The following is a 51,829-nucleotide window of genomic DNA, read 5'->3' as shown; positions in this document are numbered from 1 at the left end:
ATATTTTGGCATAATGTTGGGATTGTAATGAGTCAACTGATACTATCTGTTTACCTGCTTTGTGGGCTTTCAGTGCAATATTCAAAGACTGAATTTGTTCCTCTGGCAAATGAGAAATATTTAACAAGTGTGTAACGACAATCTTTTTGCCGATCCTCTTACCTTCTGCGAGATAAGCAGTCTTATAGACCTTGCCCTTAACCACCTTTCTGCATATACGCACAAACATATATTTTCATAATACCATATTATTAAATAAATGTCAAGCATATTTTTTATGTATATTCGCACAAACAATCATGCTTGTAAATACTATATAATCTCATGTATGGCTAATCTACAAAAAATTCCCGCATGTATTTCTGGAACTTCCGATAGAAAACAAGGACAAGAGCTGGGACATACACTTCATCAGTCTCCGGACGTGGGACAGATATGCGGTCGTGGATACGCTCAAGGACCCGGTGAGCTTGGTAATCGACAGCCGGAGGGACCTGGTAGTGGTTGCGTCTCAGTCGGAGCGCAAACTGACTCTGCTGGGACTTACCACCCGTGAGACCATCGGCCAGGTCGTGCTTGATGCAAGGCCGTCGGCGATGAGCTACTACGCAGGTGGCGGCATCCTGCTTGTTACCGGATCAAACGACGCCGGTCAGGGCAGCGGTGCGGGAAAGACCAACCTCTTGCAGGTGGTGGACGTTGACGAAAGGACGTCCCTGCTCAAGCTCACGACAGAGGACGAAATAGCCGCCGCATCGGTGGACGAGTCAACCGCAAGGGCGGCATTCGGACTGCGCAAGGGGGGTATATCGATCCTCGACCTGTCGAACCTTCAACAAAGAAGCCTCACATCCCTCAACACAAAGCTCAACGACGTCGAACTCACTGGCAGGAAGGTTATGGCCTCCGACAACACTGGCGGTTACGTCGTAAACATCAATCCGGACACCGGTCAGGTCAAGGAGAGGTTGGCCATCGGCAACAAGACCAACCTGATAGCGCGTGCATCGGGGTTCTACCTCGTGAGCTACAAGGACGGCATACGGGTCATCAAGGACGGCGCCCCTGAGATTACGGCCATAACGCCGGAGAAGGTGCCGGTGGCAAGCACGGGTGTGCAACTGCAAATAACCGGCGCCAATTTCGCACAGGGCAGCGTTGTGAGGCTCGATACCGTTGCGTTGTCAACGACGTTCGTATCGGAGACGACGCTGACGGCAGCCCTGCCGGATACCTCTGCCAACAAGGCGGCAACCCATTCGGTAACCGTTGTCAGCGCCGAGGGGGCGGAGTCAAATGCGGTCTCCTTACTGATGGTGTCATCGTTGGTTGTAATCACCCATTTACCATCATACACAGCAGCATTTTTTATTGCATCGTTATCTATTTTTATGCAATCTTGGGCATCCACAGTAAGATAGCGTTTACACCTGCCGGAAGCCTTTAATTCTATCGCCCATTGTTGGGTTGCTTTATGGCAGGTATGTTTTATTAGTATCTCTTTCAGTTCTTCAATAACAATCTCTCGATATTTGGATTGTGGTTGACACAATCTATTTGCTGTCATTGACAAAAGTGCTTTATCATAAGGTATTTTGTCGCCAGTATTTTTGGCAATACTCCTCAATTCAGACCCTATCCCTAATCTTTCCCAAAGTTGCTCTATTAAAAAATACAGCACCTAATTTCAAGGAACGAACAAGTTTTATGTCTTCCGGAAGTCCTGCTTGTTCTTTGGAGGTAGAGGTTTGTTCCGGAGTGATACTGTCAGTAACAGTAACTCCACAAACTCTTGCTATCGATCTGCATAACCGTACCAAATCATCACGGTTTAGAGTATCTGCACGACCGAAATTATATATCACTTTGACCTCTGGGACTTTGGCTTTAGGGTTTCGTGTGTTATGTGCAAGCTGGTAGTATGTAGTTACTGAATCATCCGTATTTTTACGAGTTGTTGTTCTCAAATACATACCTACAAATATAGCGTATACTACATTGTTACGTCAAGGCTTATTTTGAATAGCGTGTATCTACGAGGTTTGAATTTTTAGGCTGTTTTTTGACTGTAAACCAGCATGAATACTATGTGCCTCTCTCCGTGTGTGCCTATTTGGAAAAAACCCAAGTTTAAGTAAACATGAGGATTGTCTGAACTTAGGATTGATCACTTTGCTTCCTACGGTCGCAGGGCAGATTAAAGGATTTACAGGAAACAATTAAGGAATGCCTTTAACCTAATCCTGATAATCCCTTAATCCGTTAAATCGTGGTTCAGACATATTTAATTGCAGAGATTGGAATATGACATTGTCAAGTTAAGGTTAAACCTTATTGGGTCAAGGGGATTTAGTTATCTTCAGGGCTTTTTTTGCACGAGCAAGCACGGACAGGGCCTGTTCAAAGTCAAAGTTCTGTATGGCGCTTTCAATTTTGGCGGCATCCCCCTTGAAGGCAGAACGCAGGAGTTCGACGGATTCGGAAAATACGTCTGCTGCCTCGGAGTCGTCCTCAGACAGTAGCTTCTCCAACTTTGAGATAACCGGGAAGAGGGCGTTTATATCAACCGCTTCGTTTGCAGTCTGCTCCCTCTCCTGAGGCATGGCCTGACTTACGCTCAGGATAAATCCCCGGAGCTCCTGTGCAAAGTCCTTACACAGGCGTTGTATCTCCTCTGCCGGTTCGTTGTGTTTGATTGCGGCTTCCAATTTTGAAGCCCTTTCCTGCACACGCATGGCACCAATATTTCCGGCCGTACCCTTGACCGTGTGAGCAATGCGTTCGGCATCGTTGCGGCGCCCCTCGGAGAGGGCCGTGTTGATCTCCTCAGGGGCGTTGGCCTGCCCTGCGACAAACTTCTTCAAGAGCGACAGATACGATGACGGTTTGCCAAGCACGCGTCTGAGACCGTTTGTCACATCAAGGCCGTCTATGGCGTATAGGGGGGCAAGCTGCTCATCGGGCTTGGCGGATGCTGCAGACTGTACTGCCGCTGCATCAGGCTTTATGGGGGCAGACTTCACAACGCCAGGTTTGTTCAGCGGCGGAATCCACCTCAGCAGGCGGTTAAACAACTCATCGGGGTCTATGGGTTTGGCTACGTGGTCATTCATCCCGGCGGCAAGACACTTTTCACGGTCAGAGACCATTGCATTTGCCGTCATCGCAAGGATTGGCAGGTTGGCATATTCTTTGAGCTTTCGTAGCTCGCCTGTGGCGGTGATACCGTCCATTACCGGCATCTGCATATCCATCAACACGATGTCGTAGCGGTTTTCGCAGACCATTTTCAGTGCAATCTCACCGTTTTCGGCCAGGTCTGTCACAAATCCACCTTCGGTCAACAGCTCTATAGCCACCTGTTGATTGAGGTCGTTGTCCTCCACCAGCAGAATCCGTGCCCCGGCTATCGAGGAGAGGTCGATACGTCCGTGCTTGTCTGCAACCGTCTTGTACTGGCTCTGGATGTTTCCATTGATGGCCGTCATGACGGCATCAAACAGTGTGGATGGACTTACTGGTTTAACAAGCAACGGCAAACCGGCCTCCTCAGCTGTTTGAAAGACATCTTCGGTGTTGTAGGCAGTTACTATGATGCGATGCGGGACGTTGTGATTAAGTTTAAGGATTGCTATCTGTTGGGCGGTCTCAATGCCGCTTAGTCCGGGCATCTGCCAGTCAAGAAAGACAACCGCAAACGGGTTACCGGCACTGTCTGCCTCTATAACAGCCAGGACTGCATCATCACCGGAGGTCACCTCGACAACATCAAAGGACATGGAACGCAGCATTTCGCTGATTATGTGTAGCGCATACGGGTTATCATCGGCAGCAAGCACCCGACAACCGCGTAGGTCAGGGTCAAGCTCCAACTGCTTCTTATGTACCGTGCTCCTTCCCAGGCGCGCCGTAAACCAGAACGTACTGCCCCTGCCATACTCACTGTCAACGCCAACATCGCCTCCCATCAGGACGGCCAGCTTTTTGGATATTGCCAGACCAAGACCGGTCCCGCCGTACTTACGCGTCGTGGTGGTGTCGGCCTGTTGAAATGACTGAAACAGTTTTCCCTGTTGCTCCGGGGTCAACCCGATGCCAGTATCTTTTACCTCAAAGCGCAATAGCATGCTCTGTTCGTCTTCCTCCACAACCAATATCCTGACAGCGATCTCCCCCTTCTTGGTAAACTTCACGGCGTTGTTTGAATAATTGATCAGTATCTGTCCCAAACGCAGGGGGTCGCCAACAAGGTTATCGGGCAGGTTTGGGGCTATGTCAAAGATCAACTCCAGTCCCTTTGCAGATGCCTTTTCGCCAACCAGCGTGGCAAGGTTATCCAGCACCCTGGAAAGAGTAAAGTCGATAGACTCTATGTCCAGCTTACCGGCCTCTATTTTTGAGAAATCCAGGATGTCATTGATTATGCCCAGGAGGTGTTGCCCCGAGTGCTGTATCTTCTGGATGTAGTCCCTCTGTTTGTGCGTCAGTTCGGTCTTTAATGCCAGATGTGCCATACCAATTACGGCATTCATGGGGGTGCGGATTTCGTGGCTCATGTTGGCGAGAAAGTCGGCCTTGGCCTTGGATGCTGCCTCGGCCTCTTTTCTTGCTTCTTCAAGGTCTTCCATTATGTTTAACATGGCCAGACGCATCTTGCCCATCTCATCGACCCGACTATGGAGGTTGTCCTCCACCATCTTTCGATCGTTAAAGGCGTTTTGCAGTTGCCTGGCCATGCTGTTAAACGCCTCGGAAAACTCACCCATAAAGTCCACGTTATGCGAAAAATCCCCCTTGGCTATCTGCTGCGTCACCCAGGTAAGATTTCTCAGGCTCGCCTGCAGGCTCTTAAGCGACTGTGCTATCTGCATCCTCCCACGGGGGGCCTCGGATTGGATATCACCCCTGGCCAGGGAAAAGATCAGCCCCGTGATGGCGTTGTACTCGCCTATGAACTTGTTGATATACCCTACAGCCTGCTTGAGTTCATTGTCCGGGTAATCTTCTCCAAGCACGATAGGGTCGGGACTCTTACCACTGAGGATCAGGTAAAAGGCCTCCGATATCTTATCCAGGTCTTCTTCTTTAACGTTGAGCATGGTTTCAGGCCGCGGGTTTTACCTCAAAGCGGCAAACCCTGTCCCCAGAGCACCAACAATCAATCTCTTTGACGCTGAACCTGACCCCCGTGTACTCATACAACAGTCCGCTGATAAAGCCCTCATCATAGGTGCATATGGTCTCATCAACAATGGGTAGTCCCGAGCAGTCGAGGTCCTCGGCAACAGTCAGGGTGAATTCCTTTTTCTCAAGGTCGGCCTTTTCAACCCGTAGTATTCCGATCTTCAGCTTCGTGAGAAGTTCCTGGAGCTCTTTTATGAAAACATTGAATTCGCTTTTCTTGTTCAGCAACGCCTTGCAAAACTCCCTTCCAGCCAGCTCTCCGGCCTCAAAATAGATGCGGTCTGCCACCTCCGGGCTAAACTTCCTTATTATAACATCCCTCAGCGTAAATTGCATCAACCTGTATACGCCCACCTCCATCGTGGAACCCAGGTTGGGACGACCCTCCTTGATATCTCCAATCATACTCCAGTCAAACATCGGTTGCTCTCTTTTTTCCTTAAACATGTCAGTCCTCCTTATCTCTTTATTGAACGATTTTATATTTCGCTTCATATCCGCACTCTTCTCTCAGTGCGTTAATCTCTTGTTTTAAGTCAATCATTTTCTCTTCCCTGTTGACCGCTAGTTGTGTGAAACGTTCTAACTCCTGCAGGTACTGTCTCAGTTCCGTCTCCATCTTCCTGCTATGTGTGATGTCATCCACAATGGAAGTAACGCCAATAGGGTGCCCCGCCTCATCAACAAGCGTTACGTTATACCAGTGACAGGTGATATGTTGGCCATCTTTTGTAATATTTTCACTGTCAATGGATACCACGCCCCTCTGTTCGCTCAATGCACACCAGACCTCATCTGCGTGGGTACGCATTCCCTCTGGAATAATCAGTTCGGATGCCTGTCTGCCTATAGTTTCTTCCCTGGTGTAGCCAAATATATGTTCTGCCGCATTATTCCAAGTGATAACCCTGAAGTTAATATCCCACTCGATGATTCCAAGTGGGGAGTTTTGCACAAGGAACGCCAGGCGCTGTTGCGACTTGCGGAGGGCCTCATCCGTGCGCTTACGTTCGGTGATATCCTCCTGAAGACCTACGTAGTTGACGACCCTGCCCTGTTGGTCTGAAAGACCGGTAATCGTAGAAAATGCCGTATACAGAGAGCCGTCTTTACGTCTGTTGATGAATTCGCCCTGCCACAGACGGCCATCCCTCAGAGATCTCCACAGGGACAGGTGCGTCTCCTCCGGAGTAAGTCCGCTCTTAAGTATACCGGGGTTACGTCCTGTGGCCTCGGAGGCGGAGTAGCCGGTTATATGGACAAACGCCTCGTTTACATACTCGATAATCCCATCCGTATCCGTAATCAGCACGGCCACAGGGGAGTTTTCAACGACGCTGCTGAGTTTCCTGATACGGATATCGTCCTGTGTCTTAAGAAGGCGCTGCCTTAGTATCAAGGACAGCAAGAATCCAACGACAACGTAGCCCACTATTGTAACCAGAATGACCAGCGTGATCTGCAGTGGAGATACCAACCCCTTTGTATCCTGGATAACAACCAGTTGCCATAAACCGCCAAGGTCGTTCCAGTCAAAGAATTCCCTGTTTATGGTATAACGATGACCATCGAACGGGACTGAGTTGCCGGCTATATCTATCGGCAATACCTCCGGGGGCTTATTATCAAACATTTTTCCGTAGCGTTTTTCCTTTTTTATATAGTCAATATGTTCCCTGGTCACGTGTTGTGTAGCGTTATACATCCAGGAGAATTTTGTGCTGGAAAAGACAATACCCTCCGGTGACACCAAAAGTGCCTGCCCCGGCAGCAGCTTCAGATACCTGGAGATGACAGGCTCTGCAGGCATACGTATAACCAACGTGCCAATTACCGTTGTCTCATGAGTATCACCCTCATGTATAGGAGCAGCAATGTAGAAGACCTTGTCGCCCGTACTGATACTTATTGCAGCGTATACGCTTGATTTATCGGCCATGGCCTGCTTTACGTATGAGCGTACCGACATGTTCATGCCGGTAGACCTCTTTACGTCACTCTCGTGTGCGACTATTATACCGTCAGCATTGACGATAAAGACACCGTCTGCACCGAAAAAGTGTTTGGCGGCAACCATGCGCTCCAATGTCTCGGGGTGATCCCGCGGCAGCTTCTCCTTTGCCATTGCTTTTATGAGAGGCTCGTTTAATCCCATGAGAAAGGCCGCACCCATTGCCTGTCCGCCCATGGTTTCGGCATGAAGGCGGGCAACGACGTCACCGAGTATCTGCGCGATATTTGTCCGTTGTTCGTCCTCTGCTGCCCGAAACATATAGTGCAAAACAACGAACGAAGTCAGCAGAACGCCTGCCAATGGAAGCCCTATGCAAAGCAGTATATGCCGCCTCAGAGTCAAATGATTGCCTGTCATCTCACAACCGTGTTAGTCGTATATTCTACGTAACGTTGCCGCTCAGTGTACAATCTTGTATCTCCCGACTCGTCCCAATTCTTCCGACAGCTCATTGATCTCCTGTTTAAGGTGGATCATCTTTTCCTCACGCCCAATTGTCAGTCTGTTAAAGCGCTCAAGGTCCATGACATGCTGTTTCAACTGCTCTTCCACCTTCTTACGTTCGGTTATATCACGGAAGGTTACCACCGAACCCACCACTGCCCTGTCTTTATAGATTGGCGTTGCCGAATACTCAACCCGAAAGTAACTACCATTCTTTCGCCACAGGATATCGTCATCCACCTGACTAGCTATACCGTAACGATTTGTCTTATACATAGGGCAGAACTCTTCATCGTGCGGAGAGCCATCGGCACAGGCATGATGAATCATGGCGTGGATATTTTGTCCGATTAACTCGCCCTCTGCATAGAGCAGCATCCTGAGGGCGGCGGGATTGATAAAGACAACCACGCCATCGGCATCTACGCCAAAGATGCCCTCCGCAACCGATATCAGCAACATACGGCTCAACTCTTCGCTCTTTTGCAATTGCTCCGTGCGCTGTTGCACCAGCAGTTCCAGTTGGTCTTTGTACCGTTCAAGCTCTGCGCGGGCCTGATTGGCGTCTTCTGCCAGACTCATGGCGCTGGTATGTTGTTGCTTGAGTTCTTCCGTACGCCTTGCCATAAATCGCTCGGCAGATTGTGCCTTCATACGCTGATAGGAAATCGAAGTGACAATTCTGGCAAATCCGGCAAGGAAGGTGAGGATGGCGGGCAGTCTGTCCTCAGACATAATTGGAACGTCCCTGATAGCGTCCAGATAGGCATCTTTATCGAAATTGAACTGTCTGGCCTGTTCGGCAAAGAACTCAAGGTCAGGTGGAGCAATGAAAAACTGTCCGATAAAGACATTTGCAACGTGATGGTCATCCACGAATATGGGTGAAGCGCAGTCGGTGAGGCCGTTTTTACAGCTATAGATGGCGTAATCCTTTCCCTCCTGGAGATTGAGGGCCAATTGTGTGTCGCTCTCTATGCAGCGCTTACAGGTCTGCTCATTGACCCTGTGGAAGTCCGTGCAGGCACGCTGCCAGTTGGATGAGGCCAGCACCTTGGCCTCAAGATCAATAATCGCAGCAGGGATACCGACCAGTTCACAGAATGTCTGAAATATGTCCTGTAGTGGTTTCAGGTCTAAGATGGCCTCAAGATTGGGTTTGACAACAGAGCTATCCACAGACTCTTCCAGGGGTGTCTCAAGTTCATCACTTGAGGTAGCTTCAAGGCCATATTCTATATAGGGTGCGGTACCACCGACCTGCACAATCAGGGAGTTCACCTGCCTTTTTAATTCCACTATCCTCTCTTCACGCCCCAATGCCAGGCGATTGAAACGCTCCACCTCTTGCACCTTTGCCTGTAGTTCCTGTCTGGCGCCTTCGGCCTCCAACTGTGCCTGTTGTGCCCTGGCTGCGGCCTCCTCGGCAACCTCCTTCTCCACCTTAAGCGCATCGACACGCTTACGTTCCGTTATGTCGCGCAATGCGCATATAATCTGCCTGCTCCCCCCCGTATCCGTGTAACTGAGGCTTGCATCCATCGGAATCTCTCTCCCGCCATAGGCCAACCCTATCAACTCAAGCCCGCTACCCATGCCTATGATGCGTGGGTTGGCAATAAAGGCATCGCGATACCCAACGTGCTTGTCCCTGTAACGGTGTGGGATCAGTATCTCTATTGGCTGACCAATAACCTCTTCGGGTATATATTCAAACAACATCTGTGCCTGTTCGTTAAACGATATAATGGTCCCTTTACAGTCAACTACAACCATTGCATCGGGGGCCATTTCGATTAACTGCCGTAGTTGTTCCGTTTGCTCTTTGACCTTGTTGTCAAGGTTGCTGGTGTAATCCAGCACGGTAGCCGCCATGGTGTTGAAGGACTCCGTCAGGGTACCGATTTCGTCCGTTCGCGTAACGGGCAGCGATATGTCGTAGGTCCCGGCGGCCATCTTGCGGGTTGACTCCGTGAGTCTTGAAAGCGGATTGAGGATGACCTTGTGCAGAAGTGATACCAGTATGATGACAGTGGTAAGCATCGACAGTATTGTTATGACAGTCAGCGGAAGAAACTTGCCGAGGTCTATTAAGCGTGAGGTGTCAACCAGGACAATGGCATACCAGTCCAGGTCGGGCATATAGGTGACAGAGGCTATGTGCTTGTGACCATGCAGGGTCACAGACAAGGTCTCGACATCTTGTTTGCCTGCCCTTACGGTATCCAGGGCGGCACGTAACAGGCTACGCTCACCTGGTAAATTCAAGAGACCATATATGGTCTTTTGACTGGTTTCGGACTTTGTCACGGCGTTAAAGTCTATGAATCTGACATCGGGGTGGGCCTTTATATCACCGTTTTGTCCTATCAGCACCGTAGAGATACCGCTTTGTCGGCTGATGACGAGTTTCTTTATAAATTCGCTCAGGTCTATGCCCGTTCCGCATACGGCTAGCCGCTCGTTACCATCCCTCATGACGATGTTAAACCATACCTTTGTAACACCCAATGCCTCATTGCTGTCTACGTTGAGGTCAAAGCCGTCGATGTCTTTGAGTGTGGAGAAAAACCACTTGTCATCTTCTTTGTCCTGGCTGAGGTGCTGGCGGAGTTCTCTGCCCTCAAATTCATTTGCGGCATTGTTAAAATAGAAGTTCTGAGTTGCAACCGGTGCGATGAAATAACTCTTGTCGTGGAAGAGGTTTCTGTAGCTTTGCAGTTCCTGCATGGCCAGCTTTCTTATGTTGGGGTCATTTTCATTGCGTGCCCAGAGTTTCAGCAGAGAGGAGTCGGCCATCTTCAGTGCCAGTGCCAGCTCCCGCTGAAGCACAGGCAATAGTCTGTTTTTTTGCACCTCTGCAAGCATCGCTGCGTAATTGACCCCCAAATCCATGACCACGGAGTCCACCGCAAACTTCAGCGCCGCATACGTGGCAGCGCCAACCATCAAATAAACCGCTACAACGATTAATATGAGCTTAGTTTTTAAGGTCTTCATTCGTCTTGCCTGTGAGCTTGTTGTCAATGATATTTCCGCATTACAACAAGGCTCCTTTAAAGTTATTCTATAACAGGAGGCCTCCTTTTGGCAAGTTCAGGTGTATAACGGGGTGCATAAATTTTTAGTGGGTGGTTTTTTTAGCCCTCACAAATGTTTTAGATAAAGGTTGTGTCTGAAAATTAGTTGGTCATCCTCCCTTTATGGGAGGGGTTAGGGGAGGGTTTTTCTGCAAGGGCGGGAAAAGTTACCCACTTGAAATGAGAAGGAACCTACTTTTCCTTGTACTCGACGACCCTATCTTCTTCCGGTTCGGTGAGGATGGCGGGGGATTCGGGGTCGAGTGAGGTGACTTCGTAGATGGTTACGGGTTTTTTCTTGCCCTTGACCACAACCTTTTCTATGCCTCGCACGGAGAGACCTTTTATCGTGCCATTGGCGATCCCCTCTCTGAGCAACTGCACGGTAAACTCCGAAATCAACAGGTGGGTCTTGTACTTTCGTGTCAGTGCCTCAATGCGGGAGCCCAGGTTTACGTCGTCGCCAATGATCGTGTAATCCATCTGCATACCCTCTGCCCCGATGTTACCCACCAGCACCTCGCCAGTGTTGAGACCGATGCCGATGTCAATGATTATCTTGCCCTCGGCACGCCACTTGGCCTGAAGCTCCTTCACACGGGTGATCATATGCAGTGCGCACTTGACGGCAAGCTCGGCCTGGTCTGGCTGTGATAGCGGCGCCCCCCAAAACGCCATCAGCGCATCCCCGATGAACTTGTTCAAGGTACCATTGTACTGAAATATCAGCCCTACCATCTCCGTGAAATACTCATTGAGCCTGCCTACCACTTCCTCAGGGGAGAGGTTTTCGGAGAGATTCGTAAAGCCGGCAATGTCTGAAAACAGCACCGTAATGAGCCTTTTGCGTCCACCCAGGAGGGCCTCTTCGGGGTGGTTGATAAGCTCCTCTACTATCTTGGGGGAGACATATCTGGAAAACATCCTTTTTATATCCCTGGCCCTCCGTTCCTCCAAGAAGAACTTGACCAGTGTCTGCGAAAAAAATATCAGAAACATATTTGTAAGCGGATAGGTGTAGTTTATCCACACCCCCGCATATGTCAGGAGATAAATGCCCGCTGAAACATAACACACCATTAGCAGTATCGAAACCACAGAGCCAACCAACGCTCCCAACCTCGGTAGCAGCAACCCCAAAAAAATGCCCGTGGTAATGATAAAGGTCAACTCTATAACACCGGGGCTTTTTTTCAAGAAACTGTTGTGCAGGATGTTCTCTACGACGTTTGCGTTGATAGCCACACCGGGGGTATTTGCCGAAAAGGGCGTGACCATCACATCGTATGTGGCAAGGGCAGAGGTACCAAGCAGGACTATCTTATTTGTGAACATCCCCCTGGGCCTTGTCCCCCTAAGCACCTCCGATGCCGGTACCGAGGGATAGCCCTTCTCCGGTGGCAGATAGTGTATCAGCACCTTGCCATTGAGGCTGGTGGGGATGAACTGTTGTCCGAGTCTGATGCCGGAGCCACCAAAGAGCACCATGTCCTTGACCTCAATCCCCCTGGCTATCCGTGCCACCTGCAGGGCAAAGTGCGGGTAGCAGTCAACGCCATAATTGAGATACAGGTACTCCCAGCGCATCACGCCATCGAGGTCGGGGTTGGAGTAGACGTGTCCCAGGTATGCGTGTGCGGCTATTTCGGCAATTGGCAGATTGACCTTGTCCGCCTTTACGGCCCATAGCTTCCAGTCGATGCCCGATACGCTCTTGACCGTCATAAAGGCAGAGTCCCATAGATAATCAGGTATCTCCGGTGTCCCTCTGACCTCCCCGCCCCCCGTTGGCACCATGAAGGCAGTGGCCAGGACAACATTGCCCGCATCCTTTATAGTTTCTGCCAGTCTGGCGTCGTTTTCGGTGTCCTGCCGTTCGCTGAACATAACATCTATGCCGATAGCCCTGGGCTTGTCCGCCGATATCCTGCCAATTAAGTCAGCCATGACGCTGCGTGGCCAGGGCCATCTGCCAATATCGGCAATGCTCTTTTCATCTATGTATGCGATGACTATCTCTGCCGCGGGGTTATGCTGCCTGAGTCTCCACGAAAGAAGCATCCTGAGGTCATACGTCTTTGCCTCGATCTTGTCTCGTATGATCACGGGGTCATAGACCTCCAACACAGCAAATGTCAGTGTCGATACCAGTGCTATAAGAAAGAGGACTCGTTTCATATGACAGTGGAGATAAGGGGGGAGGAGTTATTTCCCCCCGGTGCAAGTATAGATATCAAGTTCTGTTTAGCTCACGTTCCCCAGGCTTTTGATGCCCCCAAGGGGGTTGGAGTTGGCGAAGGTGGTGGTGTGGGTTGTGGCGTGGGAGTAGGCTGTGGTGTTGGAGCTGGTGTTCGAGTTGGCTGTGGAGTAGGAGTTGGCTGCAATGTCGGTAGTGGAGGAGGTGGCAGCGTTGGCGTTGGCATGGGGGTAGGCGTTGGTTCAAATGTAGGAGTCGGCGTAGGAGTCGGCGTTGGAGTTGGAGTGGCAGTGGCAGTGGCTGTAGGAGTCGGTGTAGGAGTAGATGTGGGTGTTGGCGTAGGGGTCGGAGTCGGAGTAGGTAGTGGCGTAGGGGTTGATGATGATGTTTGGGTCAGACGTACCTGTGTTTCACAACCACAAGGGTTTGCCTGATGTGCGTCTATGTAGCCCGTGTCGTTGGATGTCATGGTAGTGCCAAATGCGTATTGCTTTACACAGACATACCGTGGTGAGTTCACAATCACTGTGCCACTGAGGTAATGGCTTGAGACGTTGTAGTTGCCATCGATTGTCAGGCTGATATCGTAGTCGTTGTTGTCCTTGCCGGTAGCGCTGCCGGAGAAGCTGCCACTGCTGATTTCATATAACACCAGGGACATTTCGACAGAATCTTCCGTTTGGTCAACACACCGCGTATGTAGTTCCCACATGCCGGCGATAGTGGTTGGAGGTCCGGTTACCGGCAGCATCTTGATGTCGAGTGCAGTGGGAAAGCCCTCAAGGTCTGCCAGCTTGTCCCCCTTGAATAAGACAGCGGCTGAGGCATTGAGCGCCTCTACTAAAAACAGCCTCCGCTTGCCGTTGGGTACTTCAAAGGTTTCGGTGATTTGGGTCTTGCCGCTGACCTGTATCAGGCGCTCAATCGTGTCCATATCTGTAGCGGAGATACTAATCCTGATGGCCGTAATGTCAGATGGTATAGCCTTTTCAGAAATATTGCCCTGTTGCGTATCAGAAGTTTTCAGCAAAATCGTCATCGACACGGATGTCTTTGTGGATGTAGTGCCCGTGGAGGTGCCACCCCCGCCCCCGCCACCTCCGCAGCTATGTACAATGAGGGCCAGGAACATGGCAATAAATGGGGCGAACATCACTATGTTTATATTCCAGGTAGTTGATTTGTCGTTTTTCATAATCGTCCTCTGAGTTTTTTATGGGAAGACCACACCAATTGTCACCGGTGTAGTTGGTGTTTGCACTATGGTTTGCTGCGGATTGAGGTTAAGCATTGCAGCCGCCCTGCCGGCAGAGGCCAGATTGTCTGCCAACGCTTGGGAGGTCATGCCTCCCCATCTGAGTGTGGCATTCTTTAATGCTTCATCGCCGGCCTTAACCGGTGCCGGAGGAGCCTTTCCCTCTAAAACGGTTGCCATCATGCCGGGGGTAACCGTTACCGTACCGGAGATCGTTGGGTCTATGTTTGTTACGTCCACCTGTCCCTCAATGCATACAACTGTGGTGTAAGGCACCGAGTCCTTTATGCCGGTTTCAAAGTATATCACCGTCCCTCTGGCTGCAGCCACCAGGGTTGGCGTTCGCACCTCGGAGTCTGACCTGCCAACAACTGTTCTCATCTTGCCATCGAGCAGGTTAAACACCGCCTTGCTCCTGTCGTCCTTGCCGTAGACAAACTCCTTGATAACCACCCTGGATTTCTCTCCAACCGTCAGGACGCTGTCATCGATAAAGAGCATCTTTGTCCTTGATGCCTCCTTTGTGGCCACGGCGTCGATCATCAGGATGCCATCCTGGACCTTTGCTGCTATCTCCTGCTTGTTGCGCTCGATCTGAGCCTGCCCCCTGAGTGCAACTACCTTGCCGATGTCATCAGCCCCGCTTGCCACTGTCACGGCTGCAAGATAACATATCACAAACCGGAAAAAAAACGTCTTCTTCATCCTTAAAACCTCAGATTTAACAAGAGACTCGAAACACTCCTCCTGTAGTCATAGCTGTTTATATTTGACCTGCTATAGACATACGTCTGTCCAAGGGTCACGCCAACGTTGTCTGCCAGTAGTTTTGTTGCCGTTAATCCATATGTCTGGATATCGTCGTTGCGTTGTTTTTCATACGAGCTGAACATCCCCTCGTACCTCTTGGCGTAATACTCACCATAGAGATTTAACAGAATCCTGTAGGGGAAACTGTGCATCAGGTTTGCATGTACCTTGTTGCCGTCATACTGCCAGTAGCTTTTTTCGGCATCGGCCTTGTTAAAGGCATAACCCACTTCAAGGTTAGACGCCTCCGTAAGGGGGAGCTGTTGTACTACGCCGATGACGTTATCGGAGCCATTCCTGTCCGAGTTATCGGGGAACAGGTTGGCATTGTAAAACCGACTGCTGCGGTATCTGTACCGTACCTCGGTGGAAAACCCTTTACCCTCCGAAATAAACAGCGATGGCCCGATGCCGTGTACATGATCGTAGGCCTTACCCCCAACTGCTATGTACTCAAAGGCATACTGTGCCCCTATACCCACTGTCGGCATAACGTTGTATCTCAACGAAAGATTAACCGCATTCTGGGTGATGTTAAATGATGACAGACGACTGTGCAGCGTCTGGTAAAAGTTATAGCCGGCAAAGACCTCCATGTCTTCGGTATCGACGAACTTGTACCTGCCGTTGATATGGACAAGCCCCTTCCAGTCGGCCTTGCGGCTGATCCCTGATGGCAGTTCTGTAGCACCATTGCTAAGGACAACATTACTGTCATACTGGGTGCCCAGTGTGAGGTTGATCAACCAGGGTCTTGCCCCTGTACGGCGGTCTATCTGCTTTAAGTACCCCCGCGCCGTTGCTACATACTCGGTGGCCTTGCCTGTCTCGATAGCGTTTTCGAAGTAGTCTCTCGCCTCGGTGTATATTTCCTTGTTGTAGTAATACACGCCAAGCTCAAGGTTTGTTTGTGGGTTATTCGGATTTGCCATGAGGGCCTTCTTGAGGTGTAGCTGTGCGCCCTCTTGCGACATGCGGCTTAATGCAATGCCAAGTCCAAGATTAACCGCCTCATCCGATGACTTGCCCTTGAGTGCTGCACGATATTCCTTGGCAGCCTCTGCGTACTTCTTCTCCTGCAAATAGGCCTTACCCTTAGACATATGTGTCTCATAAGAGGCACCATTGCCCGATGCCTTATCACCGGCAAAGAGCACATTGGCCACAATAAAAGAAAAAACAAACATCAGTACAACCGTTTTCTTCATTCATATCTCCTGAATTAAGCATATCTGTAGTTGCCTTTAAAAAATATAAAAAACAATCAATACATAAATAACGTAGTCTGTCTACACTACCTGCCATCACCTCCTTAAATACATATAAAACCATTGCATACTATTATAGCAAATTTCGATTGGATTAAATACAAAAGACATTGCATTTTTTATGGGGTCAAGGGGTCCGTGACCCCTTGCAGGGGGTTCTTAAGGGGGGCGGAGGGGGTGAGGCACCCCTGCCACAAACCGCCCCTTTCTTTCTTTGTATTGCATGCAATCGAAACACGCTATAACTCACGTGCAGGATTAACGACACAGCCTTGCTATATCGGATGCGATATTGGCAATGTTTGTCTCGTCTGTCGGCGCATTGGTGATGACGAAGGTTTTTACGCTAAACTCAGTTTTCAACCTGGATATAATCCCCTCCGGCACCCCGGAGGTCGCAGTCGGGACAAAGACCGCCACATCGTACTTAAACCGTGCATGTACCTCGGGCAGGGTATCGTAACTTCCCAGGAATGTGACACCTCCCCTGGCTTCAAGGAAATCCATTGTCGTCTGTTGTTGCACCAAAAACCTGACACCAACGCCAAAGCGTTCGACAAGCACCCGTGCCACTGCCAGCGTCTTTAGCAGGGTATCATTACCCTCCGCCGGAGCCTCTGCCACGTAGCAGATGACCTTGCCGGAGGCATCGTTGTACGCCTTCTGATGCACCGAGGCATTGATCTCTTTCAGGTGAGGGTGTGTGCCTATGAGTTCGATGACGTTTGTGAGGTTGAACTCCTTACCCTTATCTATCAATATGTCATGGATGCGATTCATAAACTCCAGGTCGGAGGGGGTGTCCACGGATATTCTGTGTCTGAGGCTGTAGAAGACCTCTTCATCCCTGAAGCTGAGGCGTCTTATGTGAGTAAACTTTTCGGGGTAGACGTTTTGCACGTAGACGGGGAAGTGATGCTCTCTCAGGTGCGGCGTATCCGACAGCTTATCGGCAAGGTCCCACATCCAGCGTCTGGCAACCAGGATGCCCTCATGGATCGGAAACGCACCGTTGATTGGCTCAAAGACGACATACCCGGCATCATCGACATCTCCGATGGCCTCAAGCATCACGTCTATCGTCCGGGGATTGAGCAGCGGACAATCACCGCTTGCCAGGACACATACATCGGCCTCATACAGAGCAGCGGCTGCCGTGAGCCGCCCCACAACGTCATTGACATCGCCGTCGTATATAAACAGTTCAACGCCATGCCCCGGAGCAAATGCCTTCAGCGCCTCAGTCTCCGCCTCACCTGGTGCACATATGGCGATCTGGTCAATCAATCGACACTCCCTCAGTCTGTGAACCACCCACGTAAGAAGCATCTTGTCCCCTATGTACTTGAAGTGTTTAACGGGCAGTCGGGTTGACGTCAGCCTGACAGGCACAAAGGCTACGGTCTTAGCCTCCGCACTCATACCGCCACCGCTGACATTACGGTTGGTCTTACACATACACTATTATACAACATCTCTACACTATTGCAACCTCAAGTGGTATTGAATGAACACTCTCAGGGTTCTCTTCCTTGAGATAGTTTAGTTTCTCAAAGCCAATTATTTCACCGTGTTCGTCTTTTTTTATAATCGTTCCCCCGCCAATTTCCTCATTAATACATGGCCTTGGCGTTGAGAACCAGACATCAAGTGTATTTCCAAGTCTATCGTAGGTTATAGTTATCTTTTCCATACGGTCTCTCCTTCCTTAATCTTATCGGTTACATACGCGGTAATTATAAATCCATCTCCGTTTAAATATCTTGTCACTACACAAAGGAAATACTTTTCCAACGGCAAATAGTGAAGATACACATGTTGATCGTCCAAACTCCTCCTAATCTCCACGGGATTAACAAGGCATTCCTTTACTTCATCTTCTTTTTCATATATCTCAGGATGTTTAATCTTCGTGATTAATTCCCAGTGACTTTGTGTAGTCCTTATTAACCTGCCCAATTTACTATTTATCGCAAACAATATCTCCGTGGCTATATCCATACAGCATCGGTGACTTCAACTATATCTTCCTTGCAGAAGAAGACCTTCGGTTCGCTAAACCACACGATATAACTGTAACTACTCTGCTGTCTAAGTCGGTCATGAGCCTCTGAACTCACGTTGCCACCGCTGACATCACCGCATAGACCCTTTCGATGACATATCCGACCTGTGCATCGGACAGCGACGGGTAGATCGGCAGGCTTATCTCCCGCTGATAAAAATCCTCGGCAACGGGACACAGACCTCTGACGTAGCCCATGTCGCTGTAGAAGGGATGTTGATAGACCGGTACGTAATGTACCGCAACACCAACTCCGGCGTGTTTTAATTTATCGATCACCTGGGCCTTTCGCTCTTTACAGGCATCCTTGAGGCGTATGAAATAGAGGTGCCAGGCGCTTTGTGCGTAGTCTCTTTCGGGCGGGGTGTAGAAATAGGGGTTGTTGTGAAATGCCTCGTTGTATGTCTTTGCGATATGGCGTCTCCTTTGGATAAACCCCTGTAGTTTAGCCAACTGTGACAGCCCCAGTGATGCCTGAAAATCGGTCATGACGTAGTTATACCCCAGGTGGTGCATTTCATACAGCCAGGGTTCGCCGTCTTTTGGGACGTCTTTGTTGATCCCGTGCTGGCGAAACGACCTGAGTCTGTCATACATCGCCCTGTCGTTGGTCAACACGGCTCCGCCCTCTCCGGTTGTTATTGCCTTTACAGGGTGGAAGCTCAACACCGACATGTGTGCGTGCATACACCCTCCAACACGTGTGTCTGTGCCACCTGACTTGTACACAGCGCCAAGGGCATGGCAGGCATCCTCAACAACTATGAGGTTGTGCCTCCGGGCCAACTCAAACACCCCCTCGTTATCCACCGGATGACCGGCAAAGGCAACGGGTACGAGCAGTTTTGTCTTTGCCGTGATCAGGGGTTCTATTCTTGATAAGTCAATGTTGCCGGTGTCAAGCTCTATGTCTGCAAATAGCGGCCTTGCCTGGAGGTAGACCCCGGCATTTGCCGTTGCTACGAACGTGTTGGGGGTCGTTATAAACTCATCTCCCTGTCCCAATCCGGCGGCAAAATACGCACCGTGCAAAGCAGAGGTACCAGAGTTAAACACCACGGCATAAGAGGCACCAACACTGGCCGCAAGCCCTTCCTCAAATGCTTCGGACCCCCTGCCTCTGGTTATAAAGTCCGAGCGAAGGACCCTTACGACCTCGGCAATGTCGTCCTCGTCAATGGACTGCCGTCCGTAGGTGATGCGGTCTACGGACATGATGAGCTTATAAGGCTACCTGTAAACGTTTGAGGCACTCTGCCATTTGTGGGATGGTCAACCACCAATCGTTTTTATCGCTCCTGTAGATATAGTTGTCGGGTAGCTTTTTACAGTGCTTATACCTGTTGATGTCCTTTGCATCGAGGTGCAGTTCCGACAGGATGACGTACATGCCCTTGCCGTTGTGTTCATACTCAACGGTAGTGCCTGCCTCATCACTTGCAATGAGGGTCTCATGTATTTTCTCTCCGGGGCGACAACCGACAATGTTGATATCGCAATTTGGAGCTATGGCCTCTACCAGGTCTGTTATCTTCATGCTTGGTATCTTAGGGACAAAGACCTCTCCACCAACGGATTCAAGCAGTACCGTGTTGACCAGCTCCACGGATTCCTCAATGGTTATCCAGAATCTGGTCATCCGCATATCCGTTATCGGCAGCTCGGTTACCCCCTCCCTGACTAACTTTAAAAACAGAGGAATAACACTGCCCCTGCTGGCCACAACGTTGCCGTATCTGACAACGGCAAACCTGGTATCCTTTGCCCCAACGTAAGCACTGGCCGAAACAAATATCTTCTCCATGGCCAACTTTGTAGCGCCGTAGAGGTTTACCGGACTGACGGCCTTATCCGTGGATAAGGCGATGACCTTCCTGACCCCGTTGTCTATGGCAGCCTCGACGATGTTTTGGGCACCAATTATGTTGGTCTTGACAACCTCAAAGGGGTTATACTCGGCAGCCAGCACGTGCTTGAGAGCGGCTGCATGAATGACGTAATCCACCCCGCTAAAGGCCCTGTACAACCGCTCTCTGTCACGAATATCCCCGATAAAGTATCGGATCGGATACTTGCTTCGGGGATAGGTAAAAGACATTTCGTGTTGCTTGTGCTCATCCCTGCTAAAGATTATGAGTTTTTTTACCTTAAAGTTCTCAAATACGTATTGGGTGTATCTCCTGCCAAAGGACCCCGTCCCTCCGGTAATGAGAATTGTCTTGTCGTTTAACATTGCCCGGTTCTCTAGTATCTGCCTGCACACCTGAATACCCCCGTTGGGGTAACAGACATGTCAATCATGTTAAACCTGACCTCTATCTCTCTGATAACATTGAGGCCATCCTTTTTTGCCTCAAAGGCCTCTCTCTTGTTTGGACAAATGGTAATGTTATCGACACGTTCCTTATCGGTGTAGTAGGCAACGTAGTCACGGTTTACAATGCCAATCGGCTCTGAGGCCTGTGCTTTATGAATGGAGCGTTTGCTGTTGATATCAAATACCTCAAGCACATGTGTATCATCTGTCTTGGTGCGCAAAAACAGCTTGTCTTTTGCCATGCCATAAAAGCTGCCTGCATCTTTTAGTACGAGGTGAGGGATTACGGGGTTTAAGTTGTTGTATATCCTTATAACTTCGTTGCCACCGCTGTCAGGCTCAACGTAGACGGTGTACTGACTAAACAGGTAACATTTTTCGTCCGGCCTTGCTTTACATGGCCGTGGAGCCTCGGAATGGTTGACGACGGCCCTGGTATCGGGATACTTTGCGTTTTCAACCGTGCTGACACCCGGGGGTAACTTTATCGCCGGCAAGGGGACATCGAGAGGCAAGGGTACAACGGGGACAGGAGGCACATCGGCATCCGTTGTAATGGTGAAGTCAAATTCTGCACGTTCGTCCCTGATTATATGACCCCTGAGGGTATTACCAGTACAATCGTCAGCATCTGCCTCCCATCTCTCATTATCAACGGTGTTTATTATCTTTACCCAATTTTTGCCGTAATCTCCGGATAGATTGAGTTCCTGGCCTGAATTTTCGGAGTATTGGATGATAAGTCTTCCATTGCTGCGCGGGGTGTCCGTAAACATAAACCAACCGGAGTTGCGCGCTTCACCTTTTTTATACACCGTCCAGGGCACCTTTACGTTTTTCTTTATAACCACCATACACCGCGCCCATGACTGACCGATACTCACAAAACACACCATCACAACCAACGTACAGATGGCAATCATAAGCCTCTGAAATACCCTAAAATTCATTTAAATCCTCCTTCTTTTATCTGCCCTAGTCTCAGTCGTTAAATCAAACATGCTACTATTGTACAATTTTCTGTCTGATTTAATCTATAGACTCTATACAAAATTACCCTTGCGTTGTTTAAAGGCACTGGCGTATAATAGATATTGTGGGTATCTTCTTAAAAAAGCATGGTAAAATGGGGTCAAGGGGACTGGTTCCCTTGCGGGGGGTTCTGAAGGGGGGCGGAGCCGCCCCTTTCTTTCTTGCCTTAAAGTTATAGTTACCATGAAATATAAAGAGGATACATTATTTTTATCAACACTATTATAAACGGCACCTTTTCTGTTAAAATAACTTAGGATGATTATGAGTAGTCAAGGCCAGAGATGAGTGATGGCTTTTGCAAACAATATAAGGTGCTTAACGGTGCAGACATGCCTGGGGGGGTCTTGATGGCCTTGCAAGGGCAACTGTCTGAAGACAACAACTTACTGACGTCAGTGCTTGATACCGTTGGAGCGTTGGTACTTGTCGTAGACAGGGAGGGCTGCATAGTGTGCTTTAACCGTGCTTGTGAGAAGTTGTCGGGGTATGTATATGATGAATTAAAGGGTAAGGTTGTATGGGAGATACTGTGGAAAGCGGATGTTGCTGCAGAGATAAGAGGTCTTTTCAACAACAGTGGGTCTGTTTTATTGCATCGTAGTGGCAGCGTCCTGAAAACTGAGGATTATCTGGTTTCCAAAAATGGCGGCCAAAGGCTCATATCGTGGACCTACAATTTGATATCAAACGATGAGGGTCATGTTTCGCACCTTCTCGCCACGGGGATAGATGTTACGGAACAAAGACTGATAGAGCGACGCCTGGAGTATCTCACACACTTTGACGCCCTGACGGACTTACCCAACCGAACACTCTTCTACGATCGGTTGAGCTATACACTGGGGCAGGCACGGCGATATGATCGGAAGTTTGCACTTCTGTTTTTAGACCTCGATGGTTTTAAGTACGTAAACGATACACTTGGGCATGACATGGGGGATGTGCTTCTGAAAAAGGCGGCCAAGAAACTCCCGCTCTGCGTGCGCGACTCAGACACGGTTGCACACATCGGTGGAGATGAGTTTGTAATCATATTGTCTGTGTTAAACAAGACAAGCGATGCCGCCATTGTGGCAGAGAAAATACTTGACATATTCACCAAGCCCTTTCAGCTTGACAACCACGAGTGTGTGGTGGGGGTGAGCATTGGTATAAGCGTCTATCCCAATGACGGTGATGATATCGACACGTTACTGAAAAACTCGGATGTTGCAATGTATAAGGCAAAGGACACGGGACGCAACAACTACAAGTTCTACAACTCCGACATGAACATAAAGGCAATGCGCAGGCTGAAGCTGGAAAGCAGCCTCCGGAAGGCCCTCCAACTAAACGAGTTTACCCTGAATTTTCAACCCAAATTTGAGATATCTAATGATACGGTGGCAGGGATGGAGGCACTGATCAGGTGGAACACCCTACAGTATGGCTTTGTTTCGCCGATGGAGTTTATACCGGTGGCCGAAGAAACGGGACTTATCATACCCATTGGCGAGTGGGTGCTTCGACAGGCCTGCACTATCGGTAAGCAATGGCAGGGGATGATCTCAACACCCCTCATAATGGCCGTAAATCTCTCTGCACGGCAGTTTAAATCCCAATATCTGATTAAATCTATTGAGGCAATTTTGCGGGATACCGGTTATAATCCGGAGATGCTTGAGCTTGAGCTTACTGAGAGCGTAGTTATGGAGGATGCTACATCGGCCATAAAGGTCCTGCGCGATATCAAAAGCATGGGGATACACATCGCCATCGACGATTTTGGCATGGGTTACTCTTCGCTCAGTTACCTGAAACGTTTCCCGATAGACAGACTCAAGATCGACAAGTCTTTTGTCAGCGATATCACCACAGACCCCGATGATGCGGCCATTGCCACTGCCATCATTGCCATGGCACACAGCCTCAAGCTAAAGGTCACTGCCGAGGGGGTTGAGACAACCGAACAACTGGAATTCCTGCGGAGGCTTAATTGCGATGAAGCACAAGGGTATTTATTTAGCAAACCGTTGATACCCGATAAGTTTACCGAGTTTTTACAGAATCAGAAGACTATATGAGTTCTCGACAATTGTTAGGCAGTTGTCCGACTTATTCGGTAGGTCCGCGGAGTGCGCCGATGGGAGAGGTACGCCAGGAGACCCACCTGAGACAATTTCAGGCGGACTTGTCTTTCATGATTGACTTGACCTTTTCGTGGTAAGCCACAACGGCCTCTTTTGTCTTACCATCTATGTTGTTGTCATTTTCCAGCAGAGATATCACCTGTCGTCCCTCGGAATCTATTTCATTGATCAAATCGTGAGATATGTGCATTTTTTCAGCATTGTCCAGGAGCGTGTTGACGTTTCTTACAAAGCACTTGATAAGATAAACGTCCTTGTCCCTGAGAAACAACCGCCTGCTCATATCACCGGATAATATCACCTCCATGTCCTTGAGCAACCTCCCAAACGGACTTAATATCCGATAGGCAAAAAACATAACCAACAGCACTGCCGCAACCCCATAGCACAGAAACACAACAATAAAGGCAAGTAAACTGTGTTGCGTGATATTAATGGCCTCATTGTGAACAACAGGCCGATGCACCAGTATAGCCACTGTCATCACCACTAACACCGTTATCAGAATTATCAGCGCAACTATCAGATTGTGCTTTTCTGAAAGAGTTGCCCTGCTGCCGTTAGCACCCCCGCTGGCACCCCCCTTGGCACCCCCGCTGCTTATGCCCCCGTCCTGGTTTAGTCCACTGCTTTCATCTTTTTCCATGCCTTCATTATACCACTTGGATACAAAAAAATCAACTCTATGGATAAAAAACAAGAGGCTAATATTTTTTTCACGCCGGCATCTATGCAACACCCATCCCCCGGCCAGGGAAACAGGCCCCTTCGATGGCTACCGTGATGTAGGACTTAGCCTTGCCCACGGCGTCGCTCAGGTGCAGCCCCCTGGCAAGGTTTGCAGCAACAGCGGCAGAGAACATACAGCCCGTGCCATGCACCTTTCTATCAAACATGGGTGCTTCAAACTCGGTGAAATTATTGCCGTCATAGAGAACGTCCACTGCCGAACCAATGGTCATATGTCCACCCGTAACGATCACGGCGCACCCTGCAACATCGTAGATCAACCGTGCAGCCCTGTATGTGTCGTCGCGGCTGTGGATATTGATTCCGGCCAAAAACTGAGCCTCCGGTACATTGGGCGTAACCACCGCTGCCAGTGGCAATAGCCTGTCTCTGATAACCGCAATATTGTTATCTGCCACAAGCGCCATCCCCGACGATGACACCATCACGGGGTCTATGACTAGATTTGTCAGTGCGTGGGTCTTTATGTGATGGATCAGGCACTCTATCTGTTGGGTGTTGTAGAGGATGCCGGTTTTGATGGCATCGGGTCTGATGTCGCTCAATAGGACATCAAGCTGTCTGTCGAATGCCTCGATACTAACGCCCTGGACAAACTGCACCCCTTGTGTGTTCTGCGCCGTGATGGCCGAAACCACCGACAAGCCATAGACCCCCTCATTGTTAAACACCCTCAGATCGGCTGTCACCCCGGCCCCGCTGGTTGGGTCAAATCCGGCCACACTTAACGCTATCTTCACTCCCTTCCTATACCTGTTTCATGGCGTTAAACTGTTTTTGCAGTTCATCGAATGCCTTGTCTTTTCTTTCAAGTTCTTCTTCCAGCTCCTTTATCTTTGCATGAGAGGCGGCCTCGGCACCCAGGGATGGATTGGATTCACTGTAGAGTCTTTCAAATTCAACGTTTAGGTCATCCAGTTCTTTTTGCAGTTTTTTGTTTTGAGCTTCTTTTTCAGACAGTTCTGCCTCCAGTTCCTTTATTTTTGCATGAGAGGCGGCCTCGGCGCCCATGGAGGGATTGGATTCGCTGTAGAGCCTTTCAAATTCGACGTTTAAGTCATCCAGTTCTTTTTGCAGTTTTTTGATTTCAGCATCCTTTTCTGCCAGATTTGCCTCCAGTGCGCCCGTATCGGCTGATGCCACGGAGCCGTCGGCATTGCCGGTTTTTAATCTGTCATACACTCGCTTATACTCTATATCTAACTCACCAAACTCCTTTTGCAGTTTCTTGTAGCCGCTGTCTTTTCTTGCTATGTCTGCCTCAAGGTCCTGTATTTTCTTTGTCAGCAGTTCTATATTGCTTTCCAGAGATTTGATGACTTTTTGCATTTTATCCTTATCCTGATCGGAGCCTCCATAAACATTAGGTATTTTTTCGGAGTCCATATCGTCATCGTCTTGAGTACTGACCTCAATATGCTCGTAGTTAGCAATATGACGACCAAGTATTTTGGTTTCCTGTTTGATAATTTTTATGAGTTTATCTACATGCACATTTATGTTGACGATCTCCGAGGCGGCCTGTTGGGATGATTCATTGGGCAAGGCGTTGAGAGTCTCTATGAGCCTTTGGTTGAATTCCCTTAACTTGGCCAGTTCCTTTTCCAGCTCGGAGACCATCTCCTTATGGCTAAGGAGTTCTATGATAAACCTCTTCTTCGTAGCCGCAGATGATTGCATGACTCGCCCGCTGTCTCCCTGAGAACCGAATGATCCTTGTGGCACTCCATTGCGTACCTGCTCCAGCGTTTGTGTGATACTCTCCCTGACGATCCCGCTAAAGCGTGCATAGACATCATCCCAGAGCGCCTCGCCCCCGACTTTGCCAGTCTGCGCCGTTGCAAGGGCGGTGTGCAATATGTGCAATTTTGCGGCATTTATCTCCCTGGCGATTATCGTTTCACTGTCCGATTCAGCCTCCGCATTTTCCTCAAGGGTCTTGCTCTCCTCCTCCAGGGTCTCCAGCTCACGCTCCAGGTCAAAGATGAATCGTTTATTATCCTTACTCCTGCCCCCGGGCAGACGCCCCATGCTCTTGTAAAAAAAGAATATCGCCAAACCAAAAAATATTACCAGAAACTCTACCAAGAACATAAAAATTAAATTGTTTATCTCTATCATGCGTCCACTTGTCCCTCAAATGATTTGTTTGCCTTCCATAGCCCCTTTTTCTTCGCATAGACAACTATGCCTGCCAGAGCAACAATGTTTATTATTAAAAAAAACGTAATGGCTTTCGTAAAAGCCATATCCCCCTTTTTCGTCGTACGCATAAAAATAAACTTATCAAGGCGATTGTCATACGCTTGCAGTTTTGTTTTTGTTGCGGAAGGCTTTACTGTTGGCTGCCCGTGTTTACTTGCAACAATCATTAAGGCCCTCCTCCGCTCAAGCCCTTTGCCTGTGGCAGTTATCGTGACCCTGTAGTTGCCCTCTTTCATTGGTGTAAATGAATTTGAATACGATATCTTGCTGCCCTCACCCGCCATCTTTGCACTTAAGGGCAGAGTCAACTCTTTGCCATCAGGTTCGACAATCTCCGCCTTGACCTTAAAGCCATATTGCATCTCTTTCATGTCTAACGTTGCATTGTCTACCTTAAACCATGCCTCTATTGCCAGGGGTTTGCCTGTCTCCTGATACGGGTCTTCAGGGGCTACCAGTAATCTTAAAATTGTCTGTATATATGCCTTGTTTTCTCTTCCATAACCCAGCGACAGTGACCAGGTCCCATGTACTGGGTCTTTAATCTTAATTACATCGATGGTGTCAGACTCTGACCACTCAACGCCTTCCATCTTCTTTTCCTGGAGATATCTTACGCCATCAGGGTCCTCGAGGGAGAGCTTCGTGGTGGGTGAGTTCTTCTTTATGACAAAGGCGATGGTTTTGATGGATTCATCTATATTTATCTTATTCCTTTCTATGGGTATCATCATTGCCGAGGTCAGGGATTCAAATATTGATGCAAACTTTATATATATGCCCGGGGCCTTGGGGGCGTTATACAAAAACCCACCGGTGGGTTTACACAACACATCATCGGACTGCTCAGACTCTTGCTTGCCTCTGTCTCCGATGGCTATTGCAAATAACCTTATGCCACTACTATTGAGCGTCTCCGCAACACTACTCTTGCCAAGGGCCTCCTCAACACCAGAATGGACATTGTACAGGAGTATGATAGCACCACCTGTACCGCCACCATTTGCCGAGCCACCTCCGCTCTTCAACATCTTCACTGCACTGTCTATGGCATCCAGGGCATTAACCTTGCCGGTCTCTTCTTTGTCGGCTCCCTCTTTGTCGGCCTCCTGCCAGGATATATTATCAATGGCCTTAAACAGCGTATCTCTGCCACTACCATCACCAATGGCAGTCAGGTCACTCAACTGCTCTGCCTTGTCAACGTAGCGGATGACCCCCGCCCTGTCGTTTTTCCCAAGCAGGGCAACAAACATCCTCGCTGCATGAGCAAACAACCTCATGGGATCAACCTCTTTCATCCGCTCCGAACCTTCCACCACCATAACTACGTTCAAGCCCTTTGCGGTATCAGCCTTTGGTGCGTCGGCCTTCGCTGCATCAGTCTTTGGCACCTCCGATGCCTCAGCAGCATTCCCGCGGCTCTGGCCATAACTACAGATACTCCACAGCAACACTATACAGGTGCCACACAGACATATCCTAAACCAGGTATTCATCTCTCACGGTCTGCTCTCATTTGCTATACTATCTCTTATCGGCAGAACGGGTATTTTTCCTAGGGGCTTACTGATGAAATATACAATGGTGTCAGTCGTTTTTGCCACAACACTTTTTGTACTTTTTACCGCTGCCACATGTACATGGGTCGTTGCGTCCGATCTTTTTACCTTTTCGCACGGTTGTCTGCTGCGTAGATTCATCACCCTTGTTATAAAAGACCTGTTGTTTTTTGACAACACTGCTTCTTTTGACATCTTCCTCGGAATGCACCTGTATGTGAAACATCCTGTTAAGGTACTCGGTGGTTATCCTGAAGGTCATTTCGGCAAATACGTCAAAGGCCTCGCGCTTGTACTCCACCAGGGGGTCTTTCTGGCCATAGCCGCGCAATCCGATACCCTCCTTGAGGTGGTCCATTGCCAGCAGGTGGTCTTTCCACTGGGAATCTACGATCTGCAGGAGGGTTACCCGTTCCAGGTAACGCATCACCTCCGGAGTGACCTTGTTTTCTTTTACCTCGTAGTGTTCTACTACAACATGCGCCAGATGTTGACTTAGGGCGTTGAGGTTTTTGACCTCTTCGATGCTCTTTTTCGTATATTCCTGCGGTAGGTCAAATACACTGTAGACGGAATCATAGAGGCTGGTCATATCCCACTGTTCGGGGTATGTGTCTTCAGGGCATACCCGCTCTACGATATCCTGAACTACCTCCTTTATCATTTCAATCGTCCTGTCTCTGAGGGATTGAACGGGGGGGAGGTCAGTCTTTGGGGAGTATGCCCCCTCCTCTTGCGCCATCTCAATCGCACGGTCTGCAAGGGGCTGGGAGGCCAGGATGTCACGCCGGAAGGAGTATATCTCCGTGCGTTGCTTGTTCATTACGTCGTCGTATTCGAGCAGGTGCTTTCTGATATCGAAGTTGTGTGCCTCGACCTTTTTCTGGGCATTTTCTATGGCACGTGAGACCATCTTGTTCTCTATGGGGACATCCTCATCCATGCCGAGTTTGTCCATCAGGCCGGATATCCTGTCGGAGCCAAATATCCGCATGAGGTCGTCCTGTAGCGAAAGATAAAAGCGTGACCGTCCGGGGTCACCCTGTCTGCCGGAGCGTCCTCTCAACTGATTGTCTATGCGTCTGGCCTCGTGTCTTTCGGTGCCGAGGATGTAGAGTCCACCGGCCTCAAGCACCTTCTCCTTATCCTTGTTGCATATCTCAATGGCCTGTGCCAGGGTGTCATTCCAATCTTGCTGGGTATAGTCCTTCTTTGCCTTGAGCATTGCCTGTGCAAGCCCCTTTGGATTGCCGCCGAGGACGATGTCGGTGCCTCTGCCGGCCATGTTGGTGGCAATGGTGACGGCGCCGCTTCTGCCGGCCTGGGCGACGATTTCGGCCTCCTGTTCGTGGTACTTGGCATTGAGGACGTTGTGTGCGATCTTGGCCTGTTTAAGCTCCCGCGATAGCATTTCGGACTTCTCTATGGAGATGGTACCCACCAGGACGGGCTGACCGCGTTTGTAGCAATCCTCTATGTCGCGTATCACGGCGCTGTATTTTGCTTGCTCAGACTTGTATATGGAATCAGCGAAATCCTCCCTGAGCATGGGCTTATTCGTCGGGATGACCAGGACATCAAGGTTGTATATCTTTTGGAACTCTTCGGCTTCCGTGTCTGCCGTTCCGGTCATGCCGGCGAGTTTGTTGTACATCCTGAAGTAGTTCTGGAAGGTTATGGTTGCCAGGGTTTGGTTTTCGTTTTCTATTTTGACGCCCTCTTTTGCCTCTATTGCCTGGTGCAGGCCATCAGACCAGCGTCTGCCGGGCATCAGTCGTCCTGTGAACTCGTCAACGATTACTACTTCGTCATCATCGGTGACCACGTAGTCGGTGTCGCGGCGGTAGAGGTTGTGCGCCTTAAGCCCCTGCAGCACGTGGTGAACCAGCTCTATGTGTATGGGGTCAAAGAGGTTGGTTACGCCCAGGAGTTTTTCGGCGTGCAGGCTGCCCTCTTCGGTCATGATTATGTTTTTGGCCTTTTCATCTATGGTAAAGTCAACGTTGACAGTCATCCTGGGGATGAGTCTGTTGATCTTGTAGTATTTGTCGGTGGACTCCTCCGATGGCCCCGATATTATGAGGGGTGTCCTTGCCTCGTCAATAAGGATGCTGTCAACCTCATCCACGATGGCGTAGTTGAGTTCCCGCTGGGAGTAGTCGGACAGTTCGTACTTCATGTTATCTCTGAGGTAATCAAAGCCGTACTCGTTGTTTGTGCCGTAGGTGATGTCGGAGCGATATGCCTCCTGGCGTGAGCAGGGGCTGAGGAAGTTGTTGCTGTCGTCGTAGTCGGACTTAAAGTGCGGGTCAAACAGGAACGAATTGTCGTGCTGGATGACACCTACAGACAAACCCAGGAAGTGATATATCGGGCCCATCCACTGGGTATCCCTGCGAGCAAGGTAGTCGTTGACCGTGACCACATGCACCCCCCTGCCGTCAAGTGCGTTGAGGTATACGGGCAGGGTTGCAACGAGCGTCTTTCCCTCTCCGGTTTTCATTTCGGCAATCTTGCCCTCGTGCAGGACGATGCCGCCAATTAACTGCACGTCAAAGTGTCTCAGGCCAATGGTCCGTACGGATGCCTCGCGTACAACGGCAAAAGCCTCCGGAAGGATATCATCAAGCCCCTGGCCGTCCTCTATGCGCCCTTTGAACTCTAGGGTCTTGGCCTTAAGCCGTTCATCCGTAAGCTCCTTCATGGTAGGCTCAAACTCGTTTATCCTGCCTACCAGGGGCGTTATTCGCTTTATTTCACGCTCGTTCTTTGTCCCGAATATCTTCTTTAATACAAAACCTATCACTGTATTTAACCTCGTTTAGTTATATAATAAATTATCGTCTGTGTCAACAACTTTTTTTGCAGACCCTCCTTGTCGGCATATTAAGCGGGTGGTGGGTGTGGCCTCGCCCTTAGCCGCCCCACCCCGTTAGCCTACTTGCCTTTGCTTGCCACTCTTTCAATAGTGCTCAAACTCACTGTCTTTCTGTACATCTTTGGCTTCATCGCTTAGGTGCAGATTAGTTCCGGAGAATTTTGCCCTGTTGTCCGGTTTAATTTGGTGTTGGTACTTTTTTGGCTCGCTGTCTCTGTCATTGCCAATCATTCTGGGTTGGGGCATTCTTGCTCTTTGCCTTCTTGCGGGGATTGGTTCGGGTTTTTTGGATAGTTTATCGTCAGAGGGTATCTTGAAAAAGCCGATGGTGTTTTGCATCTGCTCTGCCTGTGCCGATAGTTCCTCAGAGGTGGTTGACATCTCCTCTGCGGCGGCGGCATTTTGCTGGATCACCTGGTCTAGCTGCTGGATGGCCTTGTTGATCTGGTCGGCACCGGAGTTCTGTTCGGCACTGGAGGAGCTTATCTCCTGTACCAGCTCGGCGGTCTTTTGGATATCAGGGACGAGCGCCTTGAGCATTTCGCCTGATTTCTCCGATACGTCAACACTCGATGATACGAGATTGTTTATCTCGGCCGCTGCCGTCTGACTCCTGCCGGCCAGCTCACGCACCTCCGAGGCCACCACGGCAAACCCCTTGCCATGCTCCCCGGCACGAGCCGCCTCTATGGCCGCATTGAGCGCCAACAGGTTTGTCTGTCTGGCGATCTCCTCAATAATCGTTATCTTCTCTGCTATGTCCTTCATAGCCTTGACGGTTTTGGTCACTGCCTCACCGCTGTCCTTGGCGCTCTGTGAGGACTTGACGGCGATCTTCTCCGTGTGAAAGGCGTTATTTGCGTTACTCTTGATGTTTGCCGACATCTGCTGCATAGAGGCCGATATTTCCTCCACCGATGAGGCCTGCTCACTGGCCCCCTGGGACAGCTCCTGGGATGCCGTACTCAACTGCATACTGCCATCCGTTACCTCATCTGCGGCCAACTGTATCTTGGACACCACCTCCGTAAGCCTCTCCACCATCTGTGCCAACGACTGCATGAGGCTGTCCTTTTCCGAACGCTCCTTTACCTTCAACTGGAGGTTGCCGCGGGACAGCTCTTCAGCAATTGACGTTACAAGCGATTCGGCATCTATCAGCGAGTTCAGATTGTCCTTGATATCATTGAACTCGCCCTTGTATTCAGCGGTTATCTTTTCGGGAATGTCTCCGGTGCTTATGCGGTCTATATACTTTGCGGCAACGCTTAACGGGCCGATGACGGCATCCAACGTCCTGTTGATCCCGACAACTATCTCCCTGTAAGCGCCCTTGAATTTGTCCCCGTTGCCTCTTACACCGAGTCTGCCATCAACCGCTGCCTCGGTGAGTGCGGCTGTTTCGGAAATCAATCCGTTGAGGGTTTCCACGACCTTGGCCATGCTCATGGCGAGGATATCCTTGTCGGACTTGGGTCTTACGACTATCGATATGTCCCCGGCGCTTATCTTTTCGGATGCAACGGCGGCCTCCCTGATGTTGTCCACAACACCCTGAAACGACCGGGCAAGCATACCGATCTCATCCGTTGTGTCAATATCAATGCTTATGTTTACATCGCCAAGGGCCAGGGTATCCGCCGCACGGGCTATTTTCTTGACGGGTACGGAGATTATACGCGCTATGAAAAAACCAAACAGTATTGCTAATACCATACCGATGGCAGTGAATGTAATTATCGTGTTACTGACGGAATGTGCCAGGATGGTGTTACTGTCAGAGATGGCCTTTGCCTCTTTTTCATTATGTTCGACAAGCTTTGTGATAATCGGGTACACTGTTCTCTCTGCCTTGGCGCCATCACCACCTACCAGCTCTTTCAGTTGAACCATGTTACGCTCGGTACCCAGTGCAATCTCCTTATCAAGCACGGGGATATAGGCGTTGAAGGCGTCCGTAAATTCCTTGAATGAGACGCGATCCTCATCGTCACGTAACGTTTTCTTGTACAACTCTGAGTTTTTAAGTATGTTCTCTTTAAGCTGCTTGCAGACGTCAAGATATTTCTGCTGGTCGGATTCCTTGTTCGTCTCTACCGCCTCTCTGATGTTGACGCGGAGTCGCTGAAAATCAATACCAATAAGTCCCGTATAAAAAACAGCGAGGGTCGCCTTTTCATAGAGCATCGTATCGGCATCATCCAACTTATGCAGGTTCACAATACCCAAATAGCCTACGGCAGCCGTGATCAGCGAAACTACGACAAAACTCAGGACCAGTTTTGCTCCTATCTTCTGGTTATAGAACCACCTCATAACACTCGTATCCTCCTTCAATTAAAAATATAAAAACAAGCATAACATAACATGGAGGTTTTTCTCAATCACCAGCCGGCCAAAGCGACAATTGTCATTAGAAGATGTGAGTACAGATTTTTATAGCCTAATTTAGATTGTCTTTAAAAAAACACTTGACATAACAAATTAGTTATGGCAGAATGTAGCAGATGATATAAAATAAGTTTTATATAGGGAATCTGCTCAATGAGAAAAACAGATGTAAGAAATAGCCTATGCCTCGCATTGGATGTCGATAGCCTGAGTGAAGCCATGGATGTGGTTAAACTGCTGAAGGATTATGTTGGTATTTTCAAGATAGGCTCTCAGCTTTTTACCAAAGAGGGACCCAGGGCCGTAGATGCGATAAATGGACTTGGCGGAAGGGTTTTTATTGACCTGAAGTTTCACGACATCCCTAACACGGTTGCTCAGTCCGCTCGTATGGCAACACGGATTGGTGCATATATGTTTAATGTCCATGCCTGTGGTGGTTCTGCCATGATGCGTGCGGCAGTGGATGCCGTAGGTGAAGAGTCGGACAAGAGTGGGCTTCCAAGGCCGATCATGCTTGCCGTGACGGTATTGACGAGCATAAACGATGAAGTCCTCCGTAGTGAGCTGAGTGTAGATTCCGATGTCAGGGGACATGTTATCCACCTGGCCAGACTTGCGCAAAGGGCTGGGGTTTCCGGGGTTGTTGCATCCCCCCGGGAGATATTGCTGCTCAGGGAGGCCTGTGGAGGTGATTTTGTAATCCTGACCCCCGGTATAAGACCATCATGGTCAACGGGCAAGGACGATCAAAAGCGTATAACGACACCCGGTGAGGCAATGAGACTTGGAGCCGATTACATCGTTGTCGGACGCCCAATACTAAAAGCAAACAACCCTGTCGATGCAGTTGAGAAAATCCTGGCCGATATGGTATCGCTCAGTGAGTGAGTGAGTGGGGGGCTACCCCATTGATAGTCACCATCTATTTCACAAACCCTAAGAACTTATACAGTAAATCAAGCGCCCTGGAGTTAGTCAAGATAATAACAAAGATGAGGATGAGAAAGTATTTTAAAAGATCCCAGGAGAGAATTTAAGGATAGATTGCGTATAGTTTTTTTGACATCATGTATGCAATAGCTATAGACTACGATTATTGCACGGGGTGTGCCAAGTGTGCGGTGATATGCCCCAAGGCCGTCTACGAGATGGTCGATGACCGCCCTGAGCTGGCTGATGCGGGCAACTGCCATGGGTGCTTAAGCTGTGTGGAGATTTGTCCGACAGGGTGCATCAAGGTCGAAGTGTGGTGACGCCTGCTAACTGTCGTCCTTTATTATTCGCTTGATCGAATAAATGGGCTTGCGCTCGCTTTCGTAATAGTTCCTGACCTGGATTTCACCAAGCAGACCAAGCCCCAGAAATTGTAACCCCACAAGGATCAAAAACGCCCCCAGCAAAAAGATCGGAATAATGTCAACACTGACCGGTGCCATAAACCTCTTCACGGTGGAGTATATGAGTATCGCCCCCCCAAGCAGACCACTAAACAATCCCGGAGGTCCAAAGAACTGCATGGGCTTTGTTGAAAAGCTCTGGAAAAACTTCACCACCAGTAGATCAAGCACCAGGCGCAGGGTCTTTGAGTGTGCGTACTTTGATTTGCCCCTCTGACGACGCTGATGCCACGTTTCGATTTCGGTCACCTTTATGCCGTACTTGCTGGCCAGCGCCGGTATGAACCGCTGCATTTCGCCATAAAGCTTGAGGTTTTTGATGACCTCACGCTTGTACGCCCGCAGCGCACAACCATGGTCATGGAGCCTGACCGATGTGACGATGTTTATCAACCAGTTTGTGATCATAGAGGGGATGCGTCTGCTCAACAGCGGGTCCTGACGGTGCTTTCGCCATCCGCAGACCATGTCGCAGTCCTTGATGTGGTGTAGCAGCTTGAGTATGTCCTGTGCATCATACTGCATATCGCCGTCGATGGTAACGATTATATCGCCGCGGGAGAAATCAAACCCGGCAGCCAACGCAGCCGTCTGACCAAAATTCCTGCGCAGACACAACACCACCACGTGCGGGTCTGTGGCCTGAATCCCCTCAAGCAATGATAGCGTGTCGTCGCAACTGCCATCGTCTATATATAGGATTTCGTACTCGTCAATCTCCCGGCAAGCCCCAAGCACACCCGCAAGGGCCTCGTGGAAGGCAACGACGTTGTCCTCCTCGTTATAGAACGGTACGAGTATTGTAACATCCACCGATATATACGTCCTTTCCGTTTGTCTCTGTAATCATGAAAAATTATAAAACAACCGGAGGAAAAAATACAAAACAAAAATAATGTTTGATTATTCTTTAAAAATATGTTAGTATTATGTTAGTTGGAATGATTTGGTTCGAAAAACGATTTTATGATGGTGTAAGGGAAGGTAGGATAACGCTGACCTTCCGGTTTTGGGACACCCTGAGGGTGCTTCGTGGCAAGATATATCGGTCACATAACCTTGGGTTATTGCGCATCATCGATGTGGATTTTAAGAGATTTCAGGGCATCACCCTGGATGAGGTGAGGCGTTGCGGCTACGACTCGATGGATGAGTTCAGGGAGGATATCGTAAATTATTCCGAAACGGACGTCGATATCGAACGTGACCGAGTGGTGAGGATTGAGTTTGAGTACATCGGGGAGGACATAGAAAACTACAAAAAAGCAATGGGTAACGTAAAAGACTCCGAAATATTCAATATCAAGGAGCAACTGCTGATGCTGGAACAGAAAAACGACACCCCGTGGATAAAACGTACCCTGCAGGTATTAAAGGACCAGGGTTGTCTGTTGTCCAAGGACCTGGAACCGGTCGTGGACATGCCTTCGGACAGAATAAAAAACTTCATGCGCAAGCTCAAGGCACTGCACCTCATATCAAGCAATACGAGAAGAGGTTATTCGATAACCCCGCTTGGTTCAAAGCTCCTGAGACACCTCTCCAGCAAAGATGAAGAACTCCTGTAAGAAATACGTAACGCTACTGTTTCCCCCCTGACACGTGTACCGTAAAACCACACCAGCTCAACCACCGCAGACATATGATGTATATCATTGTAAGGAATAAACAAAGGAAGATACAATAAAAGCATGGAAAACGAAACAAAATTGGCAGAAGCCACAACATTGCAAAAGACATTCCACAAGTTGTCAACTGTTTTCAGTCGGATATTCTCCTCACACCTTAATCCGCTGTATCACCTGGGTGCGATAGCGATATACCTGTTTTTGGTTGACTCCGTGTCCGGGATATATCTGTACATATTTTACAAGATAGACCCCCGATACGTCTACGCCTCAGTAGAGGCCATCTCAGACAGTTTTCTGGGTAATATCATGAGGGGTTTGCACAGGTATACGTCAGCGGGGTTGATATTTGTAACGCTGCTGCATACGATTCACGTACTGGTGACCGACAGGTTTAGGATGTTCCGGTGGATAGCGTGGATCACTGGAGTGTTGGCCCTTGCCACCTTCTTAGTGATCGGGATATCGGGTTATATACTTGTCTGGGATGTCAAGGCACAGCTTATCGGGATACTGACGGGGAAGTTTCTGAGTTACCTGCCCGTCTTTGGGCACTCGATCATGAGCACTTTTCTGGGCAGCGATATAAAGCTCCTGGGCGGGATGTTCAGGATGGTCATGTACTTTCACGTTGCAATGACGTTGGGGATAGTGTTTATCCTGTGGCTGCACGTGTTGAGAAATGCCAGACCCCGAATTGTACCTCCCAAGTTCTTGTGGGTGGCGCTGTCTGTGATTCTGGTAGTGACAAGCATTGTGCTCAAGGCCAAGAGTGATGAGGGGGCAAACCTCAGCAACATATCGTTTGTGATATCGATGGACTGGGCATACTTTTTTGTCTATCCCCTGATGAAGGTCATGCCTCTTTCGTGGATGTGGCTGACGGTGAGCGTTGTATCACTGATACTGATATTGTTTCCGTGGCTGATAAAAGGCAAAAAAATACACCCTGTGGTGATAGACCACGAAAAATGTACGGGATGTGAGCGTTGTTACATAGACTGTCCGTATGAGGCAGTGATAATGCAGCGGTTCGATGCGGGTAAGAAGAAGGCAGTGGTCAACGAAAACAAGTGTGCCGGCTGTGGGATATGTATCGGTTCGTGCAGCTTTAAGGCGATCACGTTGCCTGCGTTTCCGTGGCAGAGGGTGTTGGATGATATCAGAGAGAAGTCGCCTGATGTTGTGGTGTTCAGGTGCAGGCTCTCAGCGGAGGTACCCGACAGAGACAAGCAATTTACCTGCACGGTGCCCTGCATAGGGTCTGTGCATACGCGGTTTCCCAAGGAGATATTGGGCAGTGGCGTCAAGGGTGTATGTCTGGTGGGTTGCGAAACGGATGATTGTCACTACCGGGAGGGCAGCAAGTGGACTACGGCCCGGTACGAAGGCTCAAGAAAGCCATCGCTCGATAAACAAACAGACCCCTCACGCATACGCATACTGCAAGCCACCTCTACTTCGGGGATTGTCCGGGAGTTAGACTCGTTTATCAATGACCTAAACGACGGCAAGAAATCTGACACGGTGACGGTCAGGGGCAATCGGAAATTGAACTACGCCATTGCATCGCTCTTGCTGCTTATTCCCACTCTCTTGTTGTATCCGCTGACCAGTGACAGGATGGCGTTCTATCCCGAGGACAAAAGTGCCGTGATCCTGACGTTTAAGTACAGGTCAACATCGTCTGTGGCAAGTGAGAGGTCGCCGATCAAGGTCACGATACGGGTAAATCAGAAAGAAGTATTTTCACAGATATATAACCCCCGAGGTATAAGGCGAGATTCTTCTATTTTTGTCTATGACGAAATACTGTTAAATCCAGAGCACGCTGAGATTTTGCTGAAGATGGAGGAGACACTGTTTCCAGAGAAAAACAGTGAGTTAAGCCTAACCAAGGACCTCAAGCCCAAAGACAGCATAATCATTACCTATGACGATGCAACCAAGAACTTCGTGTTTCTAAAGTAGACAAGAAATCAAAACGCTGCGGGGGGTAACGGGAACATCGTTGATAGGATGAACCGCCCCCCCTTAGCAGGGCTACCAGCTAAATCCGATGTTTCTTGTAAATATCGTGTGCAGGATTGGGATATCCAGGAAGAACAGGGCCATGACAAACACCGCCAGCAATGCAACAAAGACCATAAACCCCACCTGGGTAAATAGCTGTTGTGGTCGCTGGGCGGGAGAGTTGTGCTGCAGGCCGATCTTCAGATACCACGTAAACAGCGCGGCAAACAACGGAAAGCTCATTATGAATTCGATGCGATACTTTATGAGAAATATGCCGAGAAACAGCGACGACGTAATGGCATAAAAGAAGCTCGACAGCAATAGCCTGTCTGCCGTGTAGTGGGCAAATGAGCGCCTGTACAGCCCGGCTCGTTCGTGGTCATTGATGAACCTGTACTCGGAGAACCGCTTTACGGCCATCAGAAATGCCCCGCCAAACCAATAACACAGCAGTGCGCTTGCCGGTGGCAGATATGTCTCAATGACAATCCCCCACCCCAGCACCAGACGGATGGGGTTGTTGATCGACTCGGTCAGGACGTCAACATAGATGTAGTCCTTGGACCTTATCGGCGGGACGTTGTAGATGACCCCCATCACAAGCAAGAATGCAGCCGTAGCCGTAAACAACCTCCCAACGTACATTGCAAGGGCCAACCCCACGCATACCAACAATATGTACTGGAGCACCACAAACCTCAACGTGACCAGTCCGGCGGCAGCGGGTCTGTTCTTTTTGGTGGGATGATGTCTGTCAAATTCGGCGTCTATGTACTCGTTGATGACGTAGTTGGCCGAGGCAACCAAGGACGCACTGATAAAGCCGATGACGGCATTTTTCAGTGAATCTTGCGGGATGTTGGTTTCCATCAGAGTTGCGATGGCAAGGCCGGGCAGCATGAAGACGTTCTTGAACCAGTGGTCCGGCCTGGCGATCTGGATGTATGGACGGAGATTCATGCCCCAGCGACCGTAGGGAGCGGACTGCTCTTTTTCTGAAACACTACAAGCATGGAATCAAAGAGGTTAAAGCCAATTGTCAGACGGTTTAGGGCCGCAGGAGGATTGAATCTCATGTATGAGGGCAGATACACGTTCAGACGCGACATCAGGTATGCGGCACTGAGATACCAGGCAGGTCTGCTAAAGGCGACAGGTTGGAGTCCTGCCCTTTCCAGGGCCAGAGATATCGTCTTGCGATTAAAGTACCCAACGTGCGCCACCCTGTAATGCCACCACCGATTGCCCGTCAACCGCGCCGCCAGCGATTGCACATCAGGGGTCACCAGCACACCCACAGACTCCGCCGACATCACCCCGGCAACGTGCAACAGTACCTCTACGGGATTTGAGACATGCTCTATGACGTCTATCAGTGTGACGACGTCGTATGGCGGGCTAAGAGAACGCTCAGGCAGTACGCCGCATGCCACGCTTAACCCCTTTGCAACAGCCCTTTCGCACAACCAGGCTGAAGGCTCAATGCCAACGGCCTCAAACCCGTGTGCCAGTGCCCGCTGCATGAGATACCCCGTGCCGGCTCCAACATCGAGGAACTTCCCTGTTTTCTTGTACCGGATGATCGTCCTGAGGAGCTTGTCGGCCTGATGCAGGCGGTGTTGGCCGCTGCTGTCGTATTCCTCGTCCTTGAGACCCTGGTAGTATTGCAGGACATCGGACAGTTGTGCGCACTGAAGGAAGCCGCAGTTCCAACAGCGATATATGGCGGCCGTTGTCCCGTAGTTGGGGTCAGTGATGGCAAAGTTCACATCCGACAGCGGGCGCCGTATCGTCGAAGGACGTACCAACTCCAGACCTCTTCCGGCGCATACCCAGCAAACGTTGCCCTCTGTTATTGCCACTGGTATATTATTCCAACTCTCATACTTGTTTAAAATATCATGTGTGTTGATTGAAACGCAAGGGTAAAGTAAAGAAACGGAGTAAATATTTACCACTAAAGAGTGTCTGCAATATGATATAATAATTGCGAAATGGCATCCGATACCAAAGAAATCCTTGTAAGTGAGACATATCTCAGGATGTTGGAGCGAAGGGTTGACGATCTTCAGACGCTCATAGAGGTTTCGACGATCATATCCTCCACGCTTGACTTTAACAAGCTGATTTCGCTGGTCATGGATAAGGCGAAAAACGTGATGAATGCCGAGGCATGTTCCATCCTGCTCTACAACAAGCAGATAAACAAGCTGGAGTTTGCATATGCGATAAGCAAGGAAACGGCCACGGCAAATATTTTATCGACCCCCTTCACACTTGATATGGGTCAGGGGGTGGCAGGGTGGGTTGCTCAGACCCTGCAGACGGTAATCATCGAGGACGTGGCAAGGGATGAGAGGTTTTTTGATGAGAGCGACAGGTTTTCAGGCTTTACCACAAAGAGCCTCATTGCGGTTGCGCTTGTGGGCAGAGGTGGGCTGATTGGAGTTGCCGAAATCCTCAACCCCAGGGACAAGCCCTGCTTCTGCCGGTATGACGAGGAGCTGTTTAGCACGCTGTGTCGGCAGATAACCATTGCCATAGAAAATGCCATGTTTTACCAAGAATCCCTCGAAATGGAGAAAGTCAGACAGGAGCTTGAGATAGCGTCAGTGTTGCAGAAGAGTTTTCTGCCGGACAGCTCGGTGTTCAGGCGTGGGGCTGTCGAGGTCCGTGCTGTCAACATCCCTGCCGAGCAGGTCGGAGGTGACATCTATGACTTCATAGAGCCTGTGGAGGGGAAAGTTGGCATCTTTGTTGGCGATGTTTCGGGCAAGGGGGTGTCGGCTGCCATGTACATGGCAAAGATTATAAGCGACTTCAGGTACAAGGCCCGCCTTGAAGAATCCCCCAACGTTGTCCTGGGTAATCTCAACGCCGCATTACTCAAAGGCCCGCTTGGGATGTTTGTCACGGCCGTGTATCTGATCGTAGACGTATCCACGGGCACCGTCAACATCTCAAACGGAGGCCATCCCCCATTTTTACTAGCCAGGGACAACAAGATAACCGTGATAGACTTCCCCGGCGGTCCACCGCTGGGCATCATAGCGGCAGAGTATCCCTTGACCTCCATGACCCTCAACAGGGGCGACAGACTGCTGCTGATAACCGACGGCGTCTTTGACACAAAAAACCGTCTGGGGCAGCGTCTTGGCTTTGACGCCATGGTAGCAGCACTCAACCGGACAGACAACGCCCCTTACGCACAGGGCCTCGTTGACTATGTCATAGATTATGTCAACAAATTTGCAGAGGGCACCAGAACCAGAGTCGATGACCTGACACTGGTTGAATTAAGGTATTGTTAGAGGTGCAATAATGAAGGAACATCCGGCAACAGACACTTTGATGAAAGAACGGGTATTGTTAAGGATTCCGTCACACCCCAGGTACCTCTGCGTTGTGCGTGCGGTGGCGGTACTAACGGCGGAGTTGTGCGGCCTGCACAACCAGGACGTCGAGGACATCCGGCATGCCGTCGATGAGGCCTGTTCAAACGTCATAAGACACGCCTACAAGGGGGATACGCAGCGACAGATCGTTATAGGCTTCCGGTGTCTCAGTGGCTCAGACGACGACTCCGAAGGGGATTGCTTTGAGGTCATCATCGAGGATGACGGAGCCAAGACCCGCCCCGAAGACCTCACACAGAGGAGCCTCGATGAGGTCAGGGCAGGCGGCCTTGGCCTGCATATCATCAACAAGGCATTTGGCTCCGTTACGTACGACGAAAACAAACAGGAAGGAAACCGCTTAATACTTGTCAGAACCATAAGGAGAAACTAAGGAGAAACGATGAAAATTGAATTAACAGACCATAAGGGCATCATAGTGGTAAGCCCCTCGGGGGAGATCGACATGTACTCATCCCCTGAGCTAAGAAAACAGTTGCTGTCACTTATCAAGAAGAAGAGCACGCCGATAATCGTGGCCTTGCGCAACGTCACCTATATAGACAGCTCAGGGATAGCGACCTTCGTTGAGGCCCTCAAGAAAATGATGCCCTATAAGGGCAAACTCAAGATAACTGATATCCCTGAGTCGATCATGCGGATATTTAATTTTTCCAAACTCGACAAGGTCTTTGAGATGTATGACAGCATAGACGATGCCATTAAGAGTTGAAAACCTCTTTGGTCTCATAGGTCGCAAGACCCTGTCTGTACTCGATAACCTGCACGAGGTCGCCTGTCTGATCAATGACGTTTTCTATTGGACGCTGATATCGCCCCTGAGAGGGAAACACATACGGTTCAGGGCAGTGATAACCGAGCTTGTCAGAACCGGCTACAACGCCATCCCGATAGTGGTGGTGATAGCGTTTTTTGTGGGTGTGATCCTTGCGCTTCAATCGGCATATCAGTTGAGGAGGTTTGGCGCCCTGATCTATGTTGCAGACCTCGTGGGCGTTTCCATCACACGAGAGCTGGGGCCAATCATAACGGCCATCATAGTGGCAGGCAGGAGCGGGTCTGCCTTTGCCGCCGAAATCGGTTCGATGAAGGCCGCCGAAGAGGTCGATGCCCTCAACACAATGGGTATAAACCCCGTGCGATTCCTTGTTGTACCAAAGCTCATTGCCCTGATGCTAATGCAGCCGGCCCTTACTGCCTTCTTTGACCTGATTGGCATGATCGGGGGCTTCCTGCTCGCCATCACCATCCTGGAGATATATCCCTACAGCTACTACGTCGAAACAATCAACGCCCTTTCCATCAAAGACCTGTTAACGGGTCTTGTCAAGGCATGGGCCTTTGGGGTCGTCATCACACTGGTGGGGGCCTACCACGGCTTTAAGGTAAAGGCCGGGGCCGAAGAAGTCGGTATGCGCACAACAGCTTCCGTGGTTTCGGCCATCTTCCTGGTAATATTCTTTGACTTTTTCTTTACAACCCTGTTTTACTATTTCTTATAGGGTAATAGTTCAGGTATGCAATAGAAAGATTGCACTGGAACAAGATATTATGGGGTCAAGGGGGCTTCTTCGTGCCCGGGGTGGCTCACCCCTCCCCTTGCAGGGGGGATCTGTGGAGCCGCCCCCTTCTTTGTCTTTTCTTCTTTAATGGAGAGCAGACCTCTTTAAGGATGCAAAAAAATAGTTGCTATAAAAATAAAACGCGATATAGTTAGATTTAATTTTGATTTTTTTGTTAAAATCTATATATAGACTCTTAAAATTATGATGGAGGTTACATGGTTAAGCGGTTTTATTTGAAACTACCAACGGCACTTATAGCGTTGTTTTTGTCTATAGTTTTTTTTAATGATCCGGGATATTGCAGGTATTACAAGTGGATAGATGATAACGGACAGGTTCATATAACCGACTATCCACCACCGGAAAAAGAGACTTCACCGGAACCTTACAATGAGCAGACAGCAGGGCAATCCGGCGTACAACCATCGCCCTCAGTTTCAACACCGGCCAAAGCCCCCTCCGGTGTGCAAGCAGGCAAGGAGGCTGTTAAACCGGAGTCAACTCCACCGGCAACACCTAAGGCAGCCCAACCGGTACCAACGTCAATCCCACATGTGGTTGTTCCCGTGACAGCGCCCCCGCACCCTGTACCGGCAACACCACCTGCTGCGGCAGCTAAAAAACCACAACAACCTCCAGTTGCCTCAACCAAGCCAACCCCCCGCCCTGCTGCCGACAGCGCACCTGCCACAACAACAGCCGTGTCACCCCCACCAGTAGCAAAGCCACACCAGGCACCTGTAGCACCACAACGTACAATGCCGCCTGTAGCAAAAACACGACCTGGTACATCCCTCGAGGGCATGTATGACGTGGAAACGTTAAAGAAGAAGCTGATTGGGTTTTTGGTGTATTTACTTGCAGCCTTGGCGTTGACTCTGTTAATAAGCATTGCCTTCTTGTTTGTCTTGTATAAGACGGCGAAGAAACTCAACGTGCCCTCTGCGTGGATGGCGTGGGTGCCCCTGTTGAATTTATTTATAATGACGCAGATGGCAGGAAGACCGGTATGGTGGGGTGTGTTGCTTATGCTTCCTGTTGTCGGGATTGTCGTTTTTGTGATCTTGTGGATGGATATATGCCAGAGGCTTGGGTTAAAGAAACAACTGGGGTTGCTGATGTTAATCCCCATAGTGGTGCCAATTGTCCTGTCTTACCTTGCCCCCACGGTGGTTATTGGTACCAGTCAGATATTTACAATTCCCTTTGCCGTGCTTTTCTTTTTATCCTTCTCTGCCGTATTTCTGCTGCCATTGTATTATCTGCGACAGGCAGGCAGGATAACGCCGCAAGATAACATCGACTACGGTTATAACCCCTATGACCAGAGTACCAAACCGGAAGATAGCCTGCCGGAAGAGGAAGAGTTACCCGTGTTTCTCCAAAAAACCCCCTCTGACTCAACACTACCTGAAGATGATACCCAAGGTCGGGACGCCTACATACATGACGAAACTGCCGATATCGGCGAGGTTATCTCTGACAAGTATCGCAGCACCGTTAGTGATATCGATCAGGTGTCTGCTTCTGAGATGTCCTTTGGCAGGGAATATATAATGGATAGCTCGGAGGCTCAATACCTGCAACCCGCTGAAGAAGACAGGGGCTTTGAATTACGTGAGAAGTTGACGGAAGAGGACAGATTCGGTGACACAGGGGATAGCTTTGCTCACTCCGAGGACTCAACCGTTGTAAGGGACGGGTTGGGGGTAAGTAAAAAAACAGAGATGGAGTTTGAGCCTGTTTTTGAGATAGGTGAGGAGGATGAGTTTGGGGTAGAAAATGGCGAGTTGGTGATACCTGAAGGTGATTTGGGTCTTGAGGGTGTTGAGCAGGAGTACATGTTGAGTGACAAGGACGAACCCCTGGAGGGCGAAATAGAGTTTGGCGTTGAGATACCACAGGAGAGCACCTCGGAGGACTCCACATGGGTCTTGGGTAAAGATGGCAGCAGTAAGGCCGGTACAGACGAGTTTACGCCGGAATCTCCAAAGAATGAAGTCTTGGACGGTGAGATAGAGTTTGGCGTTGAGATACCACAGGAGAGCACCTCGGAGGACTCCACATGGGTCTTGGGCAAGGATGGCAGCAATAAGGCCGGTACAGACGAGTTTACGCCGGAATCTCCAAAGAATGAAGTCTTGGACGGTGAGATAGAGTTTGGCATTGAGGACGAGCAGTGGGAGGACCCCACGTTGGTTTTAAATACGGGCAACATGGGAATAATCAATCGTGTGCTTGATGAAAAGCCGACAGTGGATATAAACATGGAGGGAGAGTTTGGTATAGAGACCTCGGAGCTGAAGATAGACCTTGGTATTGACAGTACCCAGGGGAATGCTGATGATCTTAACTTGGAAATAGACGACCTTGACTTGGAAATAGACGGCCTTGACGATGAGAAGTCTCCTGATGTTTCGGAAGACATTGCCTCAGAGCATGACTCTGATGTCGCTGAGGCAGAGCAAGAACAAACTATCGATTTGGATGGTAAGGTAGAGATTGATTTTGAACTGCAAGAGGATATGGGAGCCATAGAAGACATTACGCTGGATTATAGTGACGTTGACCTCTCAGTAACGGATAAAGCAGGGTTGGAGATAGAGCCGTCTATGGAGTTGGATATCGCAGAGGAGGAGCTGCACGGGGCAGAGGAGCTATCTGGCGAGCTTGACCTTGGCCCTGAGATACGTGAAGATGAGTATGCCGGGCTTGCCCGGAACAACCTCAGTGGTGATATAGAGGGACTTCAGATCGATATGGGGTTGGACACAGGCGGTGGCGAGTTGGAGTTTGATGCAGAGTCCGAAGCGGTTCCGGATGAGAGTGGTCTTGATATAGACGGCCTTGAGGCTGAAGAGGCGTCATTGGATTCGGTAGAACTGGAGCTTGACGAAAGTGAGGCACCAACATATACGTCTGATATTGGCCACCTACAGTCTGAGATGGTTACAGAGGGTGGTAGCGAATCCGACGATGACTTCGAAACACCCACCCTGTTGACAGATAGTGAGATGCAATCTGGTGACGATCAAGCAGCCGTAGAGTATGAGGGCATTGATTTGCACAATGACGACGGTATAGATTATGCGGGTGGCTTGCAAATAGACATTGGAGATGATGACCTTGATGTTGAACTAAAGTATGATGCCGGGCTGACAATAGAAGATCAAGATGAGATAAAAACGGCAATCATAGGCAAAGAGTCACATCCGCTGAGAACCGCAGACGATATAGACGTCAAACCCCAGTCAGACCATGACCTGGATGCCCTGTCCCTGGATGACAACAAAGACGGGGAAGTCTATGACCTCAGTGACGATGAGGGTTTCGATATTGCCGATGATGACGACTTCTCCTTCTCTTCCATCGAAAGTCTGCCTGATAACCTTAATGAACTTAAGCATATGTCGGCAGAAGCCTTAGAACTTGCTGCGGAGAGCGATGACAGACTTGACAAGACAATGGAACTGGAAATCTCCATGAGCGATAGAGATAAAGCCCCCCGGATGGATAAAAACCCAAGGGTTGATGATGACGACGATGATACGATAAAGATTAAGAATTCCAAAGAACGGTAGATAATATTTATATGAGGAGGCATTATGAGAGAAGCGTTTTTAAATGCCATGCAGTACAGACATGCGTGTAAGGTGTTTGATGAATCCAAGGAGGTATCGGAAGATGACCTGAGATTTATCCTTGAGGCGGGCAGACTTTCGCCGTCGTCCTTTGGCTTGGAACAGTGGAGGTTTATAGTTGCCAGGTCTGGTGCAATAAAGCAACGACTGATGGCTGCCTGTTTCAACCAACAACAGTTGACCACGTGCAGCGTGGTGGTGTCAATCGTTGCAAAGGTGCAGGAGCTGACACCGGGCAGTGATTATGTCACCAGGATGTTTAAACGCAGAAATTATCCCCCTGAGACTTATCAGTGGATAGTGCAGTTTTACGAGAGCTACTACCGGCAAACAGACGCCTTGCCCTGGAGCATCATGCAATGCCACATAGCTGCTGCCAATATGATGACGGCTGCCGCCTTTATCGGTATAGACTCCTGCCCCATTGGCGGCTTTGACCCCCAAAAGGTCAGAGACGTCCTGCAGCTTGACACCAACAAGGAAGACATAGCCTTAATCATCCCCCTGGGGTACAGAAAACTCCCCCAACCACCTGCGTACAGGTTGCCCTTTGAGGAGGTTGTCCAGTACATATGATAATAGATATGAAAACAGATACAAAAATGTATTATTCTACACACAAAGGAGTAGTCTTATGGCCGATGACAAATTAAAGGCACCCGGGACGCCCCCCAAAAAAAAGGGCTTCAGTGGCAGAGGAAGCATATCAACAAAGGATATAGTGGTCTTTACACGACAGTTTTCAACGATGATAGATGCAGGCTTGCCGCTGGTACAGGCCCTCGATATACTGGCACAACAGACCGAAAGCGACAAGCTCAAGAGCGTTATCAGCCAGATGAAGGTAGATGTAGAGGGTGGTTCTACGTTTGCAGAGGCCATCAGTAAACACCCCAGGGTCTTTGACGACCTCTACGAGGGCATGGTACAAGCCGGCGAGGCCGGAGGTATCCTTGATACAGTCCTGCAAAGGCTCGCCGACTATATGGAAAAGGCGATGAAGCTAAAAAAGAAGGTCAAAGGGGCAATGACCTATCCTGCAGTTGTTATATCCATAGCCGTTGTGTGTATCGGTGTAATCATGGTCTTTGTTGTCCCCGTCTTTTCAAAGATGTTTGCGCAGTTAGGTGGAACGTTGCCGGCTCCCACACGGTTTATCATATTTCTAAGTAACTTTATTGCAGGTTGGGGGGGGCCATGATTGTGGTGTTTACCGTCGCAGCCGTCTATACAATAAAACAGGTCCGGCGTACGGAAAATGGACGATTGTTTATAGATAAAGTGCTGCTAAAGCTCCCCGTCTTTGGCCCTCTGATAAAAAAGGTCGCCGTGGCCAAGTTTACCAGGACGCTGGGCACCCTTATCTCCAGCGGTGTGCCTATCATAGAGGCCCTCGAAAACACTGCAAAAACGGCAGGAAACAAGGTCATTGAAAAATCCATCGCCACGATAAAAAACGCCGTCATAGAAGGACAACCCCTGGCCGAACCCCTGAGGCAGATACCCATCTTCCCGCCAATGGTCACCAGCATGGTTGGCATCGGTGAGGCCACCGGCGCCCTGGATAACATGCTCAGTAAGGTGGCAGACTTCTACGATGAAGAAGTAGACAGCGCCGTGGCTAACCTCACCGCTGCCATGGAGCCTATGATGATCGTCTTCCTGGGCGGCACCGTAGGTTTTACCGTCGTCGCCATGTATCTGCCAATATTCAAAATGATGACGCTCATTAATTAGTATATTGCATCAACAGCAAACAAAGAAGATAAGGGCACTGATAGGCTCAAGGGTTTTTATTGCCTATCTCCTGGTTGCCTCGTTTTACGTCTACAACAAGAACTTCTTAATAGTAGAGAACTCCCGGTTCTTGTCCTATTTTGCCGCCTTTATCTTCTTGCTGACCATAGTGTATCTCCTGCTGCTTAAGAAGCTCACAAGGGGGTACTTTGTCTTTGCCTACATACAGATACTCGTAGATATAGCACTTATCATGCTATTTATCTTAATAACCGGAGGCATAGAGAGCTGGTTTTCCTTTATGCTCCTGGTAAACGTCATCGGTGCGGGAATAACCCTCGGCAGACGTCCAATACTCTCCATTGCAGCCATCAGCGCCCTGACCTATGGCTCCGTGATCGTCATGCAGTTCTACGGGATCATCGGCATACACTTCAGCAAGGTACTAAATGCCAAGGACTTCTTCTACAATATCTTTGCCAACATAATGGCCATGTTTCTGGTGGCCTTTCTGGGCAGACACCTGCTGATGAACCTCGAAAAGACCTCCAAAACCCTGGAGAAACGTGAAAGTGACTTCCGTGACCTCTATGCCTTCCACCTTGAGGTCATAGAGAACATCCCCGGTGGCCTGTCCTATGCCGACACCGCTGGCAATATCATGCTCTTTAACCGTCCCGCTGAACAGATCACGGGGCTTAAAAAAACACAGGCCATAGAAAAAACCATCTGGGACGTCTTTGAATTCATCCCCGCACCTATCAAAACCGGACGCCTGAGTGGGTGCATCACCATTGCCAGTGATGAGAAAATCATTGAACTAAAGATATCCAAACACAGAAACGACATCGGTGAGGTCATGGGCTATGTGATTACCTTTGAGGACCACACAAAGCTCGCTGAAATGGAACGGGAGATGAAAGAAAAGGAAAAACTCGCCGCCATCGGCGAAATGGCCGCCAACATAGCACACGAAATCAGAAACCCCCTCTCCGCCATCCGCTCCTCCGTTGAGATGCTCAAAGAGGGCAGCCTCGACGAGACCAAGCGCAAAAGAATCATGGATATCGCAATTGTTGAAATGGACAGGATGAATAAGATTATCACCGACTTTCTGACCTACTCCAGCCCCCGTCCACCGGAGTTTAAAACCATCCTGTTGAGCAGAACTCTGGGTGAAACCATTGAGATGCTCCGTGCCCTTGCCTCAACCAACAGCAACGTGACAATCAATACCAATATCGCTCATGAGGTCTACATCGATGCCGATGACAATAAGCTCCGGCAGGTGTTCTGGAACCTGGGCCTTAATGCCATTCAGGCATGTCAGGACAACGGAGAAATTTCCGTGGAGGTGAAACAATTGCCGGAATTTGTTACAATAATATTCAAGGATAATGGTGCCGGTATAGAACCGAATATGCTTAAGAAAATATTTTACCCTTTTTTTACAACTAAGCGGGGTGGAGGTGGACTTGGCCTTGCCATGGTGTACCGGATTGTGCATGAACACTCCGGCAGGATCAACGTAATGAGCACTGTTGGCAAGGGCAGTGTCTTTGAGGTATTTTTACCGTATGACAGACATAAGCAATAAAGGCAAGATATTAATCGTCGAGGACGAAAAGAGCATGAATGACATCTTGAAGATGCTCCTGGAGGGTGAAGGCTACAACGTGCTGTCGGCCTATGATGGCAGCGAGGGAATTGAGACCATCAAAAAGGACATCTTTGACATAGTCATTACAGATATCAGGATGCCCAAAAACGATGGCTTTGCCGTATTACGCTCTGTCAAGGATACTGCTCCGGAGACTATCGTGCTGATGATAACGGCCTTTGGTACCACAGAGGATGCCATCGAGGCCATGAAGCTCGGCGCCTACGACTACATCAACAAGCCGTTTAAGATCGACGAAATCCGCCTGATAGTCAAAAACGCCCTCGAAAAACGCCTGCTAAAACGAGAGGTCAAAAATCTCAGACACCAAATACTCTCCACCTACAGACTCGAAAACATCATAGGCAAGAGCAAACCCATGCTGGAACTGCTCATGAGTTTGCCCAAAATAGCCGACAGTAACTCAAGCGTACTCATCATGGGTGAGAGTGGTTGTGGCAAAGAGCTTATCGCTCATGCCGTCCATAACCTCAGTAAGCGCGCCGGCAAGGACTTTGTGGCCATCAACTGTGCCGCCCTCCCCGAGGGACTACTGGAGAGCGAGTTGTTTGGCTACATGAAGGGGGCCTTTACCGGGGCGGCTTCCAACAAGGAGGGCCTCTTTGAGGTCGCCAACAACGGAACCATTTTCCTTGACGAAATAGGCGATATGCCCATGACCCTGCAGTCAAAACTACTAAGGGTGCTCGAGGATGGCTCCTTCCGCAGAATCGGTGGCACAAAGGACGTCACCGTCGATGTGCGGGTCGTATCGGCCACAAACAAGTTCCTGCAGGACGAAGCAGCAGCCGGGAGATTCAGGACAGACCTTTACTATAGATTAAACGTCATCCCCGTACTGATCCCCCCACTGAGGGAACGGCGGGAAGACATACCGGTGCTTATCGAGCACTTCTTTGAAAAACACGGGGGCAAGGAGACAAAGTTCTCTCAGGATGCCATGGACCTCATGATGAATTACCCTTGGCGTGGTAATGTCAGGGAACTCGAAAACATCGTAGAAAGGCTTCTGACCTTTGTTGATGGCCCAACCATCTGCGCAAATGACCTTCCTGCAGAAATCAGGAACTACGTCATGCAAAAGGCAATAACGCTGTCAACCTCCGGGGTAAATATAACCCCCGAGGGCGTTAACCTCGACAGTATACTTGAAGACATAGA

The 51,829-nt window shown here is 49.5% G+C and carries 39 protein-coding genes and 3 pseudogenes (1 of these 42 only partly in view); 16 read left to right on the top strand and 26 right to left on the bottom strand.

The window, feature by feature from the left end:
- Nucleotides 1-205, bottom strand: a pseudogene (locus Mcas_RS18780) (hypothetical protein); the annotation flags it as partial.
- A gap of 391 nt (nt 206-596) precedes the next feature.
- Between Mcas_RS18780 and Mcas_RS05520 the strand changes: the two are divergent.
- Nucleotides 597-1,271: pseudogene (locus Mcas_RS05520) on the top strand (IPT/TIG domain-containing protein); the annotation flags it as partial.
- Nucleotides 1,272-1,297: 26 nt separating this feature from the next.
- Here the strand turns inward: Mcas_RS05520 and Mcas_RS19410 are convergent.
- The 15 genes and pseudogenes from Mcas_RS19410 to Mcas_RS05445 all read right to left on the bottom strand — a co-directional run.
- A pseudogene (locus tag Mcas_RS19410) lies at nt 1,298-1,973 on the bottom strand (IS1634 family transposase N-terminal domain-related protein); the annotation flags it as partial.
- Nucleotides 1,974-2,339: 366 nt separating this feature from the next.
- On the bottom strand, nt 2,340-5,099 hold the full coding sequence (locus Mcas_RS05515) for a response regulator (RefSeq protein WP_052566892.1): 2,760 nt from the start codon (nt 5,097-5,099) through the stop codon (nt 2,340-2,342).
- Between the two features lie 4 nt (nt 5,100-5,103).
- A complete protein-coding gene (locus Mcas_RS05510; RefSeq protein ID WP_052566891.1) occupies nt 5,104-5,631 on the bottom strand; it encodes a V4R domain-containing protein in 528 nt (175 codons plus the stop codon).
- 19 nt (nt 5,632-5,650) lie between these two features.
- Nucleotides 5,651-7,555, bottom strand: a complete 1,905-nt coding sequence (locus Mcas_RS05505) for a PAS domain-containing protein (protein ID WP_081853631.1) — start codon at nt 7,553-7,555, stop codon at nt 5,651-5,653.
- Between the two features lie 42 nt (nt 7,556-7,597).
- A complete protein-coding gene (locus Mcas_RS05500) occupies nt 7,598-10,642 on the bottom strand; it encodes a PocR ligand-binding domain-containing protein (protein ID WP_040334504.1) in 3,045 nt (1,014 codons plus the stop codon).
- Nucleotides 10,643-10,914: 272 nt separating this feature from the next.
- The gene (locus tag Mcas_RS05495; RefSeq protein ID WP_040334503.1) at nt 10,915-12,900 is read right to left on the bottom strand and encodes a CHASE2 domain-containing protein; all 1,986 of its coding nucleotides are present in this window, start codon (nt 12,898-12,900) and stop codon (nt 10,915-10,917) included.
- Nucleotides 12,901-12,971: 71 nt separating this feature from the next.
- A complete protein-coding gene (locus tag Mcas_RS18675) occupies nt 12,972-14,114 on the bottom strand; it encodes a hypothetical protein (protein ID WP_200873637.1) in 1,143 nt (380 codons plus the stop codon).
- A gap of 18 nt (nt 14,115-14,132) precedes the next feature.
- The gene (locus Mcas_RS05480; RefSeq protein WP_040334501.1) at nt 14,133-14,879 is read right to left on the bottom strand and encodes a FecR family protein; all 747 of its coding nucleotides are present in this window, start codon (nt 14,877-14,879) and stop codon (nt 14,133-14,135) included.
- Nucleotides 14,880-14,881: 2 nt separating this feature from the next.
- Nucleotides 14,882-16,192 (bottom strand): tetratricopeptide repeat protein, encoded by a 1,311-nt coding sequence (locus tag Mcas_RS05475; RefSeq protein ID WP_040334500.1) that lies wholly within the window; start codon nt 16,190-16,192, stop codon nt 14,882-14,884.
- Between the two features lie 318 nt (nt 16,193-16,510).
- Complete coding sequence (locus Mcas_RS05470; protein ID WP_040334499.1) at nt 16,511-17,710, bottom strand: cytidylyltransferase domain-containing protein; 1,200 nt, start codon at nt 17,708-17,710, stop codon at nt 16,511-16,513.
- Nucleotides 17,711-17,729: 19 nt separating this feature from the next.
- Nucleotides 17,730-17,945, bottom strand: a complete 216-nt coding sequence (locus Mcas_RS05465; protein WP_040334498.1) for a DUF2283 domain-containing protein — start codon at nt 17,943-17,945, stop codon at nt 17,730-17,732.
- Nucleotides 17,933-18,253, bottom strand: coding sequence for a hypothetical protein (locus tag Mcas_RS05460; RefSeq protein WP_040334497.1), 321 nt, complete (start codon nt 18,251-18,253; stop codon nt 17,933-17,935). Before Mcas_RS05460 ends, Mcas_RS05465 begins: the two co-directional genes overlap by 13 nt.
- Nucleotides 18,254-18,368: 115 nt before the next feature.
- Nucleotides 18,369-19,532: a UDP-4-amino-4,6-dideoxy-N-acetyl-beta-L-altrosamine transaminase gene (gene pseC, locus Mcas_RS05455; protein WP_040334496.1), complete on the bottom strand. Its 1,164-nt coding sequence runs from the start codon at nt 19,530-19,532 to the stop codon at nt 18,369-18,371.
- A gap of 7 nt (nt 19,533-19,539) precedes the next feature.
- The gene (gene pseB / locus Mcas_RS05450) at nt 19,540-20,550 is read right to left on the bottom strand and encodes a UDP-N-acetylglucosamine 4,6-dehydratase (inverting) (RefSeq protein WP_040334495.1); all 1,011 of its coding nucleotides are present in this window, start codon (nt 20,548-20,550) and stop codon (nt 19,540-19,542) included.
- 11 nt (nt 20,551-20,561) lie between these two features.
- The gene (locus Mcas_RS05445) at nt 20,562-21,584 is read right to left on the bottom strand and encodes a hypothetical protein (protein ID WP_040334494.1); all 1,023 of its coding nucleotides are present in this window, start codon (nt 21,582-21,584) and stop codon (nt 20,562-20,564) included.
- A gap of 366 nt (nt 21,585-21,950) precedes the next feature.
- Here Mcas_RS05445 and Mcas_RS05440 point away from each other — a divergent pair, with 366 nt between their 5' ends.
- Nucleotides 21,951-23,732 carry a sensor domain-containing protein gene (locus Mcas_RS05440; RefSeq protein ID WP_052566890.1) on the top strand — a complete coding sequence of 594 codons (1,782 nt, stop codon included), beginning with the start codon at nt 21,951-21,953 and terminating at the stop codon, nt 23,730-23,732.
- 97 nt (nt 23,733-23,829) lie between these two features.
- Here Mcas_RS05440 and Mcas_RS05435 read toward each other — a convergent pair whose 3' ends face one another.
- The 6 genes from Mcas_RS05435 to Mcas_RS05410 form a co-directional block, all read right to left on the bottom strand.
- Complete coding sequence (locus Mcas_RS05435) at nt 23,830-24,444, bottom strand: hypothetical protein (protein WP_040334493.1); 615 nt, start codon at nt 24,442-24,444, stop codon at nt 23,830-23,832.
- Between the two features lie 82 nt (nt 24,445-24,526).
- Nucleotides 24,527-25,288: a bifunctional hydroxymethylpyrimidine kinase/phosphomethylpyrimidine kinase gene (gene thiD, locus Mcas_RS05430; protein ID WP_040334492.1), complete on the bottom strand. Its 762-nt coding sequence runs from the start codon at nt 25,286-25,288 to the stop codon at nt 24,527-24,529.
- A 7-nt stretch (nt 25,289-25,295) separates the two neighbouring features.
- On the bottom strand, nt 25,296-26,669 hold the full coding sequence (locus Mcas_RS05425) for a coiled-coil domain-containing protein (RefSeq protein ID WP_040334491.1): 1,374 nt from the start codon (nt 26,667-26,669) through the stop codon (nt 25,296-25,298).
- Complete coding sequence (locus Mcas_RS05420; protein ID WP_040334490.1) at nt 26,666-28,252, bottom strand: VWA domain-containing protein; 1,587 nt, start codon at nt 28,250-28,252, stop codon at nt 26,666-26,668. Before Mcas_RS05420 ends, Mcas_RS05425 begins: the two co-directional genes overlap by 4 nt.
- A gap of 91 nt (nt 28,253-28,343) precedes the next feature.
- A complete protein-coding gene (secA, locus tag Mcas_RS05415; RefSeq protein ID WP_040334489.1) occupies nt 28,344-31,121 on the bottom strand; it encodes a preprotein translocase subunit SecA in 2,778 nt (925 codons plus the stop codon).
- A gap of 156 nt (nt 31,122-31,277) precedes the next feature.
- Complete coding sequence (locus Mcas_RS05410; RefSeq protein ID WP_040334488.1) at nt 31,278-33,509, bottom strand: HAMP domain-containing methyl-accepting chemotaxis protein; 2,232 nt, start codon at nt 33,507-33,509, stop codon at nt 31,278-31,280.
- Between the two features lie 228 nt (nt 33,510-33,737).
- Here Mcas_RS05410 and pyrF point away from each other — a divergent pair, with 228 nt between their 5' ends.
- Complete coding sequence (gene pyrF / locus Mcas_RS05405; protein ID WP_040334487.1) at nt 33,738-34,475, top strand: orotidine-5'-phosphate decarboxylase; 738 nt, start codon at nt 33,738-33,740, stop codon at nt 34,473-34,475.
- A 34-nt stretch (nt 34,476-34,509) separates the two neighbouring features.
- On the opposite strand, the gene Mcas_RS19430 is transcribed toward pyrF, so the two are convergent.
- Nucleotides 34,510-34,620 (bottom strand): hypothetical protein, encoded by a 111-nt coding sequence (locus tag Mcas_RS19430; protein WP_492208016.1) that lies wholly within the window; start codon nt 34,618-34,620, stop codon nt 34,510-34,512.
- Between the two features lie 34 nt (nt 34,621-34,654).
- Between Mcas_RS19430 and Mcas_RS17435 the strand changes: the two genes are divergently transcribed.
- Nucleotides 34,655-34,840: an ATP-binding protein gene (locus tag Mcas_RS17435; RefSeq protein ID WP_200873636.1), complete on the top strand. Its 186-nt coding sequence runs from the start codon at nt 34,655-34,657 to the stop codon at nt 34,838-34,840.
- Between the two features lie 6 nt (nt 34,841-34,846).
- Here the strand turns inward: Mcas_RS17435 and Mcas_RS05400 are convergent, their stop codons facing one another.
- A complete protein-coding gene (locus Mcas_RS05400) occupies nt 34,847-35,797 on the bottom strand; it encodes a glycosyltransferase family 2 protein (protein ID WP_040334486.1) in 951 nt (316 codons plus the stop codon).
- 128 nt (nt 35,798-35,925) lie between these two features.
- On the opposite strand from Mcas_RS05400, the gene Mcas_RS05395 reads away from it, so the two are divergent.
- Both Mcas_RS05395 and Mcas_RS05390 read left to right on the top strand, forming a co-directional pair.
- Nucleotides 35,926-36,552, top strand: a complete 627-nt coding sequence (locus Mcas_RS05395; RefSeq protein WP_040334485.1) for an ASCH domain-containing protein — start codon at nt 35,926-35,928, stop codon at nt 36,550-36,552.
- 123 nt (nt 36,553-36,675) lie between these two features.
- Nucleotides 36,676-38,583 carry a hydrogenase iron-sulfur subunit gene (locus Mcas_RS05390; RefSeq protein ID WP_040334484.1) on the top strand — a complete coding sequence of 636 codons (1,908 nt, stop codon included), beginning with the start codon at nt 36,676-36,678 and terminating at the stop codon, nt 38,581-38,583.
- 72 nt (nt 38,584-38,655) lie between these two features.
- Here the strand turns inward: Mcas_RS05390 and Mcas_RS05385 are convergent, their stop codons facing one another.
- Nucleotides 38,656-39,588, bottom strand: a complete 933-nt coding sequence (locus Mcas_RS05385) for a UbiA prenyltransferase family protein (RefSeq protein WP_040334483.1) — start codon at nt 39,586-39,588, stop codon at nt 38,656-38,658.
- Complete coding sequence (locus tag Mcas_RS05380) at nt 39,585-40,490, bottom strand: class I SAM-dependent methyltransferase (protein WP_162176263.1); 906 nt, start codon at nt 40,488-40,490, stop codon at nt 39,585-39,587. The genes Mcas_RS05385 and Mcas_RS05380 overlap by 4 nt, the downstream gene beginning before the upstream one ends.
- A gap of 132 nt (nt 40,491-40,622) precedes the next feature.
- On the opposite strand from Mcas_RS05380, the gene Mcas_RS05375 reads away from it, so the two are divergent.
- From Mcas_RS05375 to Mcas_RS05335, 10 genes are all read left to right on the top strand, one after another.
- Nucleotides 40,623-41,939 carry a PP2C family protein-serine/threonine phosphatase gene (locus tag Mcas_RS05375; RefSeq protein ID WP_040334481.1) on the top strand — a complete coding sequence of 439 codons (1,317 nt, stop codon included), beginning with the start codon at nt 40,623-40,625 and terminating at the stop codon, nt 41,937-41,939.
- A 10-nt stretch (nt 41,940-41,949) separates the two neighbouring features.
- Nucleotides 41,950-42,417 carry an ATP-binding protein gene (locus tag Mcas_RS05370; RefSeq protein ID WP_040334480.1) on the top strand — a complete coding sequence of 156 codons (468 nt, stop codon included), beginning with the start codon at nt 41,950-41,952 and terminating at the stop codon, nt 42,415-42,417.
- A gap of 9 nt (nt 42,418-42,426) precedes the next feature.
- Nucleotides 42,427-42,756: an STAS domain-containing protein gene (locus Mcas_RS05365; RefSeq protein WP_040334479.1), complete on the top strand. Its 330-nt coding sequence runs from the start codon at nt 42,427-42,429 to the stop codon at nt 42,754-42,756.
- Nucleotides 42,740-43,546 carry an MlaE family ABC transporter permease gene (locus Mcas_RS05360; RefSeq protein WP_052566889.1) on the top strand — a complete coding sequence of 269 codons (807 nt, stop codon included), beginning with the start codon at nt 42,740-42,742 and terminating at the stop codon, nt 43,544-43,546. Before Mcas_RS05365 ends, Mcas_RS05360 begins: the two co-directional genes overlap by 17 nt.
- Before the next feature lie 278 nt (nt 43,547-43,824).
- Entirely contained in the window at nt 43,825-47,190 is a 3,366-nt protein-coding gene (locus tag Mcas_RS05355; RefSeq protein WP_040334478.1) for a DUF5684 domain-containing protein, read from the top strand.
- A 24-nt stretch (nt 47,191-47,214) separates the two neighbouring features.
- Entirely contained in the window at nt 47,215-47,826 is a 612-nt protein-coding gene (locus Mcas_RS05350) for an NAD(P)H-dependent oxidoreductase (RefSeq protein WP_040334477.1), read from the top strand.
- A 58-nt stretch (nt 47,827-47,884) separates the two neighbouring features.
- Nucleotides 47,885-48,451, top strand: a complete 567-nt coding sequence (locus Mcas_RS18670; RefSeq protein ID WP_052566888.1) for a type II secretion system F family protein — start codon at nt 47,885-47,887, stop codon at nt 48,449-48,451.
- A complete protein-coding gene (locus Mcas_RS18665) occupies nt 48,448-48,987 on the top strand; it encodes a type II secretion system F family protein (protein ID WP_052566887.1) in 540 nt (179 codons plus the stop codon). Before Mcas_RS18670 ends, Mcas_RS18665 begins: the two co-directional genes overlap by 4 nt.
- 4 nt (nt 48,988-48,991) lie before the next feature.
- Entirely contained in the window at nt 48,992-50,584 is a 1,593-nt protein-coding gene (locus Mcas_RS05340) for a two-component system sensor histidine kinase NtrB (RefSeq protein ID WP_040334476.1), read from the top strand.
- Nucleotides 50,565-51,829 carry the 5' portion of a sigma-54-dependent transcriptional regulator gene (locus Mcas_RS05335; RefSeq protein ID WP_040334475.1) on the top strand. It continues 121 nt past the right edge of the window, so 1,265 of the gene's 1,386 nt are visible here — the first part of the coding sequence; the start codon lies at nt 50,565-50,567; the stop codon falls past the right edge of the window. Before Mcas_RS05340 ends, Mcas_RS05335 begins: the two co-directional genes overlap by 20 nt.

This window comes from Candidatus Magnetobacterium casense (assembly GCF_000714715.1).
Classification (GTDB): Bacteria; Nitrospirota; Thermodesulfovibrionia; order Thermodesulfovibrionales; family Magnetobacteriaceae; genus Magnetobacterium; species Magnetobacterium casense.
This window is presented reverse-complemented; position numbering and strand designations above follow the sequence as displayed.

Bases quoted from the DNA above. Each gene is read 5' to 3' on its own strand.
- Mcas_RS05515 (WP_052566892.1), bottom strand. From the start codon at position 5,099: ATGCTCAACGTTAAAGAAGAAGACCTGGATAAGATATCGGAGGCCTTT.
- Mcas_RS05510 (WP_052566891.1), bottom strand. From the start codon at position 5,631: ATGTTTAAGGAAAAAAGAGAGCAACCGATGTTTGACTGGAGTATGATT.
- Mcas_RS05505 (WP_081853631.1), bottom strand. From the start codon at position 7,555: ATGACAGGCAATCATTTGACTCTGAGGCGGCATATACTGCTTTGCATA.
- Mcas_RS05500 (WP_040334504.1), bottom strand. From the start codon at position 10,642: ATGAAGACCTTAAAAACTAAGCTCATATTAATCGTTGTAGCGGTTTAT.
- Mcas_RS05495 (WP_040334503.1), bottom strand. From the start codon at position 12,900: ATGAAACGAGTCCTCTTTCTTATAGCACTGGTATCGACACTGACATTT.
- Mcas_RS18675 (WP_200873637.1), bottom strand. From the start codon at position 14,114: ATGAAAAACGACAAATCAACTACCTGGAATATAAACATAGTGATGTTC.
- Mcas_RS05480 (WP_040334501.1), bottom strand. From the start codon at position 14,879: ATGAAGAAGACGTTTTTTTTCCGGTTTGTGATATGTTATCTTGCAGCC.
- Mcas_RS05475 (WP_040334500.1), bottom strand. From the start codon at position 16,192: ATGAAGAAAACGGTTGTACTGATGTTTGTTTTTTCTTTTATTGTGGCC.
- Mcas_RS05470 (WP_040334499.1), bottom strand. From the start codon at position 17,710: ATGTGTAAGACCAACCGTAATGTCAGCGGTGGCGGTATGAGTGCGGAG.
- Mcas_RS05465 (WP_040334498.1), bottom strand. From the start codon at position 17,945: ATGGAAAAGATAACTATAACCTACGATAGACTTGGAAATACACTTGAT.
- Mcas_RS05460 (WP_040334497.1), bottom strand. From the start codon at position 18,253: ATGGATATAGCCACGGAGATATTGTTTGCGATAAATAGTAAATTGGGC.
- pseC (WP_040334496.1), bottom strand. From the start codon at position 19,532: ATGTCCGTAGACCGCATCACCTACGGACGGCAGTCCATTGACGAGGAC.
- pseB (WP_040334495.1), bottom strand. From the start codon at position 20,550: ATGTTAAACGACAAGACAATTCTCATTACCGGAGGGACGGGGTCCTTT.
- Mcas_RS05445 (WP_040334494.1), bottom strand. From the start codon at position 21,584: ATGAATTTTAGGGTATTTCAGAGGCTTATGATTGCCATCTGTACGTTG.
- Mcas_RS05440 (WP_052566890.1), top strand. From the start codon at position 21,951: ATGAGTGATGGCTTTTGCAAACAATATAAGGTGCTTAACGGTGCAGAC.
- Mcas_RS05435 (WP_040334493.1), bottom strand. From the start codon at position 24,444: ATGGAAAAAGATGAAAGCAGTGGACTAAACCAGGACGGGGGCATAAGC.
- Mcas_RS05425 (WP_040334491.1), bottom strand. From the start codon at position 26,669: ATGATAGAGATAAACAATTTAATTTTTATGTTCTTGGTAGAGTTTCTG.
- Mcas_RS05420 (WP_040334490.1), bottom strand. From the start codon at position 28,252: ATGAATACCTGGTTTAGGATATGTCTGTGTGGCACCTGTATAGTGTTG.
- Mcas_RS05410 (WP_040334488.1), bottom strand. From the start codon at position 33,509: ATGAGGTGGTTCTATAACCAGAAGATAGGAGCAAAACTGGTCCTGAGT.
- pyrF (WP_040334487.1), top strand. From the start codon at position 33,738: ATGAGAAAAACAGATGTAAGAAATAGCCTATGCCTCGCATTGGATGTC.
- Mcas_RS17435 (WP_200873636.1), top strand. From the start codon at position 34,655: ATGTATGCAATAGCTATAGACTACGATTATTGCACGGGGTGTGCCAAG.
- Mcas_RS05395 (WP_040334485.1), top strand. From the start codon at position 35,926: ATGATTTGGTTCGAAAAACGATTTTATGATGGTGTAAGGGAAGGTAGG.
- Mcas_RS05390 (WP_040334484.1), top strand. From the start codon at position 36,676: ATGGAAAACGAAACAAAATTGGCAGAAGCCACAACATTGCAAAAGACA.
- Mcas_RS05385 (WP_040334483.1), bottom strand. From the start codon at position 39,588: ATGAATCTCCGTCCATACATCCAGATCGCCAGGCCGGACCACTGGTTC.
- Mcas_RS05375 (WP_040334481.1), top strand. From the start codon at position 40,623: ATGGCATCCGATACCAAAGAAATCCTTGTAAGTGAGACATATCTCAGG.
- Mcas_RS05370 (WP_040334480.1), top strand. From the start codon at position 41,950: ATGAAGGAACATCCGGCAACAGACACTTTGATGAAAGAACGGGTATTG.
- Mcas_RS05365 (WP_040334479.1), top strand. From the start codon at position 42,427: ATGAAAATTGAATTAACAGACCATAAGGGCATCATAGTGGTAAGCCCC.
- Mcas_RS05360 (WP_052566889.1), top strand. From the start codon at position 42,740: ATGCCATTAAGAGTTGAAAACCTCTTTGGTCTCATAGGTCGCAAGACC.
- Mcas_RS05355 (WP_040334478.1), top strand. From the start codon at position 43,825: ATGGTTAAGCGGTTTTATTTGAAACTACCAACGGCACTTATAGCGTTG.
- Mcas_RS05350 (WP_040334477.1), top strand. From the start codon at position 47,215: ATGAGAGAAGCGTTTTTAAATGCCATGCAGTACAGACATGCGTGTAAG.
- Mcas_RS18670 (WP_052566888.1), top strand. From the start codon at position 47,885: ATGGCCGATGACAAATTAAAGGCACCCGGGACGCCCCCCAAAAAAAAG.
- Mcas_RS18665 (WP_052566887.1), top strand. From the start codon at position 48,448: ATGATTGTGGTGTTTACCGTCGCAGCCGTCTATACAATAAAACAGGTC.